At 58.1% G+C, this 56,717-nt stretch carries 58 protein-coding genes, 3 tRNA genes and 1 pseudogene (1 of these 62 running past the window's edge); 27 read left to right on the forward strand and 35 right to left on the reverse strand.

Annotation, left to right across the window (positions count from 1 at the left end):
- Positions 1 to 25 precede the first annotated feature (25 nt).
- Together I6E52_RS08500 and purB are read left to right on the forward strand one after the other, a co-directional pair.
- On the forward strand, positions 26 to 556 hold the full coding sequence (locus tag I6E52_RS08500; protein ID WP_197156344.1) for a low molecular weight protein-tyrosine-phosphatase: 531 nt from the start codon (positions 26 to 28) through the stop codon (positions 554 to 556).
- An 8-nt stretch (positions 557 to 564) separates the two neighbouring features.
- Positions 565 to 1,956, forward strand: coding sequence for an adenylosuccinate lyase (gene purB, locus I6E52_RS08505; protein WP_197156347.1), 1,392 nt, complete (start codon positions 565 to 567; stop codon positions 1,954 to 1,956).
- 113 nt (positions 1,957 to 2,069) lie between these two features.
- Here purB and I6E52_RS08510 read toward each other — a convergent pair whose 3' ends face one another.
- The 14 genes and pseudogenes from I6E52_RS08510 to I6E52_RS08575 form a co-directional block, all read right to left on the reverse strand.
- The gene (locus I6E52_RS08510; RefSeq protein WP_197156348.1) at positions 2,070 to 2,471 is read right to left on the reverse strand and encodes a hypothetical protein; all 402 of its coding nucleotides are present in this window, start codon (positions 2,469 to 2,471) and stop codon (positions 2,070 to 2,072) included.
- A 29-nt stretch (positions 2,472 to 2,500) separates the two neighbouring features.
- On the reverse strand, positions 2,501 to 2,836 hold the full coding sequence (locus I6E52_RS08515) for a hypothetical protein (protein WP_197156350.1): 336 nt from the start codon (positions 2,834 to 2,836) through the stop codon (positions 2,501 to 2,503).
- A 203-nt stretch (positions 2,837 to 3,039) separates the two neighbouring features.
- Complete coding sequence (locus I6E52_RS08520) at positions 3,040 to 3,795, reverse strand: ABC transporter ATP-binding protein (protein ID WP_197156352.1); 756 nt, start codon at positions 3,793 to 3,795, stop codon at positions 3,040 to 3,042.
- The gene (locus tag I6E52_RS08525; RefSeq protein WP_374059097.1) at positions 3,792 to 4,844 is read right to left on the reverse strand and encodes an iron chelate uptake ABC transporter family permease subunit; all 1,053 of its coding nucleotides are present in this window, start codon (positions 4,842 to 4,844) and stop codon (positions 3,792 to 3,794) included. The genes I6E52_RS08520 and I6E52_RS08525 overlap by 4 nt, the downstream gene beginning before the upstream one ends.
- A complete protein-coding gene (locus I6E52_RS08530; protein WP_197156354.1) occupies positions 4,837 to 5,823 on the reverse strand; it encodes an ABC transporter permease in 987 nt (328 codons plus the stop codon). Before I6E52_RS08530 ends, I6E52_RS08525 begins: the two co-directional genes overlap by 8 nt.
- 92 nt (positions 5,824 to 5,915) lie before the next feature.
- On the reverse strand, positions 5,916 to 6,899 hold the full coding sequence (locus I6E52_RS08535; protein WP_197156356.1) for a siderophore ABC transporter substrate-binding protein: 984 nt from the start codon (positions 6,897 to 6,899) through the stop codon (positions 5,916 to 5,918).
- A 221-nt stretch (positions 6,900 to 7,120) separates the two neighbouring features.
- Positions 7,121 to 7,366, reverse strand: coding sequence for a hypothetical protein (locus tag I6E52_RS08540; protein WP_197156358.1), 246 nt, complete (start codon positions 7,364 to 7,366; stop codon positions 7,121 to 7,123).
- Positions 7,366 to 8,010 carry a hypothetical protein gene (locus I6E52_RS08545; RefSeq protein WP_197122331.1) on the reverse strand — a complete coding sequence of 215 codons (645 nt, stop codon included), beginning with the start codon at positions 8,008 to 8,010 and terminating at the stop codon, positions 7,366 to 7,368. Before I6E52_RS08545 ends, I6E52_RS08540 begins: the two co-directional genes overlap by 1 nt.
- A gap of 86 nt (positions 8,011 to 8,096) precedes the next feature.
- Complete coding sequence (gene dnaB, locus I6E52_RS08550) at positions 8,097 to 9,485, reverse strand: replicative DNA helicase (RefSeq protein WP_197106864.1); 1,389 nt, start codon at positions 9,483 to 9,485, stop codon at positions 8,097 to 8,099.
- 396 nt (positions 9,486 to 9,881) lie between these two features.
- Positions 9,882 to 10,334, reverse strand: coding sequence for a 50S ribosomal protein L9 (gene rplI / locus I6E52_RS08555; protein WP_197122329.1), 453 nt, complete (start codon positions 10,332 to 10,334; stop codon positions 9,882 to 9,884).
- 12 nt (positions 10,335 to 10,346) lie between these two features.
- Entirely contained in the window at positions 10,347 to 10,610 is a 264-nt protein-coding gene (gene rpsR, locus I6E52_RS08560) for a 30S ribosomal protein S18 (protein ID WP_009773575.1), read from the reverse strand.
- A gap of 42 nt (positions 10,611 to 10,652) precedes the next feature.
- The gene (locus I6E52_RS08565; RefSeq protein ID WP_197122327.1) at positions 10,653 to 11,159 is read right to left on the reverse strand and encodes a single-stranded DNA-binding protein; all 507 of its coding nucleotides are present in this window, start codon (positions 11,157 to 11,159) and stop codon (positions 10,653 to 10,655) included.
- Between the two features lie 131 nt (positions 11,160 to 11,290).
- Positions 11,291 to 11,632 (reverse strand): annotated as a pseudogene (gene rpsF / locus I6E52_RS08570) (30S ribosomal protein S6); the annotation flags it as partial.
- Positions 11,633 to 11,815: 183 nt separating this feature from the next.
- Positions 11,816 to 13,243, reverse strand: coding sequence for a CCA tRNA nucleotidyltransferase (locus I6E52_RS08575; protein WP_197156362.1), 1,428 nt, complete (start codon positions 13,241 to 13,243; stop codon positions 11,816 to 11,818).
- Positions 13,244 to 13,367: 124 nt separating this feature from the next.
- On the opposite strand from I6E52_RS08575, the gene I6E52_RS08580 reads away from it, so the two are divergent.
- The 4 genes from I6E52_RS08580 (at position 13,368) to trxA (ending at position 18,218) form a co-directional block, all read left to right on the forward strand.
- Positions 13,368 to 15,038 carry a DUF6049 family protein gene (locus I6E52_RS08580; protein WP_197156364.1) on the forward strand — a complete coding sequence of 557 codons (1,671 nt, stop codon included), beginning with the start codon at positions 13,368 to 13,370 and terminating at the stop codon, positions 15,036 to 15,038.
- Positions 15,031 to 16,719: a murein biosynthesis integral membrane protein MurJ gene (gene murJ / locus I6E52_RS08585; RefSeq protein ID WP_197156366.1), complete on the forward strand. Its 1,689-nt coding sequence runs from the start codon at positions 15,031 to 15,033 to the stop codon at positions 16,717 to 16,719. Before I6E52_RS08580 ends, murJ begins: the two co-directional genes overlap by 8 nt.
- A gap of 158 nt (positions 16,720 to 16,877) precedes the next feature.
- Positions 16,878 to 17,864 (forward strand): thioredoxin-disulfide reductase, encoded by a 987-nt coding sequence (gene trxB / locus I6E52_RS08590; RefSeq protein ID WP_197122317.1) that lies wholly within the window; start codon positions 16,878 to 16,880, stop codon positions 17,862 to 17,864.
- A gap of 27 nt (positions 17,865 to 17,891) precedes the next feature.
- A complete protein-coding gene (gene trxA / locus I6E52_RS08595) occupies positions 17,892 to 18,218 on the forward strand; it encodes a thioredoxin (protein ID WP_197106872.1) in 327 nt (108 codons plus the stop codon).
- Between the two features lie 33 nt (positions 18,219 to 18,251).
- On the opposite strand, the gene I6E52_RS08600 is transcribed toward trxA, so the two are convergent.
- Complete coding sequence (locus tag I6E52_RS08600) at positions 18,252 to 19,196, reverse strand: oxidoreductase (protein ID WP_197156368.1); 945 nt, start codon at positions 19,194 to 19,196, stop codon at positions 18,252 to 18,254.
- Positions 19,197 to 19,433: 237 nt separating this feature from the next.
- On the opposite strand from I6E52_RS08600, the gene I6E52_RS08605 reads away from it, so the two are divergent.
- Together I6E52_RS08605 and I6E52_RS08610 are read left to right on the forward strand one after the other, a co-directional pair.
- Positions 19,434 to 20,738: a PLP-dependent aminotransferase family protein gene (locus I6E52_RS08605; RefSeq protein ID WP_197156370.1), complete on the forward strand. Its 1,305-nt coding sequence runs from the start codon at positions 19,434 to 19,436 to the stop codon at positions 20,736 to 20,738.
- Between the two features lie 8 nt (positions 20,739 to 20,746).
- Entirely contained in the window at positions 20,747 to 21,697 is a 951-nt protein-coding gene (locus I6E52_RS08610) for a D-alanine--D-alanine ligase (protein ID WP_197122311.1), read from the forward strand.
- Between the two features lie 993 nt (positions 21,698 to 22,690).
- On the opposite strand, the gene I6E52_RS08615 is transcribed toward I6E52_RS08610, so the two are convergent.
- The 8 genes from I6E52_RS08615 to rpmH all read right to left on the reverse strand — a co-directional run bounded on the left by I6E52_RS08615 (position 22,691) and on the right by rpmH (position 27,587).
- Positions 22,691 to 23,641, reverse strand: coding sequence for a ParB/RepB/Spo0J family partition protein (locus I6E52_RS08615; RefSeq protein ID WP_197156372.1), 951 nt, complete (start codon positions 23,639 to 23,641; stop codon positions 22,691 to 22,693).
- Complete coding sequence (locus I6E52_RS08620; protein ID WP_307842456.1) at positions 23,641 to 24,558, reverse strand: ParA family protein; 918 nt, start codon at positions 24,556 to 24,558, stop codon at positions 23,641 to 23,643. The genes I6E52_RS08615 and I6E52_RS08620 overlap by 1 nt, the downstream gene beginning before the upstream one ends.
- 64 nt (positions 24,559 to 24,622) lie before the next feature.
- Complete coding sequence (gene rsmG, locus I6E52_RS08625; protein ID WP_197156373.1) at positions 24,623 to 25,258, reverse strand: 16S rRNA (guanine(527)-N(7))-methyltransferase RsmG; 636 nt, start codon at positions 25,256 to 25,258, stop codon at positions 24,623 to 24,625.
- A gap of 14 nt (positions 25,259 to 25,272) precedes the next feature.
- On the reverse strand, positions 25,273 to 25,803 hold the full coding sequence (locus tag I6E52_RS08630; RefSeq protein WP_197156375.1) for a R3H domain-containing nucleic acid-binding protein: 531 nt from the start codon (positions 25,801 to 25,803) through the stop codon (positions 25,273 to 25,275).
- On the reverse strand, positions 25,800 to 26,783 hold the full coding sequence (yidC, locus tag I6E52_RS08635) for a membrane protein insertase YidC (protein WP_197156377.1): 984 nt from the start codon (positions 26,781 to 26,783) through the stop codon (positions 25,800 to 25,802). The genes I6E52_RS08630 and yidC overlap by 4 nt, the downstream gene beginning before the upstream one ends.
- A 7-nt stretch (positions 26,784 to 26,790) precedes the next feature.
- Positions 26,791 to 27,102, reverse strand: a complete 312-nt coding sequence (gene yidD, locus I6E52_RS08640; RefSeq protein WP_197156379.1) for a membrane protein insertion efficiency factor YidD — start codon at positions 27,100 to 27,102, stop codon at positions 26,791 to 26,793.
- Positions 27,099 to 27,440, reverse strand: a complete 342-nt coding sequence (gene rnpA, locus I6E52_RS08645) for a ribonuclease P protein component (protein WP_197122299.1) — start codon at positions 27,438 to 27,440, stop codon at positions 27,099 to 27,101. The genes yidD and rnpA overlap by 4 nt, the downstream gene beginning before the upstream one ends.
- Before the next feature lie 9 nt (positions 27,441 to 27,449).
- Entirely contained in the window at positions 27,450 to 27,587 is a 138-nt protein-coding gene (gene rpmH / locus I6E52_RS08650) for a 50S ribosomal protein L34 (protein WP_055810406.1), read from the reverse strand.
- A gap of 287 nt (positions 27,588 to 27,874) precedes the next feature.
- Between rpmH and dnaA the strand changes: the two genes are divergently transcribed.
- The 11 genes from dnaA (at position 27,875) to I6E52_RS14330 (ending at position 39,095) form a co-directional block, all read left to right on the forward strand.
- Positions 27,875 to 29,290: a chromosomal replication initiator protein DnaA gene (gene dnaA, locus I6E52_RS08655; protein WP_197122297.1), complete on the forward strand. Its 1,416-nt coding sequence runs from the start codon at positions 27,875 to 27,877 to the stop codon at positions 29,288 to 29,290.
- A gap of 326 nt (positions 29,291 to 29,616) precedes the next feature.
- Positions 29,617 to 30,762 (forward strand): DNA polymerase III subunit beta, encoded by a 1,146-nt coding sequence (gene dnaN / locus I6E52_RS08660; protein ID WP_197122295.1) that lies wholly within the window; start codon positions 29,617 to 29,619, stop codon positions 30,760 to 30,762.
- 15 nt (positions 30,763 to 30,777) lie between these two features.
- A complete protein-coding gene (gene gnd / locus I6E52_RS08665; RefSeq protein ID WP_197157055.1) occupies positions 30,778 to 31,662 on the forward strand; it encodes a phosphogluconate dehydrogenase (NAD(+)-dependent, decarboxylating) in 885 nt (294 codons plus the stop codon).
- Positions 31,663 to 31,673: 11 nt separating this feature from the next.
- Positions 31,674 to 32,837 carry a DNA replication/repair protein RecF gene (recF, locus tag I6E52_RS08670; protein WP_197156381.1) on the forward strand — a complete coding sequence of 388 codons (1,164 nt, stop codon included), beginning with the start codon at positions 31,674 to 31,676 and terminating at the stop codon, positions 32,835 to 32,837.
- Positions 32,830 to 33,330, forward strand: a complete 501-nt coding sequence (locus I6E52_RS08675) for a DUF721 domain-containing protein (RefSeq protein ID WP_197122291.1) — start codon at positions 32,830 to 32,832, stop codon at positions 33,328 to 33,330. Before recF ends, I6E52_RS08675 begins: the two co-directional genes overlap by 8 nt.
- Positions 33,331 to 33,496: 166 nt before the next feature.
- The gene (gyrB, locus tag I6E52_RS08680; protein ID WP_197156383.1) at positions 33,497 to 35,491 is read left to right on the forward strand and encodes a DNA topoisomerase (ATP-hydrolyzing) subunit B; all 1,995 of its coding nucleotides are present in this window, start codon (positions 33,497 to 33,499) and stop codon (positions 35,489 to 35,491) included.
- 59 nt (positions 35,492 to 35,550) lie between these two features.
- Positions 35,551 to 38,127 carry a DNA gyrase subunit A gene (gyrA, locus tag I6E52_RS08685; RefSeq protein WP_197156385.1) on the forward strand — a complete coding sequence of 859 codons (2,577 nt, stop codon included), beginning with the start codon at positions 35,551 to 35,553 and terminating at the stop codon, positions 38,125 to 38,127.
- Complete coding sequence (locus I6E52_RS08690; RefSeq protein WP_197122285.1) at positions 38,120 to 38,527, forward strand: DUF3566 domain-containing protein; 408 nt, start codon at positions 38,120 to 38,122, stop codon at positions 38,525 to 38,527. The genes gyrA and I6E52_RS08690 overlap by 8 nt, the downstream gene beginning before the upstream one ends.
- Positions 38,528 to 38,575: 48 nt before the next feature.
- Positions 38,576 to 38,649: transfer RNA gene (locus tag I6E52_RS08695), tRNA-Ile, on the forward strand.
- 30 nt (positions 38,650 to 38,679) lie between these two features.
- Positions 38,680 to 38,752: transfer RNA gene (locus I6E52_RS08700), tRNA-Ala, on the forward strand.
- Between the two features lie 208 nt (positions 38,753 to 38,960).
- Positions 38,961 to 39,095, forward strand: coding sequence for an SDR family oxidoreductase (locus I6E52_RS14330; protein WP_307842457.1), 135 nt, complete (start codon positions 38,961 to 38,963; stop codon positions 39,093 to 39,095).
- Positions 39,096 to 39,200: 105 nt separating this feature from the next.
- Here I6E52_RS14330 and I6E52_RS08710 read toward each other — a convergent pair whose 3' ends face one another.
- The gene (locus tag I6E52_RS08710; protein WP_197122279.1) at positions 39,201 to 39,752 is read right to left on the reverse strand and encodes a hypothetical protein; all 552 of its coding nucleotides are present in this window, start codon (positions 39,750 to 39,752) and stop codon (positions 39,201 to 39,203) included.
- Between the two features lie 133 nt (positions 39,753 to 39,885).
- Here I6E52_RS08710 and I6E52_RS08715 point away from each other — a divergent pair, with 133 nt between their 5' ends.
- Both I6E52_RS08715 and I6E52_RS14565 read left to right on the forward strand, forming a co-directional pair.
- A complete protein-coding gene (locus I6E52_RS08715) occupies positions 39,886 to 40,425 on the forward strand; it encodes a peptidylprolyl isomerase (RefSeq protein WP_197122277.1) in 540 nt (179 codons plus the stop codon).
- A 350-nt stretch (positions 40,426 to 40,775) separates the two neighbouring features.
- Entirely contained in the window at positions 40,776 to 41,264 is a 489-nt protein-coding gene (locus I6E52_RS14565; protein WP_307842458.1) for a rhomboid family intramembrane serine protease, read from the forward strand.
- Between the two features lie 59 nt (positions 41,265 to 41,323).
- Here I6E52_RS14565 and I6E52_RS08725 read toward each other — a convergent pair whose 3' ends face one another.
- Positions 41,324 to 41,554, reverse strand: coding sequence for a cell division protein CrgA (locus I6E52_RS08725; protein WP_197109161.1), 231 nt, complete (start codon positions 41,552 to 41,554; stop codon positions 41,324 to 41,326).
- An 81-nt stretch (positions 41,555 to 41,635) separates the two neighbouring features.
- Here I6E52_RS08725 and I6E52_RS08730 point away from each other — a divergent pair, with 81 nt between their 5' ends.
- The 3 genes from I6E52_RS08730 to I6E52_RS08740 are packed head-to-tail and all read left to right on the forward strand — an operon-like array spanning position 41,636 to position 43,199.
- Entirely contained in the window at positions 41,636 to 42,409 is a 774-nt protein-coding gene (locus I6E52_RS08730) for a class E sortase (protein ID WP_197156389.1), read from the forward strand.
- Complete coding sequence (locus I6E52_RS08735; protein ID WP_197122269.1) at positions 42,409 to 42,567, forward strand: hypothetical protein; 159 nt, start codon at positions 42,409 to 42,411, stop codon at positions 42,565 to 42,567. Before I6E52_RS08730 ends, I6E52_RS08735 begins: the two co-directional genes overlap by 1 nt.
- Positions 42,564 to 43,199, forward strand: a complete 636-nt coding sequence (locus I6E52_RS08740) for a gamma-glutamyl-gamma-aminobutyrate hydrolase family protein (protein ID WP_197156391.1) — start codon at positions 42,564 to 42,566, stop codon at positions 43,197 to 43,199. The genes I6E52_RS08735 and I6E52_RS08740 overlap by 4 nt, the downstream gene beginning before the upstream one ends.
- Before the next feature lie 75 nt (positions 43,200 to 43,274).
- On the opposite strand, the gene pknB is transcribed toward I6E52_RS08740, so the two are convergent.
- The 8 genes from pknB to I6E52_RS08780 all read right to left on the reverse strand — a co-directional run bounded on the left by pknB (position 43,275) and on the right by I6E52_RS08780 (position 52,883).
- Positions 43,275 to 44,999, reverse strand: a complete 1,725-nt coding sequence (pknB, locus tag I6E52_RS08745) for a Stk1 family PASTA domain-containing Ser/Thr kinase (protein ID WP_197156393.1) — start codon at positions 44,997 to 44,999, stop codon at positions 43,275 to 43,277.
- A 68-nt stretch (positions 45,000 to 45,067) separates the two neighbouring features.
- Positions 45,068 to 46,750 carry a protein kinase gene (locus I6E52_RS08750; RefSeq protein WP_197156395.1) on the reverse strand — a complete coding sequence of 561 codons (1,683 nt, stop codon included), beginning with the start codon at positions 46,748 to 46,750 and terminating at the stop codon, positions 45,068 to 45,070.
- Positions 46,747 to 48,201 (reverse strand): penicillin-binding protein 2, encoded by a 1,455-nt coding sequence (locus tag I6E52_RS08755; RefSeq protein WP_197156397.1) that lies wholly within the window; start codon positions 48,199 to 48,201, stop codon positions 46,747 to 46,749. The genes I6E52_RS08750 and I6E52_RS08755 overlap by 4 nt, the downstream gene beginning before the upstream one ends.
- Positions 48,198 to 49,643, reverse strand: coding sequence for an FtsW/RodA/SpoVE family cell cycle protein (locus tag I6E52_RS08760; RefSeq protein ID WP_197156398.1), 1,446 nt, complete (start codon positions 49,641 to 49,643; stop codon positions 48,198 to 48,200). Before I6E52_RS08760 ends, I6E52_RS08755 begins: the two co-directional genes overlap by 4 nt.
- Positions 49,627 to 50,871, reverse strand: coding sequence for a Stp1/IreP family PP2C-type Ser/Thr phosphatase (locus I6E52_RS08765; RefSeq protein WP_197156399.1), 1,245 nt, complete (start codon positions 50,869 to 50,871; stop codon positions 49,627 to 49,629). Before I6E52_RS08765 ends, I6E52_RS08760 begins: the two co-directional genes overlap by 17 nt.
- Positions 50,872 to 50,875: 4 nt before the next feature.
- Positions 50,876 to 51,403: an FHA domain-containing protein gene (locus I6E52_RS08770; protein WP_197156400.1), complete on the reverse strand. Its 528-nt coding sequence runs from the start codon at positions 51,401 to 51,403 to the stop codon at positions 50,876 to 50,878.
- Positions 51,400 to 52,116, reverse strand: a complete 717-nt coding sequence (locus I6E52_RS08775; RefSeq protein ID WP_197156401.1) for a DUF3662 and FHA domain-containing protein — start codon at positions 52,114 to 52,116, stop codon at positions 51,400 to 51,402. Before I6E52_RS08775 ends, I6E52_RS08770 begins: the two co-directional genes overlap by 4 nt.
- An 80-nt stretch (positions 52,117 to 52,196) precedes the next feature.
- Positions 52,197 to 52,883 (reverse strand): M23 family metallopeptidase, encoded by a 687-nt coding sequence (locus I6E52_RS08780; RefSeq protein ID WP_197156402.1) that lies wholly within the window; start codon positions 52,881 to 52,883, stop codon positions 52,197 to 52,199.
- A gap of 241 nt (positions 52,884 to 53,124) precedes the next feature.
- Here I6E52_RS08780 and I6E52_RS08785 point away from each other — a divergent pair.
- Positions 53,125 to 53,208 (forward strand) — tRNA-Leu (locus I6E52_RS08785).
- Between the two features lie 91 nt (positions 53,209 to 53,299).
- Here I6E52_RS08785 and pdxY read toward each other — a convergent pair.
- A complete protein-coding gene (pdxY, locus tag I6E52_RS08790; RefSeq protein ID WP_197156403.1) occupies positions 53,300 to 54,151 on the reverse strand; it encodes a pyridoxal kinase PdxY in 852 nt (283 codons plus the stop codon).
- A gap of 123 nt (positions 54,152 to 54,274) precedes the next feature.
- Here pdxY and I6E52_RS08795 point away from each other — a divergent pair, with 123 nt between their 5' ends.
- Positions 54,275 to 54,874 (forward strand): hypothetical protein, encoded by a 600-nt coding sequence (locus I6E52_RS08795; RefSeq protein ID WP_197156404.1) that lies wholly within the window; start codon positions 54,275 to 54,277, stop codon positions 54,872 to 54,874.
- A gap of 27 nt (positions 54,875 to 54,901) precedes the next feature.
- On the opposite strand, the gene I6E52_RS08800 is transcribed toward I6E52_RS08795, so the two are convergent.
- The gene (locus I6E52_RS08800; RefSeq protein WP_197156406.1) at positions 54,902 to 55,951 is read right to left on the reverse strand and encodes a LacI family DNA-binding transcriptional regulator; all 1,050 of its coding nucleotides are present in this window, start codon (positions 55,949 to 55,951) and stop codon (positions 54,902 to 54,904) included.
- A gap of 282 nt (positions 55,952 to 56,233) precedes the next feature.
- On the opposite strand from I6E52_RS08800, the gene I6E52_RS08805 reads away from it, so the two are divergent.
- Positions 56,234 to 56,717 carry the beginning of an ABC transporter substrate-binding protein gene (locus tag I6E52_RS08805; protein ID WP_197156408.1) on the forward strand. Its footprint extends 815 nt past the window's final position, so only the first 484 of its 1,299 coding nucleotides appear in the window; it begins with the start codon at positions 56,234 to 56,236; its stop codon lies off the right edge, out of view.

Consider the following 56,717-nt stretch of genomic DNA (forward strand, 5'->3'; position numbering starts at 1 on the left):
AGTTGAAACTGCGACAGAATGAAGCATGACCTTCGAGCGAGCACTCTCAGACTCGACTGCCTTTAGGGTCTGTTTCGTGTGCACCGGCAACATCTGTCGCTCTCCGATGGCCGAAACAGTGTTTCGAGAGCTTGTTGCCGAAGCTGGCCTTCAGGACCGCATCGCGGTGACTTCCGCCGGCACCGGTGACTGGCATGTGGGGGAGTCAGCTGACCCCCGCACCATTAGCGCCCTCGCAGCGCGCGGCTACAATGGTTCTGGGCATCGCGCCCGCCAGTTCGACCCCGAATGGTTTGACAAGTTCGACCTCATTGTCGCGTTCGATCGAGGACAGGAACGCATTCTGCGCACGTGGGCACCCAACGATCAAGACCGATCAAAAGTGCAGCCTATGTTGAGTTTTGACAGCGAACTCGCTCCTCTTATCGACGTGCCAGACCCCTACTATTCGGATGCCGCACTCTTTGATCATGTCCTCGGCATGATCGAGAAAGCGTGCGGCTCACTATTTCGTCAGATCACGCCAGGCATCACAGCACCAACCCCCAACAACTAGGGAGCCCCATGAGCCCGTTGCCCGTTCAACCACTGAGCCCCCTCGATGGTCGCTACCGTCCCGCCGTTTCGGCTCTGGGGGAGTACCTCTCCGAGGCCGGCCTCAACCGGGCCCGCGTGCACGTTGAAGTCGAATGGCTGATTTTTCTCACGAGCAAGAGCCTGTTTGGTTCGAGCCCGATGAGCGCCGATCAGGTCACCGCCCTGCGCGCCTTCGCCACCGATTTTGGCCAAGAGCAGATCGATGAACTCGCTCGCCTCGAAGCCACCACCCGCCACGACGTCAAGGCCGTCGAGTACCTCGTGCGCGCCAAGCTCGACGAGCTCGGTCTCACCGCGATCGCTGAACTCACTCACTTCGCCGCAACGAGCGAAGACATCAACAACCTCTCCTACGCGCTCACCATTTCGGATGCCGTGCGCGAAGTCTGGCTGCCCAAGTTCCGTACCGTGCTCTCTGCGCTTCGCGAGCAGTCCGAGCTCATGCGCGACAACGCGATGCTCGCTCACACCCACGGTCAGCCGGCAACGCCGACCACCATGGGCAAGGAATTCGCGGTCTTCGTGTACCGTCTCGACCGCATCCTGACTCGCATTGAGTCCATCAGCTACCTCGGCAAGTTCAGCGGAGCAACTGGCACGTTTGCCGCTCACCTCGCTGCAGACCCTGAGCAGAACTGGCCGGCCCTTTCGAAGGAGTTCGTGGAGTCCCTCGGGCTCGACTGGAACCCGCTGACCACGCAAATCGAATCCCATGACTGGCAAGTGGAGCTGTACCAGGCCACCAGTCACGCCAACCGCGTGCTGCACAACCTCTGCACCGACGTGTGGTCGTACATTTCGATGGGCTACTTCCGCCAGATTCCGCAGGCAGGCGCAACCGGTTCGTCGACAATGCCGCACAAGATCAACCCGATCCGCTTCGAAAACGCTGAGGCCAACCTCGAGCTCTCGAGCGCTCTGCTGGAGTCGCTCGCTCAGACTCTCGTGACTTCACGACTCCAGCGCGACCTCACCGACTCCACGACGCAACGCAACGTGGGTGTCGCCTACGGTCACTCGCTGCTCGCTCTCGATAACATCGAGCGCGGCCTCAAGGAGATCGCCCTCAACCCTGTTGCTCTCGACGCTGATCTCGACAGCAACTGGGAGATCCTCGGCGAGGCCATCCAGACGGTCATTCGCGCCGAGGTCACCGCGGGCCGCAGCACCATCAGCGACCCCTACGCCATCCTCAAGGAACTCACGCGCGGCAAGCGCATCAACTCTGTCGACCTCACCGAGTTCATCTCGGGGCTCGACATTGGTGCGGATGCCAAAGCCCGTTTGCAGGCGCTCACGCCGGCGACCTATGTCGGCCTTGCCAGCTCGCTCGTCGACTACCTCGGCGACACCAAGTAGTTCACGCTCTACAGAGGGCCGGTCTCCTCGTGAGGCCGGCCTTTCGTGTTTCCACCCGTGATCGCTCTGTTCGACAGGTGCGATTGGGCCACATTATTCAGGCGGTGGATGCCCTACAGCGCATCGGGCGCCTCTGAAAAGTACGGACCAAAGTCGCTCAATCGGTACTGCACGCCTTCGAACGTGCAGCGGTTGTAACCGTCGCCCCTGCGCATGCCAAGCCCGTACGGTCTCCACGCGAGAACCGCTTCAATCGCAAGGAGAACTATCGGATCACGGTCTTGCGCGGAATCAAAGTAGACCGGGCTCAGGCCCATCTCGAGCTGCCCTATCGGGCTGGTTCCGAAAGCTCCAAGCTGAATGTTGTACCAAGGGTCAGATTTGTCGAGCTCCTGCTCGACCCGGTATTCGTAAGGAATCTCCACCCCGTTGACCGTTATCGCGGCAATACTCACCAAACCCTGCTCGATGTCGCCTACATGGCGCCAGGTGTTTCCCCTATCAGAATCCGTCATCCTCGTATCTGACTCACTCAGCTGAAACATCAGCGCCCCTCATCGTCAAAGTACGGACCAAAGTCGCTCAATCGGTACTGCACGCCCTTGAACGTGCAGCGGTTGTAACCGTCTCCCCTGCGCATCCCAAGCCCGATGGGCTCCCAAGCGAGAACCGCCTCAATCGCAAGCAGGACTACCGGATCGCGTTCTTTCGCAGAATCAAAGTAGACCGGGCTAAGACCCATCTTGAGTTGGCCAGTAGGACTAGTACCGAACGCTCCGATTTCTACATCGAACCAAGGCTCGGTCTCGTTCCGCTTCTCTTGCACGTAATACTCATAAGGGACTTCTACCCCGTCGACGGTGATCGCAACGATGGTCACCAAACCTTGCTCAATCCGACCCACCACCCGCCAACTGAGCTCCCTTTCGGAATCCGTCATCTCCGTCGATGAACCGTTCGTTTGAAACATCGGAACCCCTTATCGTCGTTGCAGGCGATGAATACTCACGACATTACCTGCAGGGGTGCGGCCCGCTGGGACGGGACGGCCGCCGGGGCTAACGGTGTCGCCGTGAGACAGCGCTAGTAGTACACAGCGAGGGCACCGTTAGGGCCGTCGATGACCTGCACAGGGGTATCGAAGATCCGGGTGAGCACGGAGTCGGTCAAGATCTCAGCGGGCGTTCCGAATTCGGTGACTTGGCCATCCTTGACGGCGCAAATGTGGTCGGCGTAGTGCCCGGCAAAGTTGATGTCGTGAAGCACGATGATGATGGTGCGGCCAAGTTCTTGGGCGGCACGCTTGAGGTGGCGCATCATCTGAACCGAGTGCTTCATGTCGAGATTGTTGAGCGGCTCATCCAGAAGCACATATTCGGTGTCTTGCGCGAGCACCATGGCCACGTAGGCGCGTTGGCGCTGTCCGCCTGAGAGCTCGTCAAGATAGCGGTCTTGCAAGCCTTCAAGGTTCAGAAAGTTGATGGAGTTGTTGATCGCCACCTCATCCGCTTCGGTCAGTCGACCTTGCGAATACGGGAAGCGGCTGAACCCCACGAGCTGACGCACCGTGAGGCGGGCGATGAAGTGATTCTCTTGCCGCAAGATCGCGATGATCTTGGCTAGGTCTTTCGACTTAGTCTTCGCGACGTCGTAGCCCGCGACCTCGATGTGGCCGGAGTCGATCCCGAGCAGGCGGCCAATCATCGTCAGCAGCGTGGATTTGCCCGCACCGTTCGGGCCCACCAGCGCGGTGATGCCGCCCTCGGGAATGGTGAGGTCGACGGGACCAATGGTCACGTCGTGCCCATAGCTTTTTCCCACATTGCTCAGGGTGATCACAGTCGTCCCTTTCTCAGAATGACGATGAGGAAGACAGTTCCTCCGACAAGTTCAACGATGATCGACACCACTCCTTGCGCGTAGAACAGGTTCTTCATCACGAAGTACGCTCCGCCCAGCACTACAAACCCGGCCAACACCGCGATCGGGAAGATGTGGCGATGGTCGTAGGTGTCCGCGAATTGGTAGGCGAGCGTGGCGACCAAGAATCCAAAGAAAGTCATCGGGCCGACGAGCGACGTCGAGACAGCCATCAGAATCGACACGAAGAACAGCACGCGCATGATCTCGAAGCGGTAGCTGATTCCTAGATTCGTGGCGGTGTCCGAACCCAACGCAATGATGTTGAGGCGCCGGCCCTGCGAGAGCAGCACGGTGCCGGCCACCAGACAGAGCACGAGCGAGATCGGCAGGTAGCTGGCATCCGCATTGGAGATGGAGCCGAACAGTCGGGCCGTGAGGATGTCGAACTCACTGGGCGTGAGTAGGCGCTGCATGAACGTCGACACTGCTCCCAGCCCGCCGCCGATGATGATGCCCACGAGCAGCATGATCTGCAGGTTGCCGTACTTTCCGGAAAGCAACCAGCCGTACAGCAGTAGCGAGAGTCCGACCATCAGGGCGATCTGAAGCAAGAACTGGGGGAGGCCCTGCAGGGCAACGATGCCGCTGATGCCGAGGAAGTACACCGCAGAGGTCTGCACCGCCACATACAGCGACTCGAAGCCCATGATGGATGGCGTGAGAATCCGGTTGTTTGTCACCGTCTGAAAACTCACGGTTGCAATCGCCTGACAGAAGGCCACGACGGCAATCACGATCACGTTGGTGGCGCGCAGCTCTGCAATAAGCCAGAACCCTTCGGTGCCCACCGGCATCGGGTTGTCCCACGCGAGCAGGCCAACGGCGATTGCGACAGCAGCCACGCTCAGGATGCTGAGGAGTATCCAGTAGCGGCGTCGCGCCCGCACCGTGGGGAACGGCCCCGTCACGCCGGGCGAGCCGACGCCAACAGTCGCTCTCTGCTGCGCCTCCACGGGGCTATGCACGACGGCGCTGCTTCAACAGAAGGGCAATGAAGACGATCGCGCCCACGACACCCAAGATGAGCGACACGGGAACTTCGAACGGCATGATGATCGTGCGGCCGACGATGTCGCACACCGTCACGATCGCGATGCCCAGCAGGCACACCCAGGGGAGGTTGCTGCGCAGATCGTCGCCACGGAACATCGACACGATGTTGGGAACGATGAGGCCGAGGAACGGCAGATTGCCCACGACAACTGTCACGACTCCGGTCGCGACTGCGATGAGCGCGGTGCCGATGAGCAAAATCTGGTTGTAGTTCACGCCGACGTTCGTCGCTATGTCTTGGCCGAGCCCCGCAACAGTGAGTCGGTCGGCGAACAGGAAGATCACAACAACGACGAGCGCAACGATCCAGAGCAGTTCGTATTGTCCGCGCATCACCGAGGTGAAGCTACCGGCGAACCACACGGAAAGGCTCTGAAGCATGTCCGTCGAGAGAGCAATGTAGGTGGAGATGGCGCCGACCACCGAGCCGAGCATGATGCCGACGATCGGCACGATCAGCGAGGAACGCAGGGTTACGCGGCGCAAGAAGAGGAAGAACACCCCGGTGCCGATGAACGCGGCTACGACCGCACCGCTCATACGGGCGAGGATGCTGGCTCCCGGAAAGAGGATCATGACGGTGAGCAGTCCAAGACCTGCCCACTCGGTGGTGCCCGTCGTCGTCGGTTCCACGAACCGGTTCTGCGTCAGTAGCTGCATGACGAGCCCGCTCATCGCCATTGCTGCGCCCGCGAGCACCAAGGCGATCGTTCGCGGAACGCGCGTGATGCCGAACATTCTTTGGCCGTCATCCGCCCCAAAAATGTCGTAAACACCCGTGAAGAGGGAGGCGATCAGTAGCAGAACAACACCCACCGTCGCGAGCAGGAGTTTCCAGTCGAAGAGGGTGGTCGTGTTGGCGGGCCGCCGTCGGGCCAGTGTTGACGTCATCCGTGAGTGAGGGTTTCTGATTGAAGGACAGAACCGTTCGGTGCTGAAGATCGCCCGCGGGCACGCTTCAGCACCGAACGGCGTGAGTGACGCTAGTTCTTGGCTTCGAGCGCGTCAGCGAGTGCGTTGAAGAACTCGGTGTACGTCTGGATGCCCTCGTTCGTGTACGTGTCAGCCGGCATGTACACGAGGTTGCTGTCTTGCACCGCGGTGACGCCCGAGAGTGCTTCGGAGTTCTCGAGAACTTCGCTGCCCTGCACGTAGGTGGGGTCGTCGGCGAGAATCGCTGCGTCGCGGTCCATGACGAGAATCCAGTCGGGGTTGGAGTCAGCGATTGCCTCTACCGAGATGTCGTCACCCTGGTGGTCTTCGCTGCTGTCATCGACATCCAGCGCGGCGGTGAAGTCGAAGATGTCGAAGAGCGGGCCGAGGGTGCGACCGACGCTCGGAGCCGAGTATCCGATCTCTCCACCCGAGGTGATTACAGCCATCACGGAGTCGTCGGCGTTGTACGCCGCGTTAACGCGCTCGATAGCGGCGTCGAAGTCAGCGTTCAACTGTTCGGCTTCTGCCTGCTTGCCGAAGATTGCGCCAAGAACGGTGGTCTGGCGCTTGAGCTCGGCGTCGAAGGGCTCACCCTCACGCGGGTCGAGCTCAACGATCACGGCATCGGGAACGAGCTTGGCAAAGTCGTCGTGGTACTGCGCGAACCGCTGCCCGTTGATGATGACGTCGGGCTGAACAGCAACGACTGCCTCAAGGTCAGGCTCGCCGTGGTTTCCGAGGTCGATGATCGAGTCATCTTGCGTGTACGAAATCGTGCTGGGCATCAGCGCGACAGCAGCGGCGCTGAGTTCGATCCCCCAGGAGGCGAGCGTCTCAAACGTGCGGTTGTCAGTGGCAACGACCGAAGTGAACGGAGTCGCTACGGTCTGGCTGCCGTTGTTGTCCTCGAACTGAACGGATGCTTCTGCTCCGTCTGAATCTGCAGCTTCAGGGGTCGCGGTGCTGCAGGCAGCAAGCGCGAGAGCCAGTACTCCGACGAGTACTCCGTGCCGGGTTCGTGAAAAGTTCATGGTGTCCTTAGTTATTTCGGATGACCGAAAGCGGTCGGGCATAAAAAGGCAACACCCGCTGCAGCGAGTGTTGCTTAGGTAAGCCTAACCTTAATAAAGACTGGGAGTCAAAGGAGTTTCAGTGTCTAACGGCATGAACTTCTGGGCGCGCCAAAGAGGTCGATCGGGGCGCACTTCAGCCGTTTCAGGCGGGTGCACAGTCCCCCGTGCGTCAGAGCACACTAGTGCGAGGCGTCGCGGTCCTGCTCATCCATGTCAAGAAGTTCGTCCTTATCGGGACGAACGGCGAGCACGAGCATTGCGATAACAACAAGCGAGACGATGAACGCAACCCCAGTGAAGATGAGGGCAAGCATCAGTTCACGGGTCGACATGAAAACGACGAGACCGGCGAACAGCCCGAAAATCGCGGAAAGACCGAGCATTTCGGCTGGACGCGTGCGGTCACGCTTGTCTGGGGAGGCCACTATTCTTCTTTCTCTTGCACGGCTGCGGTTACAACATCATGATCGGTTCGACTCCACTTGAGCGAGAATGCCGCGATCACTAGGTACACACCAAGAATGGCCCAATAAGCTCCGAGAAGACCGACTACCACAATGGATGCCGTGAGTTCTCGGTCGATTCCATCGGGTCCGGTGTAGGGCTGGCTGAATCCCGGCGGCACAAGCAGCACGATGAGCGCGAGTAGCGCGGTTAGGCCGCCGACGAAAACCCAGTCGCGGGATGACGCGTCGCGTCCCCGGCTGCGGAGACCAAGGTAGAGCTCAAGAAAACCGGTGATGGCGGCGAAGGCTGTCAGCAAGAACACGAAGTAGGCCTGGCCTCCGCCCGTCGCGACGAACGCGGCGACGGCAGTGGCGAGCGTGACGACGCTCTGCGTGATCGTGAAAGAGCGGGCGATGCCCCGGTGCGGCGACATGATGCTCGCCGTGAGAAGAACGGCGCCGACCACGAGGGTAAAGCTTGCGAGGGTGACAAGACCAAGGCGCGACGAATGGTCGGCCGAAAACGTGATGACGATGGCCAGAGCAAGGGCGGGAATAGCGCGAGCTAGCGGCACGTACCACGCAGTGGATGCCGGCAGCGGCTCAGCGTGAGCACTAGTCAAGCGATCGCCTTCTTTCTCAACAAGCGGATGCTTCTAGTGTAGGCCGCTTGTGACACTCCCCTGTCGGGGATGCCAACCAGAAACGCCTAGGACCCTGGCGGCAGGTCGACGAAGCGCGAGAAGTGACCGTGGAAGCCCACGGTGACGGTGCGAGTCGGTCCGTTACGGTGCTTGGCAATGATCAGGTCGGCCTCACCGGCGCGGGGGCTGTCTGCTTCGTACGCGCTTTCGCGGTGAAGCAGAATAACCATGTCGGCGTCTTGCTCGAGCGATCCCGATTCACGAAGGTCGGAGAGCGCTGGCTTCTTGTCTGCACGCTGTTCAGGTCCACGGTTCAGCTGGGAGATAGCAATGACGGGAACTTCAAGTTCCTTCGCGAGCAACTTGAGCGCACGCGAGAACTCGCTGACCTCTTGCTGACGCGATTCAACTTTCTTACCGCTCGTCATGAGCTGCAGGTAGTCGATGATGACCATGCGCAGACCGACCTTCTGCTTGAGCCGGCGGCACTTGGCGCGAATCTCAACGAGGGTCATGTTGGGACTGTCATCGATATACAGCGGAGCATCATTGATGCGACCACGCGTCTGAGCGATCGTGGTCCAGTCGTTGGCGTGCACCGAACCCTTACGCATGTGCTGCAGCGGAACGCTGGCCTCTGCCGACAGCAGTCGCATAGCGATTTCGCTTCGACCCATTTCGAGCGAGAACACAATCGACGGCAAATCATGGTGAATGGATGCCGCGCGAGCGAAGTCCAAACCCAGCGTCGACTTACCGATAGCGGGTCGCGCGGCCAAAATGATCAGCTGACCGGGGTGCAACCCGTTGGTCAGTTCATCGAGCTCAGCGAATCCGGTGGGAACACCGATCATCTGGCCGTCGCGGCCGCGAGCTGCTTCGATTTCGTCGATCGCGCTCTCGACGGCGGTCGTGAGGGGTACGTAGTCCTCGGTCTCGACTCCACCGGTCACGGAGTAGATCTCGGCCTGCGCGTTGTTTACGAGGTCGAGTACTTCACCTTCGCTGGCGTAACCCATCTGAACGATGCGTGTCCCCGCTTCAACAAGACGGCGAAGGACCGCTTTCTCCGTGACGATCGTCGCGTAGAAGCCGGCATTGGCTGCGGTTGGTACGAGACCAGTGAGGGTGTGAAGGTACTCAACTCCACCGGCTCGGGAGAGCTCACCTGTCTTCGTGAGCTCGTCGGTAACGGCGATGACGTCAGTGGGTTCACCGTGCGAGTAGAGGGTGAGTACTGCATTGAAGATGGTTTCGTGCTTGGGGACGTAGAAGTCGACTCCGCGTACGGTCTCGATGACGTCGGCGACAGCATCCTTGCTCAAGAGCATTCCACCGATGGCGCTTTGCTCGGCAAGGAGGTCGTGGGGAGGTACGCGGTCGCCGCGGGAGCTGCCTCGTGATTCGCCTGATTGACGCTCGTCGCCCGAAAGGCCTAGGTGCGCGATCGACATGGTTTTCCTCCTTGTGGGGCAGCTCTATTTATACGAGTAGCCCCTGACACTCGGGCAGGCTCCTCACTGGGACCCGCTCCAAGGCTGCTTTACCCTACGAAGCAGAATCAACTACCCACAACTGGGGATGTGTATAAACCTGTGCACAACTCGGACGAAACGCCGACTGCTGTGTGAACAACCTGTGGAAACAACTGTGGAAACAGCGGGGAATAACCACTCGAATCGCCGTCTGACCTGCACTTTTAGTTTTCACACACAATGTGTAAAAACATGCCTAAAGTCGAGATTGAGGGTTCCGTATTTTTCGTAATCCTGTGCACAAAAGGCTTGACAACGGGCCTTAAAACACAAGGACGACGAGCCAAGCGGCTCGTCGTCCTTGTGATAAAACAGTTACTTGCTAGCAACCACCTGAAGGGTGATCGTTGCAACGATGTCGTCACGCAGACGGATCGTAGCTTCGTGATCTCCAACAACCTTGATTGCCGACGAGATTTCAATCTTGCGCTTGTCGATGTCGCCAAGTCCTGCAGCGGCAACAGCGTCCGCTACGTGAGCGGGCTTAACTGAACCGAACAGACGTCCACCCTGACCAGCGGTCACGGTGAGCTTGACCTTGGTCGCCTGGAGGCGAGCCTTGAGGTCCTGAGCTTCTTCAAGCGTGGCGTGCTCGCGCGATGCGCGTGCTGCCTTGATGGACTCGACCTGCTTTTCGCCACCGCGAGTCCACGCCACGGCAAAGCCCTGGGGGATGAGGTAGTTACGGGCGAAGCCGTTCTTTACGTCTACAACGTCGCCAGGCGCGCCGAGACCAGTCACTTCGTGAGTGAGGATGAGCTTTGACATGTCGGTGGCTCCTTAACGGCCTGCGCCGGCGTAGGGCAGCAATGCCATCTCACGGGCGTTCTTGACGGCCGTGGCGATGAGACGCTGCTCCTGAACGGAAACACCGGTAATACGACGGGCGCGGATCTTTCCACGCTCGGAGATGAACTTACGAAGCGTAGCGACATCCTTGTAGTCGATAACGCCTACGCGGATCGACTTGGCTGGTGCGGCGTTCTTGCCGTCCTTGCCTTTGCGGATGGGCTTGCGGCGGTCGCCGCTGCTCTTTCCTGCCATGAGTGTTACTTCTTTCTGTAAATAAGACTGATCGTCGAGTGCCTAGAAAGGCGTCTCGTCGGAGTAGTTACCAGGGGTGTTCCATACATCGCCGGATGAGGCTGCAGGAGCGCTAGCTGCCCACGGCTCTTCCTTTGCCTGGCCGCCACCGTTTTGCTGGACTCCACGAGGAGCCGAGCTGTCACGGGGGGCGCGGGTGATCTGCGTCGTTGCATAACGGAGGCTGGGACCGATTTCGTCGATCTCCAGTTCCATGCTCGTGCGCTTTTCGCCCTCTTTGGTTTCGTAGGAACGCTGACGAAGACGACCCTGCGCAACAACGCGGGTTCCCTTGGTCAGTGAGCTGGCAACGTGCTCGGCGAATTCACGCCAGCAGGAAGCGCGGAGGAAAAGTGCTTCTCCGTCTTTCCACTCGTTGGATGCTCGATCGAAGGTGCGCGGCGTAGAGGCAATGGTGAAGTTAGCTACGGCAAGTCCGCCCTGCGTGTAACGCAGTTCGGGGTCTGCCGTGAGGTTCCCCACGACCGTAATGACTGTTTCGCCGGCCACGGTTACTTAGCTTCCGCTTCAGCCTTGGCTTCGTCAGCAGGAGCAGCAGGTGCGGCAGGAGCGGCAGGAGCGGCGGGCGCCGGAGCAGCCTTAGCTTCTTCAGCAGGAGCCTTGGTTGCGGCTGCAGGAGTCTTTGCTGGAGCAGCAGCCTTGCGGGCGGCCTTCTCTTCAGCAACCTTCTTGGCAGCAGCTACCTGAGCGAACCCAGCTTCTGCACGCAGCACCTTGGTGCGCATGACAGCTTCGCTGAGTGAGAGTTGGCGGTCGAGCTCGTCTGTTGACTTGCTCTCTGCGGTGAAGTTGACGACGGCGTAGATGCCTTCGGTCTTCTTGTTGATCTCGTAGGCCAAACGACGGCGACCCCAAATATCGATGTTATCGATGGTGCCACCGTCATTACGGATGACATTGAGGAACTTGTCGAGACTGGGAGCCACGGTGCGTTCGTCGATCTCTGGATCGAGGATGACCATGAGTTCGTACTGATGCGTCACAAACCCACCTCCTTCGGACTTAAACGGTTACAGACGGTCTGTAACAGGAGGGTGTTGACGTTCATCGAACTGCCTAAAGGCAGTCAGACAACCTGCCCAGTGTAGTTGCTCGGCGCCCCAATACTCAAGGGGAGAAGAAAAGCCGCTTTCGCTAGCGGGCGTCTACTGGCGGGCAGCCCACCAGGCTCGCAATCGCTTTTCTGCTTCGTCGTCGCCGAGCGGTCCTTCATCCAGACGCAGGTCGAGCAAGAACTTGTACGCCTCGCCCACATCGCGACTGGGCTTGAGGCCGAGGATCGCCATGATCTGCTCACCGTCAAGATCGGGACGAACTGCAGCAACTCCCTCTGCCTCAGCGATAGCCGCGATGCGGTCTTCGAGATCGTCGTAGGCAAAAGACAGTCGGTCGGCCTTGCGCACATTGCGCGTGGTGACATCCGCCCGCGTAATGATGTGGAGACGTTCGAGTTGGTCACCGGCATCCCGAACGTAACGGCGCACGGCCGAATCGGTCCAGGCGCCCTCGGTGTAGCCAAAGAACCGTAGATGCAATTCAATAAGGCGCGCCACCGACGTGATGGTCTCCTTGTCGAAGCGCAGTGCACGCAAACGCTTCGTCGCGAGCTTCGCTCCCACAACATCGTGGTGGTGGAAAGTAACAACGCCGCCGCGCTCGATTTTGCGGGTCGATGGCTTTCCAATGTCGTGCAAAAGCGCAGCAAGACGCAGAATCAGGTCGGGGCCTTCAATGCCGGGGCGAGTCTTTTCAAGAGCGATCGCCTGACGCAACACTGTAAGGGAGTGTTCGTAGACGTCCTTATGGTGAGCATGCTCATCCACTTCAAGCTTCAAGGCGGGCACTTCAGGCAACACTTGGTCGGCGAGGCCAGTTTCGACCATGAGGCGGATGCCCGGCACCGGGTCATCCGTCTTCAACAGTTTTGTCAACTCATCGCTGACACGCTCAACGCTCACGATGTCGAGGCGTGGAGCGAGCTGCTTCATCGCGTCGACGGTCGCGGGGGAGACCGTGAAACCAAGTTGCGACGTAAACCGTGCGGCACGCATCATCCGCAGCGGGTCATCACCGAACGAGACCTCGGGGGAGCCCGGCGTTGTCAGAGTCTTGCTGAGGAGATGTTCAACGCCGCCCCACGGATCAACGAGAACGCGCTCCGGCAATCGCAACGCCATCGCGTTGACACTGAAGTCGCGACGCTCCAGATCTTTCTCGAGAGAATCACCAAAGGCGACAACAGGCTTACGGGTCGCGCCGTCATAACTATCGGCACGGTAGGTCGTAATCTCAACCGTCTCGCCATCAATGCGGGCAGCGATCGTGCCAAAGTCCCGTCCGATATCCCACTGTGCTTCTGAAATCGGCTTCACCATGCGCATGATGTCGTCAGGGGTCGCATTAGTCGCAAAATCGAGGTCTGTGACCTTGCGGCCCAAGAACGCATCCCGCACCGGACCACCCACGAGGGCGAGTTCGAATCCCTCGGCAGCGAAGCGCGCCGATAAGGTGGCTACGGGTTTAGAGTCGGCAAGCTGTCCGAGACTCTCGATCGCGTGGGCAACACTCTCCATGATGCGACTAGTTTCGCACGAGCAACGAGTGCAATTTGTCCCCAACCGCGCAAAGCACCCACCATTCAGACAAGGACGAATAAACTCACACCATGCTGGCCACGCGAGAGTACGGGGTAATCCCTTGCTTATAAGAGTCTTTAGTGCCGCTCTGGCGCTCGGTCTCGGGCTCACTCTTGCCGCGAGCGGAGCCAGCGCCGCGCCTGCTGTCACCGATGCTCCGGTGCTGACGACGGCATCCGCGGCTACCGATGTTGCCATCATTGCTCCGTTGACGGTTCCCACCGGCAGTGGCGGTCTTCTCGACGCAGACGCCCTGGCTGACTACACGGAACCTCTTGGTCTTCTCACGCGTCAACTGGATGCCATGGATGGCAAGCCTGTGGCAATCGCAGTCGATCCGATGATTGTGGCGTCTATTCGCGTGCTCGGCACGAGTGCTCCCGCCTCGGCGCGCGAGTGGCTCGAACGGCTCTCACTCATCGACAATGAGATCGTTCCTTTGTCCTACGCGAATGCGGACATCACCTTGGCAACCCAGTCGGAGCTGGGCGCCACGGTAGAACCCATCTCCTTTGACTTCGCTCTCGACTCGGCCAACTTCGCGGTGAGTGACACTCCGGCGCCTACGCCTTCCTCGACAGCTACCGCGCAGGCGGAGGACCCGGACGCGATTCCTAGTTTTCCCACTACGGAGTCCTTGCTCGCCTGGGACTACGAAATCGACGGCTTTATTCTTCCCCGCACCGACACGGTTGTTGCGAGTGATCTGGCTGCGTTTTCCGATAGTGGCTACAGCACGATCGTTTTGTCGTCGACGAACGTCTCTCGAGAATCCGGCGCCGGCTCGGTAACCACCATCGATGGTGTTACCGCGCTCGTGGCTGATACCACTGCTTCCTCAGCAATGGATGACGCGCTCGGATCTACCCTCGACCGCGACGTGACTGCCGCCGAAACGGCACTCAGCCAGGCCGTGCTCGACGCCGGTGCTAGCCAAACGGCAGACACTGGATCCGTGTTGATCACGATCGATCACTCATTGGAACTCAGCTCGGCGAGACTAGATGCCGCTCTGGCCACCATGACGGCCAGCCCGTCAATCACGATGGTGAACCTGAGCGAACTAGCGTCGACCGAAGCCACTGCGGCAACAATCAACGACATGCCTCAGTCGGAATCGCGCATCGGTGATGTTTCACGAATGTTCGCCGCAGCCCAAGCGGAACGAACGTTCTTCTCGATCGCCGCAGACCCTGAATCACTTATCGCGGAACGACGGCTTGCTTTGCTCGACGTGCTCGGCACCGTAGAGACTGAGGATTCCGCTGACTGGCTGACTGAAGTAAACAACTTCCTGGTTGACTCCCGTGAGTTGCGCACTTCAGTGACCGTCGTGGAGGCCAGCAACTTTCTGGTTCTAGCCGACAACGGATTTCTTCCCGTGTCGGTCAGCAACAACCTTGGTCAAGCTGTCACCGTTTTCATCACGGTCGACCCACGAACCGGCCTCCTCGCGGTGGGGGACAGTCGAGTGGAGCTGACGATCGAACCCTATTCTCAAGCCAAGGGTGAAATTCCGGTGCAATCGTTGTCAAACGGGGTCGTGGATGTTGAAATCAGCCTTAGCAGCAGCACCGGACTGAAGGTCGGCTCCACCACGGTCAGCGAGATCAACGTGCAGGCGGGGTGGGAGACTCCCCTCGTGCTTGCTTTCGGCGCCCTTGTCATCGTGATTTTCGCGGTCGGATTTGTTCGCAGCATCGTTCGCCGCAGAAAGCCGGCAGATGACTGACCGACCCATTCCCGACGCGACCCCAACGCCCGGAGTGCCCCTGCCCGCCGCGAACGTGCCAGAGGTCACGAACTCGACAATCGGGCGAGCGAGCGCTCTTCTAGCGTCCGGCACGTTGGTCTCTCGTATCTTGGGGTTTCTGAGCGCCATGGTGCTCGCCCGCACCTTGGGGCTGTTCGGCACGAGCGATACCTATGCCATCGCCAATCAGCTTCCCAAAGCGGTCTATGCCATCGTGGCTGGCGGCGTTCTGAGCGCGGTCATTGTGCCGCAGATCGTGCGGGCCGCTCTCCACAAAGACGGCGGCCAGAAGTTCATTAACCGTCTAGTGACGCTCGGCATCGTCGTTTTCCTCGTCATTACAGTCGCAGCAACGTTGAGCGCGCCTCTTCTTGTGCAGGTGTATGCGCGACCCAGCGTCAACTTTGGGCCAGCAGAGTTCGCACTCGCGACGGCCTTCGCCTACTGGTGCCTTCCTCAGATCCTCTTCTACGCCTTGTATTCACTCCTCGGTGAGGTCCTCAACGCTCGCGGCAAGTTTGGGCCGTTCACGTGGGCACCAGTAGCTAACAACGTGGTGATGCTCATTGGGCTGCTCGTCTTCAGCTTGCTCTTTGGCGACGTGACACAGTACTCATCCGAGGACTGGACGCCGCAGATGATCGGAGTGCTCGCCGGTGGCGCCACTCTCGGTGTCGCGGTGCAGGCAACACTTTTGGCCTTCTTCTGGCGTCGCGCCGGTCTTCACTACCGCCCGGAGTTCCGCTGGCGCGGAGTGGGGCTCGGCAACGCCGGCAAAGCAGCGGCCTGGACCTTCGGCATGATTCTTGTCACGCAGGTTGCGGGTGCTGTTGGCACCCAGATTGCCAGCCTCGCCTCTACTGTCGCCGCATCGGTCTTCGTCATCACGACCGCGTGGCTCATTTTCATGCTGCCGCACTCCGTAATTTCGGTCTCGATCGGGATGGCCTACTTCACCCGGATGAGCGGCCATGCGCGTGATGGAAACCTCACGGCCATGCGCGACGACGTATCAGCCGCCATACGCTCAATTCTGATGCTGCTGATGTTCGCAGCCATCGGCCTCATGGTGATCGCATTCCCGTTCAGCGCACTTTTCTCCACTGTCTATGCCGAGCAATCGTCCCTAGCCATCGTGTTGATCATTTATCTGGTCGGGCTGGTTCCCTTCAGCATCATGTACATACTGCAGCGAGTTTTCTATGCCTTCGAAGACACTCGAACTCCCTTCATCTTGCAGACGATTCAGGTTCTGGTCTATGTCGCGGGCGCTCTGTACGTCTCCACTTTTCCGCTCGATCGCATTGCGATGGGGCTAGCCGCGATGATCAGCATCGCAGGCACGATGCAGACGATCATTGCGTTGATCGTGGTCCGCAAACGCGTTCCAGGATTCCAGCTGCTTCCTCTCGTGCTTCGCGCTCTGTGGTTCCTCGCGGCGATGATTCCGTCGGCCGCAGCCGGCTTCGGCATCCTGGCTCTCCTGGGCGGATTAGGCGAGGGTTCTTTCGCTGTCTCTGGCTTCGCCGGTGCTTTTGTCTCCATCGCCCTCTCGGGTACCGGCATGCTGATCGTCTACGCGGCAACTCTTGCCCTCACACGCAATTCCGAGTTCTTCGCCTTCGCTCGACCGATCGTGTCTCGACTGCGCCGCCACTAACCGCCTGCTCCTCCCACAGTTTTGCCGTGAAAAAGCGAACTTAAAGTGTCGGTGCTCCGAACTCTTGGGTGTTAGCCCCGCACGCCCCAGCCACTCGGAATACTCCGTGGCTAGGATGTGTTGAACCGGGTAATCACAATCCCAAGGAGACACAAAAAGTGCGCCAACTCATCATCATCGGATCCGGCCCCGCTGGGTACACTGCTGCGATTTACGCGGCGCGCGCGAACCTTGCGCCCCTCGTCATCGCGAGCTCTGTTGAGGCTGGTGGCGAGCTCATGAAGACCACTGAGATCGAGAACTACCCCGGCTTTGCTAATGGCATCCAGGGTCCCGAGCTCATGATGGAAATGCAGAAGCAGGCTGAGCGTTTCGGCGCCGAGATTGTTCTCGACGACGTCACCGATCTTCAGCTTGAGGGCCAGGTTAAGAAGGTCACTCTCGGCAATGGAGAAGTGCACGAAGCACTCGCTGTTGTGTTTGCGACTGGGTCTGCTTATCGCAAGCTCGGACTTCCCGACGAAGAACGCCTCAGCGGCTACGGAGTTTCCTGGTGCGCTACGTGCGACGGTTTCTTCTTCCGCCAGAAGACGATTGCTGTCGTTGGCGGGGGAGACTCGGCCATGGAAGAAGCGACGTTCCTCACCAAGTTCGCTGAGAAGGTTTACGTGATTCACCGCAAGGATGAGCTGCGTGCCTCGAAGGCAATGCAGGAGCGTGCGTTTAGCGACCCGAAGATTGAGTTCCTCTGGAACAAGGCTGTAACCGGCATTACCGGTTCCACCCTCGTTGATGGCATTGATCTCACCGACACCGTCGATGGTTCCACCTCACACGTTGAACTCAGCGGTTTGTTCATCGCAATCGGCGCCGACCCCCGCACCCACTTGGTACACGGCCAGCTCGACATCAACGCCGACGGAACCGTTGCAGTGGATGGTCGTTCCTCTCGCACCAACATCACCGGAGTATTCGCAGCCGGCGATGTCATCGACCCGACCTACCGTCAAGCAGTAACGGCCGCCGGCTCCGGCACCGTCGCTGCTCTCGATGCAGAGCACTACCTTGCATCATTGCCCCGCGAACTCGTTGCCAGCGCAATCCAGCCCGCGGAACCAGCAGCTCCCGTAGCCGCCTCCGTCTAAACGTCCCATCGAACAAAGGAATTAGCCATGTCAGCAGCAACAGAAGTAACCGACGCCAACTTTGAAGAACTCGTCATCAACTCAAAAGACACCATCATGGTGGACTTCTGGGCTGAATGGTGTGGCCCCTGTCGCGCAGTCGGCCCCATCCTTGACCAGATCGCCAGCGAAAACTCCGACAAGATCAAGATCGTCAAGCTCAACGTAGACGACAATCCGCAGATGGCCATGAAGTACCAGATCACCTCCATCCCCGCGATGAAGGTCTTCAAGGGCGGCGAGGTCGTCAAGACCGTTATCGGCGCAAAGCCGAAGCCTGCAATTGAAGCAGACCTCGCAGAGTTCCTGGCGTAAAGCTCAGTCTCTGCCGAAAGCCTCCGGCCTCCACTACTTGGTGGGTGTACGGAGGCTTTCGTATTTAACGCCCGTCAGACGCTCTGACTCAAGCCAGAGTTTGGTCGCGTCGACGTGCGAGTGTGAGGCTGCGTTCGACTCAACCAATACAGGAGCACCTCGATGCTCGTTACGGCTGCCGGGGCCAAAGAAATCGCCACCCTGCGCCGTGGGGTCGGTTGCGGCCCGCAGAGAGGGCCTCGCGCCTTGCCTCGGCGACTGAATACCCAAGAAAACCAGTGATTTGAGCGGGCGCAGATACCATCGATTGAAGAGGTGGTCGGCCAAGCCGGTGCCGGCGGTGCCGGGATGTGCGGCCACAGAGATCGCATCCACCCCGGTTGCTTCGAAGCGGCGTTGAAGCTCGTACGCGAAGAGAAGATTAGCGAGCTTGGAGCGACCGTAGGCGGCTCGGGGAGTGTACGAGCCGTTGTGGAACATCAGGTTGCCGAATTCCATGAACCCCCAGCGGTGAGCAAGGCTGGAAAGGCTGACTACTCGTGCACCCCGAGTTGCCTCGATGAGGTCCATCAGATGACCAGTCAAAGCGAAGTGACCGAGGTGGTTGGTGCCCAATTGCGATTCGAAGCCATCGATAGTGAGTTGGGCATCCGTCATCATGATTCCCGCGTTATTGACCAGAAGATCGAGGCGCGAATGTTTCCCGTGAAACATTTCACTAAAGCGACGGATGGATTCCAGATCGGCCAGATCGAGCAGCATCGTTTCAAGGGACACTGCACCAAGGTCATCGAGAAGCGCTTGGGTGGCGGCTTCGGCTTTCTCGGCGCTGCGCATCGTCATCACAACATGCGCCCCAGCTTTCAGAAGCGCCCGACTCGTCTCGAATCCGAGCCCCGAATTTGCCCCAGTCACGATGGCGACAGTGCCGGTGAGATCTCCGATGTCAGATTCAGTCCAGGTGGTGCGAGCGTTCACTGGTGTTCTCAATTTCATGGTCGTGTGCTGCGAATGTGATTCGGCGATCGTGACAGACTCGGCGCAAGGTCAGAGTAGATCTCATGATTTGAGCACGACTTTCTATGCATCGCCTTTGAACGTTGTTCGGAGCGAGGAAGTGTGAGGTTTGGTCGCGATCACCGCGTAAACGTCGCTCGGTTTCGAGTCCTCCGGGTGAAACGCCTATTGTTTAAAGTCAACCGAACGGGATTGCCCATGACAACACAGCCAAACAACCTTGACCAGTGGTTCGACCACTATGCAGATCGCGCCTCCGGCCTTGCGGCCTCTGAGGTCCGAGCGTTGTTTGCGGTGGCCTCGCGCCCCGAAGTTGTGTCTCTCGCCGGCGGCATGCCGTTTGTTTCCGCCCTGCCTCAAGACCTCATTACCGAGTCGATCGATCGTGTGATGCGCGATCGCGGTGCTGCCGCCCTTCAATATGGCTCCGGCCAGGGACTACCTGCGCTTCGCGAGCAAATCCTCGAAGTAATGGCTCTCGAGGGAATCCGTGCCAGCGTCGATGACGTTGTCGTCACGACTGGCTCACAGCATGCCCTTGAGCTCGTTACGAAACTCTTCATTAATCCCGGCGACGTCGTTATTGCCGAGGGCCCCAGCTACGTCACGGCAATGGTGGTTTTCAAGTCATTCCAGGCCGAGATTACACATGTCGAGATGGATGAGTTCGGCCTCGTTCCCGATTCGCTGCGGGCTCACATCGCCTCAGTGCGGGCCGCGGGCAAGACAATCAAGTTCTTGTACACGGTTCCGACCTTCAGCAACCCTGCTGGAGTCACTCTCAGCTGGGAACGACGTCTTGAAGTTCTAGAGATTGCCCGCGAAAACGGCATTCTGGTGCTCGAAGACAATCCCTACGGCCTCCTCTATTTCGATGGGCCGCCACCGCACGCGATGCGCTCAGTCGAAGAAGACGGTGTCGTGTATTTGGGCACATTCTCGAAGACCCTCGCTCCCGGTTTCCGGGTTGGTTGGGTGCTCGCTCCCCACGCGATTAGAGAAAAGCTCATTTTAGCGAATGAGGCGGCCGTGTTATCGCCGAGCTCGTTTACCCAGAACATCATTAGCGAGTACATGAATGTCTCTGATTGGAAGGGCCAGATCGACACCTTCCGTGGCGTCTACCGGGAACGTCGTGATGCCATGTTGGATGCCCTCGACGACTACCTGCCCGACCTCGAGTGGACTGTACCCAATGGTGGTTTCTACATCTGGGTCACGCTCCCCGATAACCTCGATTCGAAGTCGATGTTGCCGCGTGCGGTCAAGGAATTAGTGGCCTATACGCCAGGTACGGCCTTCTACGCGGATGGGAATGGGCGCAGCAATATGCGTCTGTCCTTCTGCTACCCGACGCCTGACTTCATTCGTGAGGGCATCCGTCGTCTCTCCACTGTGATCAACGGAGAACTTGAGTTGCTCAGCACCTTCTCGCAAACAGCCCCTCTCACGGTTGTGCCTCCCACACCGTCGATGATCAACCCTCCAGCCAACCTCAGCTAGGACACCTCATGAACGATTCACCCACTCGCGTCCTCGTTCTTGCTGGCGGAATCTCGCACGAACGCGACGTTTCCCTCCGGTCTGGTCGCCGCGTCGCCGACGGATTGCGCGCCCAGGGCAAGATCGTCGAGCTCCGGGATCCGGATGCCACCCTGCTTCCCTATATTCGGGAATCGAAGCCGGATGTCGTGTGGCCTGCTTTGCACGGTGCCAGTGGTGAAGATGGTGCTTTGCGCGGTCTTCTCGACCTCATCGGCATCCCTTATGTTGGATCGCGAGCGGATGCCGCGCGTCTCGCGTGGGACAAGCCCACCGCTAAGGCTCTAGTCTCGCGAGTAGGAGTGCGCACGCCGCTGTCGATCGCGTTGTCGCGGGACTCCTTCCGTGAACTTGGCGCCCACAGCATTCTCGATGAACTGGCCGATGAACTTTCGGGGGAACTCGTTGTGAAGCCCGCACAGGGTGGTTCCGCGCAGGGCGTCTCGATCGTTACCGATCGTTCTGACCTCCCGCAGGCCATGGTCAATGCCTACAACTACTGCGACGTAGCCCTCATCGAGCAGCGCATCACGGGGGTAGAAATCGCGATTGGAATCCTCGATAGCGGCATGGGCCCGGTTGCTCTGCCCGCCGTCGAGATCGAACCGGTCGATGGAGCCTACACATTCGAGGCTCGTTATAATGCTGGTCAGACCCGCTTTTATACTCCCGCCCGAATTTCCGAAGGTGAAGCTGACCGCGCGGCCGAAGCCGCTCTCGCAGCACATTCCGCGTTAGGTCTTCGCCACCTATCGCGCGTCGACATAATTGTGGATGGCGCCGGCACGCCTTGGTTCCTCGAGGCCAATGTGTTGCCCGGCCTCACCGAGACGTCGATTCTTCCCCAAGCCCTCGTCGCCGCGGGCCACGACCTCGGCTGGGTCTACGCTGCTCTCGCGGACATCGCGATGGAAGGTTAACCAGCGCATCATGCACCACCGCTAGGGGAATGCGCTCACTCTGAGCCCTCAACTTTTTACAGCCCAATTTGCAGCAGCCGGCGCGGTAGCGCCGCATTCGGTCCGCTAATCGACTGCGGGTTTAGTTGAGTTGAGGCGCCAGAACGCGGCGCCCAGCACCCTGCTTCTTTCGCCTCCGGCCGGGGACCGGTGGCCAGGTGCTTGGTGCTTGGTGCTTGGTGCTTGGTGCTTGGTGCTGGGTACTGGGTACTGGGTACTGGGTACTGGGTACTGGTAGCAGATTGTTGATTGTTGCGATTGCACAGCTCGTGGGCCGATCTACAAGCGTCCACGCCGGTAGTGTTTCACGTGGAACATTCGTGCTCACCCTACGAGGCTCAACGAACCTCGTGCAGGGGTTTCACGTGAAACATCGTTGTCCACAAAGTTACGGATTCGGTCAAGACTTCAATGTTTCACGTGGAACACTCGCGATCCCAACCCCGCGAATCAACGGGTCTGAACCATGGCGCCCGATAAACCCCGCAACTCCACACTCCCTTGAAGGCGGCCATGTGTCGTCGCGCAGAGTGATTTCCCTGCGTTAAGAAGCGAGAATCACGAGCCCCTTGTTGCAATCGGACATATCTCTGGCCTTGCACACCGAAACGAGAGATACCTTTAGCGCTGTCCGCTCACGCCGCTCCCACGTACAACTTGGGGCGGGGGAGTAGCGGCAGACCATCGGATCGACCAGCCATGTTGCACGTGCGCCGAAAAGAAGCGCGCGGACCAACACCGAATGTGCGAGGAGAATCTCTGTAGACACAAAGGCCCAAACATTCGCCGAAGCGCCGAGCAACAAGACACTCAGAAACGTCGACACTGAGAAACGTAGGCATCGAGCACTAGGCACTAGGCACAGAGCCCCACAAAGGACCACTGCTACAACTAACTCAGACGCGGCGCCGGGCCAGACCGCCTACCAACCCGCTGGAGCGGCGCAAAAACGGCTTAAGAGTTGAAGCCAGTATCGCCGAGTTCTTCGAGAATGCGGTTGAGGTCTGCGACCGTTGCGAAGTCGATTACGACTTGGCCCTTGCTCGCACCGAGCGAAACCTTCACTCGGGTGTTCAGTCGGTCGCCCAGGCGCTCTGCGATCTCATCGAGATGACCCTGCTTCTTGCCGCGTGACGGCTTTGAGCGAGGAGGCTTGGTCGATAAGGAGCCTGCAGCTGCTTCAGCGGCACGAACAGAGAGCTCCTCATTGACAATTTTCTCCGCCAAACGCTCCATTCCGGCGTTGTCAGGAAGCGATAAGAGCGCTCGCGCGTGTCCTGCGGACAGGACGCCAGCTGCTACACGGCGCTGAACGCTTTCTGGAAGGCGCAAAAGACGCAAAGTATTCGTAATTTGGGGCCGTGAGCGTCCAATTCGTTCACCCAGCTGTTCTTGGGTGATACCGAAGTCAGCTAAAAGCTGCTGGTACGCCGATGCTTCTTCCAAAGGGTTGAGATTTGCGCGGTGCAAGTTCTCGAGCAACGCATCGCGAAGCATGTCTTCATCTGCTGTGCTCTTAATCACAGCAGGAATTGTCGCCAAGCCCAAGTGCTTGCTCGCACGCAGACGACGCTCGCCCATGATCAGTTCGTATTGCGGTTGACCATCAATAGCACCAGCGAGGGGACGAACAACAATTGGCTGAAGCACGCCGATTTCGCGGATCGAGATAATAAGCTCTTCGAGTTCCTCTTGACGGAACTCAGTTCGTGGCTGGCGAGAGTTGGGAACGATATCAAGGGGAGAAAGGCTGGCTAGCCGCGCGCCAGGAACCGATCGAAGCTTGTCCGGTGTTAGCTCTCCTCCAGGAAAAAACACGTCGACGGGACGTTCTTCATTCTCATCCGAGGAGGGGATAAGAGCGCCGATTCCACGACCAAGCCCCGTACGTTTTGGTGCTGCCATTATTTGCGTGCTCCTCGGTAAGCAATCTCGGCCGCTGCTTCAAGGTAGGAGAGCGATCCGGGGGAGTTCTGGTCGTAACTGATGACACTTTGCCCGTAGCTGGGAGCTTCGGAAATCCTTACTGAGCGAGGGATGACCGTGGTCAATACCTGCTTGGGGAAGTGCTGCCGCACATCGTCCACAACCTGGTTAGCCAGATTGGTACGAGAGTCGTACATTGTCATCAAGATAGTCGATACCCGGAGACGAGGGTTCAAATGACGCTCGATGAGCTTGATATTGTTCAGCAGCTGGCTCAGACCCTCGAGCGCGTAGTACTCGCATTGAATGGGGATCAGCACTTCCTGCGCGGCTACGAAAGCGTTGATTGTAAGCAGGCCCAGTGACGGCGGGCAATCAATGAATACGTAGTGGAATGGCTCGGGCGTTTCCGCCAGAAAGGCATCCAATGAAGAACGTAGGCGTTGTTCACGAGCCACGAGCGAAACGAGCTCAATCTCCGCGCCGGCGAGGTGAATCGTGGCGGGTACGCAATAAAGAGCGTTGAACTCAGGGCTCTTTTGTACGACGTCGGCCATGGGCACATCGTTGATCATGACGTCATAAACACTTGGGGTCTCCGAGCGATGCTCCACACCAACAGCGGTTGACGCGTTGCCCTGAGGATCGAGATCGATGACTAAAACCCGTGCCCCGGTACGAGCGAGCGCGGCGGCAAGGTTCACCGTCGAGGTAGTTTTTCCGACCCCCCCCTTCTGGTTCGCGACGGTAAACACGCGAGGATGTTCAGGCAAGGGGAGTGAAGCGGACGCAACAGCTTCACGTCGGCGAGTCAGATCCGCGATTTCCCGCGCAAGCGGCGTGGTTTCATCGAACGACTTGCCTTGTTCGTTGACTTCGCTTTCGGGATGTTTCACGTGAAACTTTCTCTCAGGGTGGTGAAAAACGGGGAGTGTGAAGACTGCGCTGAGCGGACTCGAATCAGTCCACTCTAGCCCGAAAGACCCTAGTGATCTCGGGGGTGATTCCCTCGCCAAGAACGATCGACTCGACATCCTTCAGCCGCGCTTTACGAATGGCTTTAGATGCAGCTTCGATCTCTTCATCGATGCGCGCACCCTTCATAAAGACCATCTCTCCGCCAGGGGCCAAAAGATGCTCGGTTGAGGGGATGAGCTTGGAGAGAGCGGTGACCGCGCGGGCCGTAATCTGAGTCAATCCTTCAGCGTACGGAGCATCCTGCGAACGAGAACGATCGACCACAACATTCGAGAGGCCGAGGCGTTCGGACTCAGCATTGAGCCAATCGACTCGCCGCTCCATCGGTTCTATCAGCACAAATTCAACATCTGGTCGCGCAATCGCGAGAACCAATCCCGGAAGCCCTGCACCGCTACCGATGTCTCCGACAAGTCCTGGGCGAAGCAGGGGAGCGACGAGCACACAGTTAATAATGTGTCGAGTCCATAGACGTGGCACTTCAAGCGGACCAATTAGTCCAAGTTCCTCGCCGCGGAGAGCAAGGCTCTCCGTATACGCTCGCGCGACATCGATACGAGAGCCAAAGAGTTCAGCTGCTATCTCAGGCTCGCGCTCAAGCCCCAACTCATCCGTCAATGTTTCACGTGAAACTATGAACGGGTAATGACCGTGTGACGGTCGCGACCCTCGCCGCTTGATTGCGAGACGAAACCGCGCTCCGCAACAACATCGTGAACAAGCTTGCGCTCGTACGACGACATCGCGGGGAGTGCTGCAGAATCTGCGCCGGCCTCAATGCGCTCAACGGCAGTATCTACGAGCTTCGACAACTCAGCAGCACGAGCCTCACGCGAACCGCCGATATCAAGAATCAAACGCGAGAATGCACCTGTCTTGTTCTGAACCGCGATGCGAGTGAGTTCCTGAAGAGCCGTCACAGTCTCGGGCTTAGACAACAACCGGAGGTTCGTGTCCTCGCTCGATGTCACGGAAACGTACGAGCGTCCGGCACGAGCATCAATCTCGATGTCGCCATCAAGATCAGCGATATCCAGCAGTTCTTCGATGTAGTCGGCGGCAATATCGCCTTCTTCCTCGAGTTGCGCGGTCGTGCGGTCGTCACGATCCTCCACAGGAGCGGACTCGACTGCGGTGGTGTCAATATCAGAAACGTTCGTCATTTCTTCTTTCCCTGCTTCTTCTTTGCGCGGTTCTTACTTACAGGTTGATCCCGCTGCACGTTCTTAGGTTCTTCAATCACAGCAGTTCCGGAGTCGGATTCGGGAGCTTCTTCGATGATTCCCTTGCGCTGATTACGTTTTGCTAAACGAGCTTCGCGAGCGAGCGCCGCTTCACTGCCAGGAGTAGGCATGTTGCGAATCACGAGGAACTGCTGACCCATCGTCCAGAAGTTGGAAACGAGCCAGTAGAACATAACGCCCAGCGGGAAGGTGAACCCAGAGAAGGCAAAAACGAGGGGGAGTAGGTACAACATGATCCGCTGCTGGCGGTACATGGGGCTTGCCTTCATTTCAGCCGACTGGTTCTTCGACATGATCTGAAGCTGTGTAATGAATTGTGAACCGGTCATGAGGATGACCATGATCACTGCAGTAACGATGACCGCGGTGTTGCCGTCTGCCGTGCTGATTGCTAGGTGCAGGGGAGCGATGTTGAAAAGTGACGAAGTTCCGAAGGATTCTGAGAGCTCAGCGTTGAGGAGGCCAACACCAGGAGCGTTTCCCTCGAGCTGTGCATTGCGCAGCACCGAAAAGAGCCCGAAGAAGATCGGCATCTGCAGAAGAAGAGGGAGGCACGAACTAAACGGGTTGGTTCCCGCGTCCTTGTACATCGCCATCGTTTCGCGAGACATCGCCTCACGAGAAAACTGATCCTTCTTGCCTTTGTACTTGTCCTGGATCTTCTTGAGCTGTGGCGCGACTTCCATCATGCGTCGCTGACTCTTGATCTGGCGAACAAAGACCGGAATCAAAGCTGCGCGCACAACCAAGACGAGACCGACGATCGAAAGAACCCAGGTCAGGCCGGCATCCGCATCCATTCCGAAGAATGTAAGGACTTCGTGGAAGGCCACGAGGATTGCCTCGATCACCCACTTGATCGGCCAAAGCAGACTGCCAAAGAAAGCAAAAAGATCCATGAAGTAGTTAGCCCCTTTCGTGGCTTGCGGCTACAACAAAGCCGAACCGAGTGATCTGGTAGCGGTCGTGCCGGCGAACCGGGATGTCATCGATTCCGCCTTCGGCCCACGGGTGGCAACGAAGAAGTCGACGAGAACCAAGCCACACACCACGGACAACACCGTGTTCCTGAATTGCTTGAAGTGTGTAGTGAGAGCACGAAGGGTAATACCGGCAGACATCACCGTAGAGAGGTGAAATCACTGCTCGATAAAACCGCAAGACAAGGACACACACGTTGCGCGGAAGGAGCATCGCAAATGTCACGACGGAACTCATACCTTCACCACGATGCGGTCGATCCCTTCTGCAATCTCAGCCTGAAGCGTAGTGCACGCAGCTTGCTCAGAACCTGCCAGCGCACGAACCACAATGTCTACGTTCGACTGGACGTGAGGAAGAAGCTGAGCGGCAGCAGCACGAAGCCGACGCCGAACTCGATTGCGTACAACCGCATTGCCTACCGCTTTAGAAACAATGAAACCAAAGCGAACGCTCTGAGACCGCTCATTGTTCACAATGTGGACAACGCAGTGCGGTGCTGTGAAACGACGACCGCGACGCACAGCCAAGCGAAAATCGCTAGGAAGCGCCACACGGTTTGCCTTAGACAGCACCGGACGAGATTACGCGGAGAGTTCGGTGCGTCCCTTGCGGCGACGAGCACTCAAGATCGAGCGACCGGCACGGGTACGCATACGCAGACGGAAACCGTGAACCTTCGCGCGGCGACGGTTGTTGGGCTGAAAAGTTCTCTTGCTCATAGCTATATCTCCAAGGCCCAGCTCTAGCAGCCGGGAAGAATTGGTAGGCCCAAGGGCCAGAAGTCAACTGATTAAAACTACGGCGTTAAACGGGTGCGGTCAAACCACACTTTCTGCAACGGCGCATTATCCACACAGAATACATCCTTATTGGTAACGACATGCTGTGGACAACTACGATGACTATCAGTGCACAACGGCCAAAAGACCGCAGTATTTCAGCGAGAATAGCTGTACTCACCAGTGGATAAGCCTGTGAGTAAATACTGCCAAGGGATGGGAAAAGAATGTCGGAAACACCCGACCCGACTAAAGGACTGTGGCAAACAGTTCTGACACACCTCAACGGTGATGAGCGAATTACCCCTCAACTGCAGGGATTCGTGAACCTGGTTGAACCAAAAGGCGTCATGGCCGGCACTCTCTATCTCGAGGTTCCCAACGAGCTGACGCGGGGGATGCTCGAACAACGACTGCGCCAGCCGTTCATCGATGCGATCGCCGCTCTCGACGACGAACATGGAATTTCGAATTTCGCCACAGTGGTCAATCCTGAAATCCAACAGGATGCCCTTTCTCAAGACATACCGCGTACCGAGCAGCCCTACATTGAACCAACTCCACAAAAGCCCGTCGAAACATCAACGCCTCGACGCGGCGATTCACGGCTCAATCCCAAATACAGTTTTGACAACTTCGTTATTGGTGGATCCAACCGCTTCGCTCACGCAGCAGCAGTGGCTGTCGCCGAAGCACCAGCAAAGGCCTACAACCCGCTCTTCATCTATGGCGAGTCCGGGCTTGGCAAGACTCACTTGTTGCATGCCATAGGTCACTATGCCGAGAGCCTCTACCCGGGAATCCGGGTGCGTTACGTGAGTTCCGAAGAATTCACCAATGACTTCATCAACTCAATCGCTAATAACCGCGCGTCAGTATTTCAGTCTCGCTATCGTGAGATCGACATTTTGCTGATCGATGACATCCAGTTCCTTCAAGGTAAGGACTCCACTCAAGAAGCGTTCTTCCACACCTTCAACACCCTTCACGATCACAACAAGCAAGTGGTCATCACCAGCGACCTGCCTCCGAAACACCTCACCGGTTTTGAAGACCGGATGCGGTCGCGATTCGAATGGGGCCTCATCACCGACGTGCAGGCGCCCGACCTTGAAACGCGAATCGCCATTCTTCGCAAGAAGGCCCAGAGCGAGAAGATGCAGGTGGGCAACGACATCCTCGAATTCATGGCATCGAAGGTCTCGTCAAACATTCGTGAGCTCGAAGGAACGTTGATTCGAGTTACCGCGTTCGCGAGCCTCAACCGTACCGAAGTCGACATGGCTCTTGTTCAGACCGTGCTGAAAGATCTCATCACTCTTGATGAAGACAACGTCATCGCGCCGGTCGACATCATCAATCACACCGCTGACTACTTCAAGCTTTCCGTCGACGACCTTTATGGCTCGTCTCGTTCGCAAGCAATTGCAACCGCGCGTCAGATCGCTATGTATCTCTGTCGTGAAATGACGAACCTCTCGTTGCCCAAGATTGGACAGCTGTTTGGAAATCGAGACCACACCACAGTGATGTACGCGAATAAGAAGATCACTGAGCTCATGAAGGAGCGTCGCTCGATCTATAACCAGGTCACTGAGCTCACAAGTCGCATCAAACAAAACCAGCGTTTCAGCCAGAAATAGGTTTTCCCACTTGGGGATAACTTGGGGATAACCCTCCCAACTCGCCGGAAAGATTGTTGACCACAAGAATTTTTCTGTGGAATCAAGAATTCGTGTCATTCGAGTTTCCACGAAGAGTGCGAGTGTTCTCCACTGGCCGTCAACAACTCACACCGATGTAGTTTCCAGTAATTACATGAATTTGGAAGAGTTATTCACACAATCCACAACGGTTAAGAGTGTGACCTTTAAAGAATGAAATTTGAATCCCAAATAACCTGTAGTTCGCAAGTGGATTGGCTGTGCCAGTATTAACGGCCAGAGCTTGATCCGGTTAGGGGTAGTTCATGAAGTTTCAAGTCAATCGTGACGTCTTCAGCGAGGCGGTTTCGTTCGCGGTAAAACTGCTGCCGCAACGCACAACGCTGCCGATTTTGAGCGGTGTCTTGATCGAAGCTACCGATGAGGGCCTCACGCTTTCGTCTTTTGACTACGAGGTTTCCGCACGGACACAGATCCTCGCTGAGGTCGAAGAACCTGGTCGCGTGTTGGTTTCTGGCAAGCTTTTGGCTGATATTGCCAGCAGACTTCCCAATGCTCCTGTGCGTTTTAGCACCGAAGACAACAAAATCACCGTCGCCTGTGGCACCGGCCATTTCACCTTGTCGAGCATGCCGGTTGAAGAATATCCCTCACTTCCGCAGATCTCCGACAAGGTGGGAACGCTCAAGGCTGACCTCTTCGCCGCCGCTATTTCTCAGGTCGCCGTTGCTGCATCACGCGACGACGTCACGCCCGTCATCACCGGTGTGCAGCTCGAGGTTTCTGAAAATAACATCTCGCTTGTTGCCACCGACCGCTACCGAGTAGCCGTTCGCGACATCGAATGGGATGCCGGTGCATCCGGAGTCGAAGCTGCAACCGCATTGGTGCCAGCCAAGACTTTGGTCGAAGTTGGAAAGACTTTCGGCAACAGCGGCGAGATTTCCGTTGCGATCACGAGTTCCGACGAACGTGAACTCATTGCGTTCCAGGCGGACAAGAAAACTGTGACCTCGTTGCTCATCAAGGGAAACTTTCCACCGGTTCGCCGACTTTTTCCCGAGACTGTGGATAACTTCGCTGTCATGAATACTGGCGAGCTCATTGAAGCCGTTCGTCGAGTGTCCCTCGTGCTCGAGCGGGAAGCTGCTCTGCGCTTTACTTTCACGACCGAGGGCGTCACTTTGGAAGCAATCGGGTCTGAACAAGCACAGGCATCCGAAACCATCGACGCGTTCCTCACGGGCGACGACACCGTGGTCTCACTCAAACCGCAGTTCTTGATCGATGGCTTGAGTTCGGTTCATTCCGAATTTGTGCGCATTTCGTTCACTAAGACCGAAAACCCGAACAAGCCTGGCCCGGTGCTCATTACGAGCCAGTCATCGAAGGATCAGCCAGGCAGCGACAACTACAAGTACCTGTTGCAGCCCAACCTTTTGTTGAGGTAATCCATGGCGGAAACTATGCATGTCGGAATCATTGGCCTCGGAAAAATGGGCGGCAACATGCGCGAGCGCATGCGAGCCGCCGGTCTCACAGTGACCGGGTACGACCCCAATCCTGAGGTTAGCGATGTGGTTGAGCTGACCGACTTGGTGGATGCGTTGCCGGCCCCCCGCATTGTGTGGGTCATGGTCCCTTCCGGCACGATTACGGATTCTGTGATTACCGATGTCGCGGCATTGCTCACACCTGGTGATCTCGTCATCGATGGTGGAAACACTCGGTTTACTGATGACCAACTTCACCGTGATCAGCTCGAAGAATTCGATCTTTCCTTCGTGGATGTTGGAGTCTCTGGTGGAATCTGGGGACTTGAAAACGGCTACGGGCTGATGGCCGGTGGAAATAAGACGGATATCGAACGAGCCATGCCGATCTTCGATGCTCTTCGCCCCGAAGGCCCGCGCGAAGAGGGTTTTGTTCATGCTGGCCCCGTTGGTGCAGGTCACTACGCCAAGATGGTCCACAACGGCATCGAATATGCCCTCATGCAGGCCTGGGCCGAGGGCTTTGAACTACTGGACAGCCGCAAGGATCTCATCGAAGACGTTCCCGGCACCTTTAAAGCCTGGCAGCGAGGAACAGTTGTTCGCTCCTGGTTGCTTGAACTTCTCGTGAAAGCTCTCGAAGAAGATCCCGAATTCGCTGATATTGCTGGCTACGTCGAGGATTCGGGGGAGGGCCGTTGGACTGTACACGAGGCTCTCAATCAAGCCGTTGCTGTTCCGACGATTAGTGCCGCAATTTTTGCACGTTTTGTTTCTCGTCAAGAAGACTCCCCTTCCATGAAGGCGGTCGCCGCTCTCCGTAACCAGTTCGGCGGGCATAGCGTCCGCAAGAGCTAAGTTTCGCCGCAATGCGTGTAACTCATGTGGAGCTCAAAGATTTCCGTAATTACAAGGGCCTGACTCTAGAACTGGGCGCGGGACCGACACTCATCGTAGGTTCCAATGGCCAGGGTAAAACGAATCTGGTTGAGGCTCTTGGATTCTTGAGCACACTCGGTTCACACCGCGTCTCGACTGATCACGCCATGGTTCGGCAATCAACAGATGCCGCAATTGTGCGAGTGCGCCTCGAACATAATGAACGAAAATTTTTGGCCGAAGTGCAGATCAATCGTTCTGGGGCTAACCGTGCTCAGATCAATCGTTCAGTCATCCGTACCCGCGAACTTCCACGCTATTTTTCCAGTGTTCTCTTCGCGCCGGAGGATTTGGCGCTCGTGCGCGGCGAACCCTCCGGGCGGCGTCGATTTATCGATGAGCTTCTCGTGCTTCGCTCTCCACGATTCAGCGGAGTAATGAGCGACTACGAACGTGTCGTGAAGCAACGCAACATGCTGCTGAAATCAGCACGGGCATCCGGCGTTCGAGACGCCCAGTTGAGCACTCTTGATGTGTGGGATGAACGGCTCGTGGCCTTTGGTGCCGAAATCATCAGCGCCCGGAGTGCCTTGGTTGCTGATCTGAGCCCCGAAGTGTCCCTTGCTTACGAACGTATCGTCGGTGCAGATCACGGGGCATCGCTCGCCAATTCGTTGAGCATCATTTCTCGTCAGGACGACCCAGAAAACGCCGTAGCCACTAGCGCGGTCGGTGAAATAATTTCGGTCGCTGACGCGACGGCAGCATTCACGGCGGCCCTGGCCTCCGTACGAAAAGCAGAACGTGATCGAGCGATTACCTTGGTCGGGCCGCACCGAGACGACCTGATCTTCGGACTCAACGGGTTGCCAGCGCGAGGGTATGCCAGCCACGGCGAATCGTGGTCGTTCGCACTCGCGCTGAAGCTGGCATCCGCTGAACTGCTGCGTCGCGATTCTTCGGCAGGCGACCCGGTGCTTATTTTGGATGATGTCTTTGCAGAGCTCGACCAATCTCGTCGCGAAAGACTTGCAACTTCGATCGCAGGTTTTGAGCAAGTTCTCATTACCGCTGCGGTATTCGGCGATGTTCCGGCGGAGCTTGCGGCGAATGTAGTGCGCATCAGCGCCGGCGAGGTGATTGACGATGAATGACCGGGATCCTGCGGTGGATGAACACGTTGCGGTTTATCTCAGATTTCGCGATGTTTTCGGTGACGCCAGCAAACGTTCGTATATGGCGCGCAAGCGTAATCGCAAGGAGCCGGGAACGAGCGTTCCTTTTGCCCCCGGTCGCGATCCGCACGGACTTGGCGATGTGATGGATAACCTCACGATGAGCATGGGGTGGAGCTCTCCCTTGGCTCGCTCTGAATTGATTCTTGCCTGGACCACAATTGTCGGCGCCGAAACCGCGGAACACTCGGAGCCGATCGGGATTGAAGAGGGAGTGCTGACCATTCGGTGCGATTCCACCGCGTGGGCAACCCAACTTCGACTCATGCGTGGACACATCACAACGACGATCGCTCAACAGCATCCGGAAGCCGGTGTGGAATCCGTGCGCTTTGAAGGGCCCAACGCCCCTTCGTGGAAAAGAGGCCCCAGATCAATTCCAGGTAGGGGCCCGCGAGATACTTACGGCTAGGAAGGCAAAATAGGTCACGCTACTAAAGAAACTCCCGCAGAAGGCAATTTGAGCGCCGCGGCCTCTCGGAATTTGGTAGAATCTCAGAAGCCGTCGGACGCGCCTCCTCAGGGAGTTATCCGCTCTGAATGGCCAGCGTGAACTAGCGGCAGGAGCCTAACTTCAGATGACATCGACGCCCGAGAACGACGTGCCCGAAAGCCATATCATTGCCAACGGTCATGTTGCCGCTGACAGTTACGGTGCCGATCAGATCCAGATCCTTGAGGGTCTCGAGGCCGTGCGCAAGCGCCCCGGTATGTACATCGGTTCGACCGGCCCCCGCGGTCTCCACCACCTTGTATATGAGGTTGTGGATAACTCTGTGGATGAGGCTCTCGCGGGTTACTGCGACAACATCAACATTTGGCTTCGCAAAGACGGTTCGGTTCGCGTTCGCGACAACGGCCGCGGTATTCCGGTCGATCTTAACCAGCAGGAGCAGAAGTCCACTGTTGAAGTGGTTATGACGATCCTGCATGCCGGTGGAAAATTTGGTGGCGGTGGCTACGCCGTCTCCGGTGGACTCCACGGTGTTGGTATTTCTGTAGTGAACGCACTCTCGGCAGAAATCGACACCGAGGTTCGTCGTCAGGGACACGTCTGGCGGATGAGCTTCGCTAACGGTGTGCCGACAGGTCCCCTTGCCCAGGGCGAAAGTACCGACGAAACAGGTACCCAGCAGACTTTCTGGCCGAGCAAGGAGACTTTCGAAACAGTCGAGTTCGACTTCGAAACTCTGCGCGCGCGCTTCCAGCAGATGGCATTCCTTAACAAGGGACTGCGCATCACTATCACTGATGAACGTGGCGAAGACGAGATTTTCGAGAGCTACATGTACGAGCGTGGACTTGTTGACTACGTGGAGTACTTGAACAAGACGAAGAAGAACGAACTCATCCACCCGGATGTCATCGCCTTTGAATCGGAAGACACCGAGAAGAGGATTTCGCTCGAAGTCGCGATGCAGTGGACGGCGGGATACTCCGAAAGTGTTCACACCTACGCCAACACCATCAACACTCACGAGGGTGGAACCCACGAAGAGGGTTTCCGCGCTGCGCTCACCACTCTGGTGAACCGCTATGCGCGTGAGAAGAACATCATCAAGGAAAAGGACGACAACCTTTCTGGTGATGACGTGCGTGAGGGGCTGACCGCCGTCATCTCAATCAAGCTGGGCGAGCCCCAGTTTGAAGGCCAGACCAAAACCAAGCTCGGTAACACCGAAGCGAAAGCATTCGTTCAGCGAATCGCTGGACAGCAGCTCGGTGACTGGTTCGACCGCAACCCCACGCAGGCCCGCGATGTTATTCGCAAGGCCATTCAGGCATCCCAAGCACGACTCGCTGCCCGTAAGGCGCGCGAACAGACTCGCCGTAAGGGTTTGCTTGAGTCGAGTGGAATGCCCGGAAAGCTGCGCGACTGCTCGAGCAAAGACCCGTCACTGTCTGAGATCTTTATGGTTGAGGGTGACTCGGCCGGCGGTTCCGCCGTTCAGGGTCGCAACCCCGAATTCCAGGCAATCCTCCCGCTGCGAGGCAAAATCTTGAACGTCGAGAAGGCGCGCCTCGATCGCGCTCTCGGCAACGCCGAAGTCCAAGCAATGATTACTGCGTTCGGCGCTGGTGTCGGCGAAGACTTCGACCCCGAGAAGGCTCGGTACCACAAGATCGTTTTGATGGCTGATGCTGATGTTGATGGTCAGCACATCACGACGCTGCTTCTCACTCTGCTCTTCCGCTACATGCGTCCGCTGATCGATTTGGGTTACGTGTACTTGGCGCAGCCCCCGCTCTACCGCCTCAAGTGGAGCAATGCGCAACACCAGTACGTGTACAGCGATGCTGAGCGCGACGCCCTGACCGAAATGGGTCTCGCGGAGGGCAAGCGCATGCCGAAGGACAACGGCATCCAGCGTTACAAGGGTCTTGGTGAGATGGACTACAAGGAACTGTGGGAAACCACGATGGACCCTGCCACTCGCACGCTTCTTCAAGTCACCCTCGATGACGCTGCCGCGGCAGACGAAATCTTCTCGACCCTCATGGGCGAAGACGTTGAGTCTCGCCGAAACTTTATCCAGCGCAACGCCAAAGACGTCCGCTTCTTAGACATCTAGCTCGCTACGAGCACACGGCGCCCGCACTCGCGACTGACACAGACTGGAATTGACACTTAATGGCTGACGAAGAAACTCCGAAGAAGACCTTCGAGGATGCACCTCTAGACGACCGGCACGACAAGATTAACCAGGTCGATCTTCAACTGGAGATGCAGCGCTCCTACCTCGACTATGCGATGAGCGTCATCGTGGGTCGTGCGCTTCCTGAGGTGCGCGATGGTTTGAAGCCTGTGCACCGTCGTGTTATTTACGCGATGTACGACGGTGGCTACCGCCCAGACAAGGGTTTCTCCAAGTGCACCCGCGTCATCGGTGATGTCATGGGGCAGTTCCACCCGCACGGTGACTCGTCGGTCTACGATGCCCTCGTTCGTTTGGTTCAGCCGTGGAGCCTTCGTTATCCATTGGCCCTAGGCCAAGGAAACTTCGGATCTCCCGGTAACGATGGTGCTGCTGCCCACCGTTACACGGAAACAAAAATGGCTCCGCTCGCCATGGAAATGGTGCGGGACATTGAAGAAGACACCGTCGACTTCCAAGACAACTATGACGGCCGCACCCAAGAGCCGACGGTTCTTCCTAGCCGTTTCCCGAACCTGCTCGTCAATGGTTCCGTGGGTATCGCGGTCGGTATGGCTACGAACATTCCGCCGCACAATCTCCGCGAAGTTGGCGAGGGTGCCCTCTGGCACTTGGCTAACCCGGATGCTTCTCACGAAGAGCTCGTAGAGGCGCTAATTCAGCGCATCAAGGGGCCTGACTTCCCGACCGGCGCGCAAATTCTGGGTGTCAAGGGAATTCAGGATGCGTACCGCACGGGTCGTGGTTCGATCACGATGCGCGCTGTCGTGAATGTCGAAGAACTTCAGGGTCGCACGTGCCTCGTCGTCACCGAGCTCCCGTACCAGGTGAACCCCGACAATCTGGCACTGAAAATCGCCGACCTCGTCAAGGACGGCAAGCTCGCCGGCATCGCCGACATCCGCGACGAGACCTCGGGTCGTACCGGCCAGCGCCTCGTCATCGTGCTGAAGCGCGATGCTGTGGCGAAGGTTGTTCTCAACAACCTCTACAAGCACACGCAGCTGCAGGAAAACTTCGGCGCGAACATGCTCGCGATTGTCGATGGCATCCCGCGCACGCTCTCGATTGATGGCTTCATCACTGAGTGGGCTACCCACCAGATCGAAGTGATCGTTCGCCGCACCGAGTTCCGCCTGCGTAAGGCTGAAGAACGTGCCCACATCTTGCGTGGTTACCTCAAGGCTCTGGACGCCCTCGATGAGGTCATTGCCCTCATCCGCCGTTCGCCCACCGTTGAAGATGCGCGCAACGGCTTGATTGATCTCCTCGACATCGATGAGATTCAGGCCCGCGCAATTCTCGACATGCAGCTGCGTCGACTCGCGGCCCTTGAGCGCCAGAAGATCATCGACGAGCACGATGCTATCGAGCTCGAAATTGTTGAGTTCAAGGCAATCATTGCGAGCAAAGAACGCCAGAGCAACATCGTCAGTGAAGAACTGACGGAGTTGCTCGCCAAGTACGGCGACGATCGCCGTACCGAAATCATGATGGGTTTCGATGGCGACATGAGCATGGAAGACCTCATCCCCGAAGAGGAGATGGTGGTTACTGTGACGCGCGGCGGTTACGTCAAGCGCACCCGCAGCGACAACTACCGCAGCCAGCACCGCGGTGGCAAGGGAGTCAAGGGCGCACAACTTCGGGCCGATGACATTGTTGACCACTTGTTCGTCACCACGACGCACCACTGGTTGTTGTTCTTCACGAACACCGGCCGCGTGTACCGCGCCAAGACCTACGAGCTGCAAGAGGGTGGCCGGGATGCCAAGGGGCAGCACGTTGCCAACTTCTTGGCGCTGCAGCCCGGCGAAGAGATCGCTCAGATTCTCGACATCCGTGACTATGAGCAGTCCACGTACCTAGTTCTTGCAACGCTCAAGGGTCTCGTCAAGAAGACCGCGTTGGCGGAATATGACACCAACCGCAGCGGTGGCATCATCGCTGTGAATCTGCGGGAAGGCGATGAACTCGTGTCGGCCCTGCTGGTGGAGAACACCGACGACGTTTTGTTGGTTTCGCGTAAGGGAATGTCTATTCGCTTCACGGCATCCGATGAAGCACTGCGCCCCATGGGTCGTTCAACGTCGGGTGTGATGGGGATGAGCTTCCGAGAGGATGACCAACTGCTCAGCGCGAGCGTGGTTCCCGACAGTGGCTTCGTGTTCGTCGTCACGGAGGGTGGCTTCGCTAAGCGCACTGCTGCCGACCAATACCGCGTTCAGGGTCGTGGTGGTTTGGGTATCAAGGTTGCCAAACTTGACGGCACTCGTGGCGACTTGGCCGGTGCTTTGATGGTCGGGGATGAGGACGAAGTTCTTGTGGTTCTTGCCAGTGGCAAGGTGGTACGCTCATCTGTCGCTGAGGTTCCGGCCAAGGGCCGTGACACCATGGGAGTGGTTTTTGCCCGCTTCGCAGCGGATGACAAGATCATTGCAATCGCACGAAACAGCGAACGAAATCTAGAGAAAAAAGAACTTGAAGCTGGGAACGATAGTGTTCCAAGCGAAGATGCCCCTGCTGGGAAGGACGAGTCGGTAGATGAGTAGTGTCGCAGAGAAGCTGCAGCGCAAGTCGCAGCGCCAAACATCGGTAAAACAGGTTCGCCTGAAGCTGGTGTACATCGACTTCTGGTCGGCCGTTAAGTTCTCATTCCTAGTAGCAGTGTCGTTAGGAATTGTTCTCGTGGTGGCATCGCTTCTGGTGTGGATCGTGCTGAACTCCACCGGAATTTTCGGAAAGGTCGATGAGATCTTCCGGGATATTTTGAGTGACGAAACCTTCAGCGTGGCGACAACGTTCTCGCTTGCCCAGGTCGGAGGATTCTCGCTGGTCGTTGCCATCTTGAACGTTTTGATCGGTACTGCACTCGGCGCAATTTCGAGTATGCTTTATAACTTCAGCGTTCGACTTACTGGCGGAATCCTCGTGGGTTTCACTAACAACTAGTCGATTACGCCAAACGGTCAGAATGCGATACTCTCGTATCTGCCCAACGGGGGTATAGCTCAGGCGGTTAGAGCGCTTCGCTGATAACGAAGAGGTCCGTGGTTCAAGTCCACGTACCCCCACTGGAATCTCCACAAGAGGTTCCTTAAATTGGGGCCTTAGCTCAATTGGTAGAGCGCCTGCTTTGCAAGCAGGAGGTCAGGGGTTCGATTCCCCTAGGCTCCACAGCAAGAACAAAAACCCCGGCCAGTCTTCTGGCCGGGGTTTTTGCATGTCTGGGGAGCGCAACCGCAGTGCGGGGCGACGTAGCTGATGAGACCGAAATGATCGCGGCCGCAGGCGGGCGTTGCAACCGTGAACTTCTCCACTTCGGGGAAGCGCGCGCAATTCTCCTCCTGCGGCGCTTACACAGCGAGCAAGGCCGCTGTGGAAGGTGTCTCACGCTCGCGCGACGCCGCTTCAGCGTCTGGGGCAGCCACAGGATGTCGCGGAGGTAGTTTCTTTTCTCGCGGGCCCTGCACGGTGGATCAATGGCCACGTTCTCTTCGCGACCGGCGGACTTGCGTAGCAAGGTCAGCGCACGACAAAAAAGTTCTGGCCCGGTTCGTTGCGAACCGGGCCAGAACTTTTAGAGGTTGGAGCTACACCGTGTGCGGTGTGACGCTGCGGAAGGCTACGCCGTCTCTGCTTCGTCGTCGATCCAGAGGTCATCATCCGCGCGAAGTGTTTGCCACGCGGCATACGCGACGCCCACTGCAGCAACGACGCCAATGCCAATGAGGATGTAGCGACCGAAGCCGGCAGACTTGGGCTGGGGTTGTGCCTTCATCAGCCCGGTCTTCTCGCCAGCGGTCGCAGCGAGACCCGAAACGCGAGCGAACGCATCCCGAACCTGCTGGTTCTTGGCTACCTCGAGAGCTGCAAGGGCTGTGCCGAGCGCTGACGTGACAGCAGGCAACACATCACCCTTGACCTTGGAGCGGGTGCTCTCGGCCACTGAGCGAGCTCCAGCAACGGATGACGACACAACGGGCTTCACCCGGGAGTCGATCGTGTTGTGAATCTTGGGGCTGACTTCTTCGCGGGCGTAACTGGCGGCCTGATGGCTCGCCTCTCGTACAACCGCAGAAGCGTGATCAAGCAGCTCCTTTTGGTCGGCCCACAGGTCTTCAGCTTGACCTTTCAAGCGCTTGAGTTCTTTCCGGCGTTTGCGAGTTAGTGCCACGGGAAACCTCCAAAGATGGTCGAACGGTGAGTCCATACTGCCATGGCCTCTTCTGTGTGCGCACTGCTTTGCCTGTGAGCCCCCTGAATAACGAGGATCTGAGGCTCAGGTTCGCTATGTAAGAATTGACCTTATGTCTCAACACACCGCAGTTGCCACGATCAAGACAAACCTCGGAGAAATCCGTCTCAACCTCTTCGGCAACCACGCGCCGAAGACCGTTGCTAACTTCGTTGGTCTCGCCAAGGGCGATATCGAATGGACCCACCCCGCCACCGGCCAGAAGACCACAGCGCCTCTCTACGACGGCGTCATCTTCCACCGCATCATCAAGCAGTTCATGCTTCAGGGCGGCGACCCCCTGGGCAAGGGCATCGGCGGCCCCGGCTACAACTTCGACGACGAAATCCACCCCGAGCTCGACTTCTCGGCTCCCTACATCCTCGCCATGGCGAACGCCGGAACGCGCGGAGGCAAGGGAACCAACGGTTCGCAGTTCTTCATCACCACGGTTGCTACCCCCTGGCTTCAGGGCAAGCACACCATCTTCGGTGCTGTTGCTGACGACGAGTCGCGCAAGGTAGTCGACGCAATCGAAGCCGTCGACACCGATGGCAGCGACAAGCCCCTCACCGACATCGTCATCGAGTCCGTCACGATCGACGAGGTCTAACCTTCGTGACCACATCCCCGGATGCCAGCGGCAACTATTGCTACCGGCATCCTGACCGGCAAAGTTTTACACTCTGCCAACGATGTGGGCGCACCGTATGCCCCAGCTGCCAAACGCAGGCAGCTGTGGGCGTACATTGCCCCGAGTGCATTAAAGAAGCCCGCGCTAACGGGCCGAAGCGCAAACCTGTTCTGGTTCGCGCAGCTCGAGCCTCCCAGGGCAAACCCGTAGTCACATACACGCTGATCGGTCTCACTGTCGCAATCTTCTTGCTGCAGCTAATTCCGGGTCTCGGCGTGACTCAAGCGCTCGTGTACTATCCGCCTCTGACGGCTATTGAGCCGTGGCGGATGATTACTTCGGCCTTCCTGCATTCAACAAGCAGCATCTTCCACCTCGGCTTCAATATGTTCACGCTCTTCATCTTTGGGCGCGTGCTGGAGATTCCGCTGGGGAGAGCGCGGTTCATCGCGCTCTATCTGATTAGCGCGTTGGGTGGCTCTGTCGCCGTACTGCTGCTTGCACCGACCTCGGTCGTGTTGGGCGCATCCGGATCGATCTTTGGAATCGTTGCAGCGTTCTTCGTGATTCAGCGCCGTATGGGTGTGAACAACCGCGTGCTGCTGATCGTGCTCGTGATCAACCTCGTCGCCGGCTTCATTCCCGGATTGAACATCTCGTGGCAGGCCCACGTGGGTGGACTCGTCACGGGTGCCGTTCTCGCGCTTATCTTCGTGCGCCAAAGGAATAAGCGATCCGCCAATTCGGAGATCGCGTTAGTGGCCCTCGTCGTCGCGGCTTTGATCAGCCTGACACTGCTGCGGATCTTCGTTCTATAGCTGACTAAAAGTTATCCACAGGGTTATTAACACTGGGTATAACTACACGCGTGTAATTTCTAACGCCAGCGTGTTGTCATCAGGAATCCGACGAAGAGGATTCCGAATCCGACCAGGATGTTCCAGCTGCCGAGCGATGCAATAGGCAACTGCTGGTTGCTCACATAGAAGACGATGATCCACGCGAGCCCGATCAGCATGAAGCCAAACATGACGGGCTTGAACCAGACCGCGTTGGGGGCGTCTTCAGCGGGACGCGACGATGATTTTTCTGCAGAGTTACGGGCCATGGGAGAGATTCTAGCGCGAACGCCCTGAGTGCTGAACGGCCGCGCGGAAACCAGCCAGAGTCTGCGGATAGAATTGCGCTTATGGTTCTCGAAGACGGCCGCCGCGTGCGGCGCAGTGCGAAGCCCCGCCGCCCTATCTCTTTCATTGGTGTGCTCGGTGAAATCTTCATCACCGCCGGCGTAATTGTGCTGCTCTTTCTTGTCTGGCAGACCTGGGTAAACAGCTATTTCGTCAGCAATGCACAGCGCGATGACGCTCTCGAGCTCAGCCAAGAGTGGAGCAAGGGCGAAGCTGTCACGCTGGCGCCGGATGAGCGTGCCGACCCCGGTGTGCCCGTGGTCGATGAAGCTCCCGGACAAGCAGTCGCCTTCGGCACGTTGATCGTTCCGCGTTTTGGCGAGGACTATGCAGTTCCGATCGCCGAAAGCGTGAGCCTCTACAGCGTGCTCAATGCACAAGGCGTTGGCCACTACACCGGAACCCAAATGCCCGGCGAGGTCGGCAACTTTGCGGTTGCTGCTCACCGCACCGGCTACGGTGACCCCTTCTTCGATATCAACAAGCTTCAGCTCGGTGACAGCATTTATGTTGAGACCGAAGCCGGTTGGTACCGCTACGTTTACCGTTCTCTTGAATATGTTCTGGCATCCGGTGTTGGAGTTCTTGAGCCTGTTCCTCAGTTCGGGGGAGCAGCGGCCAGCGATCGCATCATGACGCTCACGAGCTGCAACCCCATCCACACCGCCGACGAGCGCATCATCGCCTACGCGGTGTACGACACTTGGTATCCGCGATCTGAGGGTGCCCCCTCGGAGATCTCGGCGATCGCCCTTAATCTCGAAGGAGCTGGCTAATGTACGCTGCCCTCTGGCGGGTGCTTCCGGGACCCGCAATTATTCGCGTTCTCCTGTTGTTGGTGATGGCCGCGGCCATCGTGGCTGCCCTCTTCATGTGGGTATTCCCTTGGGCCTTGCCGCTGGTGACTCCACTGGATGCGACGGTGCAACAGTGACCCGCATCCTCGTCGTTGATAACTACGACAGCTTTGTGTACACGCTCAACGGGTATCTGCTTGAGCTCGGCGCTACCACCGAGGTCGTGCGAAACGACGCTTTCAGCGCGGATGACGCGGCCGCCGTTCTCGCGGACTACGACGCGGTGCTGCTCTCGCCTGGTCCGGGCACTCCGGCCGACGCTGGAGTGAGCATCCCTATCGTGCACGCAGCTCTCGCCTCGGGCACCCCGCTGCTAGGAGTGTGTCTCGGGCATCAGGCGATTGCTGAGGCTCTCGGCGCCACAGTTACTCACGCGGCTGAGCTCATGCATGGCAAGACGTCGCAAATCGAACATGATGACAGTCTCATCTTCCGCGATATGCCTCAGCCGTTCACCGCTACGCGGTATCACTCGCTTGCCATCGTTGATGGCACTGTGCCTGATGACCTCGTGGTCACTGCTCGCACGCATGACGGAATCATCATGGGAGTGCAGCACGCAACGCAGCCTGTGTACGGAGTGCAGTTCCACCCCGAGTCTGTGCTCACCGAGGGTGGTTACTTAATGCTCGGTAACTGGTTGTCTCGCGTCGGGATGGCTGAAGCGCCCGCACTAGCGAAGACGCTGACGCCCCTCGTTCACAACTAGGGAGCGTCGGCAGACGCCACCGGATCTGGCGAAAGGCCATAACGCTCAGCAGTGAGGCGTGAGACTATCGCAGTCTTAGCCAGCGCAGTACTGCAGCGTGATCTCGGACTTCTGAGCTTGGTCGCCCACGATTGATTGGTAGCTGACCGTATTGCCCGAGCATCCGAAGTCCGCACTCAACTTCACGCTGAGCTGCAGGCCGGTGAGCGTCGTGTTCGCTTCACCGATGTCTTTGCCGGTGACATCAGGAACCTGCACGAGGCCATTGGACACGACGAGGTTGACAGTTTCACCCTCGCGGATGACCTCACCGTCTGAGGTGCGCTCCGCATCCCCGCGGGGGTCAGAACTGATGACGGTGCCCTTGCTGAGATTGGGCGAATAGGTCTGGGAGGTTGTGCCGTAGACCAGCCCCGCCGACTCGAGGAGCTTGATCGCCGCATCTTCTTGCATGTTGCTGACATTCGGCACGGTCACCGGAGTGCGACCAAGCGAGACAACAACCTGAATTTCGAGGCCAAGAGGCACAGTCTGGCCGGGGCCAGGATCTGTGCGGATGATGATGCCCTCTTCAATAGTCTCGCTGGCCTGATTGACCCGCTTCGGAACGAGGTCGAGCTCTGTGAGCAGAGCGGCACCCTCTTCGTAAGTCAGGCTCGCGACATCCGGAACGTCCACTGCACTGGTTCCAGCGAGCTGAGCAGGAGTGAGGCTGAAGGCCCAGACGACGACGGAGACAATGATGACAACCATGAGAGCAATTCCGCCCCAGATCCAGGCAACCGGAGGACGGTTCTGGGTGCGCGGAGTGCGATCGTTCTCATCGACCGCAAGCTGACGGAAAGTGGCGTCGCTGCCGGCAGTGCTATTCGGGTTGACCCCGAAGAGGGTGGAATTAAAATCGGTGGATGCGAGTTGCTTGCGTTCCGGAACCGAGCCGGCAGCAGCTGCCTCAAGGTCGGTGCGGAACTCGGCAGCACTCTGGTAGCGGTCGAAGCGATCCTTCGAGAGCGACCGCAGTACGACAGCATCGAGAGCAGGGGAGACAGCGGCAACCATCGTGCTCGGGGGCACTGGCTCCGAGTTCACGTGCTGGTACGCAACGGCGACCGGGTTTGCTCCAGTGAACGGCGGCTGCCCGGTGAGAAGCTCGAACAAAACAACGCCGGTGGAGTAGAGGTCGGAGCGGGCATCCACCCCTTCGCCACGAGCCTGCTCGGGAGAGAAATATTGGGCGGTGCCGACGATGGCACTCGACTCAGCGATCGTGGCAGCGGAGTCAGAAACCGCACGGGCGATGCCGAAGTCCATGACTTTCACTTGGCCACTCTTAGTGACCATGATGTTGCCGGGTTTGATATCGCGGTGAACGACTCCAGCACGATGCGAGTACTCAAGAGCGGTGAGTACTTGCGAGACGATGCGTGCTGACTCGTCGGGAGCAATCGGGCCTTCAGCCACGATGTCTTTCAACAGGCGCCCGTCGACGTATTCCATGATGATGAACGGGATGAGGGTCTCATGACCCGTCTCATCGATTACGGACTCTTCGCCAGCATCGAAAATTCGCACGATGGTGGGGTGCGCCATCTTTGCGGCATCGTGAGCTTCCCGCCGAAAACGGGTACGGAACGCAGGGTCGTTAGCCAGCGACGGCTTGAGCAGCTTGATTGCCACTCGACGACCTAGCCGCGTGTCCATTCCCAAGTGAACATCAGCCATACCGCCGTGGCCAAGAAGTTCGCCAATTTGGTATCGCCCGGCGAGCTGGCGTACGCCCTTTGCCACGCCTTCGCTCACTGGTTCACTCCTGTTTGTTGTGGGGTCTGTACCGACTCAGTCTATCCGTTGCGAGTAGTGATATTGCCTCACGGACCGGCAACGATCGTGACTGTGACCGGCTCAGAAGACGGCGACTCAAGATCGGTACACACCGCGGTGTACGAGATCTTTGTAGTGTCGCCCTCATTCGACGGCAACACGATGTCGAACTGGGTCACGCCGGCGGCATAGCTGGAAGCTCCGGCGTTGGGGCCGCCCACGACAAGGAAGTTGAACGAAGTTAGCGGATGACCAGCAGGGCAACCCTGATACGTCGTCCACTTCACCGTGACAGGTTCGTCTCCGTAATACGGGCCCAGTGGAGTCAATGTCGTCGCAGAAGGCTGCGTCGGATCCGGAGTTACCGCGATTTTGTCGTAGAAGTAGACCGTGATGGTTTCGCCCTTCGAGACGTTGCCGGTCGGGGCTGCCTGGTAGGAGAAACCAACCTTTTCAGACGACGGTGCCTCGGTGCCGATCTGAGCATCGAGCACGAGCTCTTTGTCTTCGAGAATTTGCGCGACCGCATCTTGCTTGCGGTCCAAGAGTTCATCTTCGCTGAGCGCGACTACTGTGGGCGTGGGTTCCGGCGTAGGCTCGACAGTCTCAGTAGCGCTCGGCGATGCGCTTGTTGCCACGGGCTCTTCATCACCCGGGCTCGCGAGCAGCGCGATAATCGCACCGATCAAGACGACGGCCAGCAGGGAAATGAGCGCAACGATCGGCCACGTCCACGGATTGCGACGCTTGGTCTCCTCGAGAACTTCGCCCGGGGTGACGGCGGCGCCGGCGGGGTTCGCGGTCGTGAGAACTCGAGTCGCCTGCGTGTTGTTGCCGTAGTTGAGACCGACGGTCGCGGCATGAGAGTTATCGCCCAAGATGCCGGGAACCGCGGTGGCGGCAGCAGCGACATCCCCGCGGCGCAACGATTGTGCTGCGCGAGACAGGTGCGAAGCAGATGCCGGGCGGTCGCCGGGTGACTTAGCCAAGCACGCGTACACAAGGTTGCGTACCGGCTCGGATACCGTCATCGGCAGCTCGGGTGGAGTCTCGTTGATCTGTGCCATCGCGATCGCAACCTGCGATTCGCCCGTGAACGGGCGGCGGCCAGCGAGGGCTTCGTAGGCGACGATTCCGAGAGAGTAAATGTCGGTCGTCGGGGAGGCGGGGTGACCACTGGCCTGTTCAGGCGAGAGGTATTGCACCGTTCCCATGACTTGACCGGTTGCGGTCAGTGGCACCTGATCGGCGATGCGGGCGATACCGAAGTCAGTGATCTTGACGCGGCCTTCTGGTGTGATCAGAAGGTTTCCGGGCTTGATGTCGCGGTGTACGAGACCAGCGGCGTGGGCAGCCTGAAGCGCGGCGGCGGTCTGAGACACGATATCGAGAACACGGTCGGGGTCAAGAACGCGTTCACGTTCAAGGATGGCGCTGAGCGCTTCGCCAGGAACGAGTTCCATGACGAGGTAAGCGCTGCCCTCTTCTTCGCCGTAGTCGAAGACGTTGGCGATGCCCTCGTGGTTGACGAGAGCAGCGTGGCGCGCTTCGGCACGGAAACGCTCCAAGAACCCGGGGTCGCCGAGGTACTCGTCCTTGAGGATCTTGATCGCAACCGTTCGACCGATCACGAGGTCTGTTGCTTGCCAGACCTCGCCCATGCCACCAATCGCTACGCGACTGGAAAGCTGGTATCTACCGCCGAATGTGAGTCCACTAGTTGGTCTCATCTGTTTAGCACCGCCTCTAGTACTTGACGCCCAATTGGTGCGGAGAGCCCACTCGATGTGCCGGACTGTCCTAGTCCGCCACCGTCTTGAACAACTACCGCGACAACAACTTCTGGATCATTTGCCGGCGCGAATCCGGTGAACCATAGGGTGTATGGCTCGCCTTCTCCGTTTTCTGCTGTACCGGTTTTACCTGCAACCTCAACCCCATCAATACTGGCAGTGTTCGCGGCACCGTTACTGACCCCATCCACCATCATCTGGGTGAGTGCAGCCGCGGTTTGCGGACTGATTGCCTGATTGAACAGGGTTGGCTCGAAGGATTGGATGGTTGTGAGATCGGAGGACACGATGCTCTCAACAAGATTGGGCTGCATCAGAGTGCCGCTATTGGCGATTGCCATCGACACCATTGCCATTTGCAGGGGGGACGCGCGAACGCTGGATTGACCAAATGCGGAGAGCATGGTCTGGGGAGCGTCAAGCGCGCGGGGGTAAACACTCTCGGTCGAGGCGAGCGGCACGGAGACGCTCTCGTTGAAGCCGAAGAGGTTGGCCTGCTCGCGAATTGCGTTGGTCCCGAGCTCTGCACCCAACTGAGCGAAGGGGATGTTGCACGAGAGCCGGATTGCCGTAGCGATTGATGCGGTGCTGCCCGAGCCACACGTCGCGCTGTCGGAGTTGCTGATGACGAAGGTGCTCTCGGGGAGCTGCAGCTCTGCGGGGTTCGGGAACGTGCTGTCGGCGGTGTAGTCGCCGCTCTCGAGAGCAGCAGCTGCGACGACGAGCTTGAACGTCGATCCGGGAGGGTCCAAAGGCCCGGCAAGCGTGCGGTTATAGAACGGGTCGTCCGGGTCAGAGAGCAGGCGGTCATACGCATCGATGACCTCGCTCGTGTTGTGAACGGCCAACTCATTGGGGTCATACGACGGCTTGGACACCATCGCCAAGATTTCGCCTGTATCGGGCTTGATAGCGATTACGGCGCCCTTGAGGTCTCCGAGGGCATCCCAGGCAGCCTGCTGAATCACGGGATCGATCGTGAGTTCGACAGCAGCACCGGTGGGGTTCTGTCCGGTGAGGATTGAGTTCACCTGATCAAAGAACTGATCGTTCGAGGAACCACTGAGGTAGTCGTTGAGCGAATCTTCGAGACCAGTATTGCCCTGGTTCAGAGTGAGGTAGCCGGTGATGGGCGCATACAGCTCGCCCTTCGGGTAGACCCGCAAGAACTTGAACTCGTCATCCACAGGCTCTGAAAATGCGATTGGTTCCCCATTGACGAGGATCGGGCCACGCTCGGCCGAATAGCTTGCGTAGAGCGTGCGTACATTGCGACCATCCGCCTGCAGGCTGTCGGCCGTGACAACCTGAATCACTGAACTTGAAATGAACAAGCTGATGAACATGAGAAGCACGACGGCGCTTACTCGCTTAAGCTCGCGGTTCACTGTCCCACCACCAATCGGTTTTCGATCGAGGGCTCAATAACGAGCTGCGGCTGGTGACGCACGGTGTCAGAGAGGCGCAGCAAAAGCGCTGCAATGATCCAGTTGGCGACCAGCGATGAACCACCGGCGGCCAAGAACGGGGTCGTGAGACCCGTCAACGGAATCACGCGTGTGACGCCACCGATAACGACAAAGACCTGCAGCGCGATCACAAAAGCGAGACCGACACCCAAGAGGCGGCCGAAATCATCTTGACCGGCAAAGCCGATACGGAATCCACGAGACACAAACAGAAGGTACAACGCCAGAATTGCGAAGATGCCTATAAGGCCGAGTTCTTCGCCAAGCGAGGCAACGATGTAGTCGCTCTCGGCAAGCGGAGTGATCTCGGGGCTGCCTCGGCCGAGACCGGTGCCGATGAGCCCACCGTCAGCGAATCCAAAGAGCCCCTGAACCAGCTGATAGCTGCCTCCGGTTGCCTCGTAGACCTCCTGATTGAAGGGATCGAGCCAGGCATCGATGCGGCCAGAGATATAGGTGAGGTAACGACTTGCTATGAAAGCGCCGCCCAAGAACATCGCCATTCCGAGCAGAATCCAGCTTGAACGGCCCGTGGCGACATAGATCATCACGAGGAAGAGGCCGAAGTAGAGCAGGGCGGTACCCATATCGCGTTGGAAGATCAACACGAGCATGGAGGCCACAAAGACCACAATGATCGGTCCAAGATCGCGGGCGCGCGGGAAGGTCATCCCCATAAACTTGCGGCCGACCATGGAGAGTGAGTCTCGCGCCGACACCAGATAGCCAGCGAAGAATATTGCCAAGGCAATCTTGGCGAGCTCGCCCGGCTGGAACGAGAACGCACCGATTTGAACCCAGAGGCGCGCGCCGAATCGGGTGTCGCCAATGATCGGCGCAAGCGGCAGCAGCAGCAGGGCGATACCGCTGAACATTGCGATGTAGCGATAGCGCTGCAGCACTCGGTGATTCTTGATGATGATGAGCACCGCCATGGCGATGATGATCGCAATGCCGGTCCAGACGATCTGGCGAACGCCGCCGCTGCCCCAGCCAGTAGTCTCGTCCGCCAAATCAATGCGGTAGATCATGGCGATACCGAGACCATTGAGCACCGTAATGATGGGCAGAATCAGGGGGTCGGCATCCCGCGCTGTTTTGCGCAGCGTGATGTGCATCGCGAATACGAGCACACCTAGCAATCCCGAGAGGCCCAAGACGGTGTAGCCAAGGTGCCCCATCGCCCCCAATTGCACGAGAGCTATAGCGCCCAAGTTGATGCCGATTGCGACAATGATCAGCAGCAATTCGAGGTTGCGCAGGCGCGCAGGAACCCGCAGTTTAAGACGGATGTTTTCGGTGATAGCTCGGGGGCCCGCCGCCGCTGAGGCCCGAGCGTCAGCGCTAGGGGACACGGGCATCAGACAACATTTCTACAATGCGTTGGGCATCCTCAAGGTCACTCGCATTGATGGTGTTCTCAACGCTCGAGCGCAAATAGAGGGGAAGATCAACAACGCGAACGTCGGTGATTTGGTAAACGTGGGACAACGAAATCGGGCCGATGCTTTGCTGCACACCCTGATAGATAGCGACCTTGCCGTCATCAGTCCCCACGAAGTGCTGCTGTTGCGTGTACTGGTAGCCCAGAACTAGACCCGTAATGATCGCCGCGATAGTGAGGGTGATGAAAGTAATCCACGAAATGCGGCGGCGGCGAACTCGGCGGCGATCCTCGCGGATGATGGCCTGGTAATACTCGTCAGACTCGGGCTCGAAGTGGCTGTCGTCGGTTTGCGTCGCCTTTAACGGGTGCAGCAACAGGTTCGGCAAACGAACCGGCTTCTTCACGATTGTCGGCTCGAACGAGAGCGGGGAGGCTGCGGAACCAACCATGAGCGGCGGCTCGTGGGCTGACGACGCGTCGTCGCCAACATCCACCAACACAACGGTGACGTTGTCGGGGGCACCCTGATCGAGAGCAGCCTGAACGAGACGCTCGGTCGCGACCTCCGAGTCGGTTACCCGGCGAAGGATTGCCGCGATTTTCTCTTCAGTAACGAAACTGCTCAGACCATCAGAGCACAGCAACCAGCGGTCACCGGGCTGGGTGTCAAAAACTTCGGTGTCGATCTCGGGCGACGCATCAACGTCACCCAATACCCGCATCAGGACCGATCGACGCGGATGCACTGCCGCTTCTTCGAGGGTGATGCGGCCGCTTTCGACCAGACGTTGCACGAAGGTGTGGTCGTGCGTCATCTGCTTCATGGTGCCGTCGCGCAACAAATAAATGCGCGAGTCACCAATGTGGGCCATGCCCATCTTGTTGCCGACACGAACCATTCCACTGACCGTGGTGCCCATGCCCGTGAGCTCATTGTGCTCGATAACGGTGTCAGAGAGGATGCGGTTGGCGGCGAGCAGAGTGTCGTGCAGCGCCTGAGCTGCTTCTTCCGCGGTCTCAAAAATGTGGTCGGCTTCTACAACGTGCTTGATAGTGATTGCGGAGGCGACGTCACCGCCAGCATGACCACCCATGCCGTCCGCGACGATAAAGAGGTGACTGCCGGCGTACGCACTGTCCTGGTTGTTAGCCCGAACCTTTCCCACATGGGAGGCGGCAGCACTGTTGCCCGAAGTGGCCATTCAGTTACCGTCGCAGTTCGAAGCTAGTAGTGCCGATTTTGATCGGCGTATTCAACGGAATCGGCGTCGGAACACTCACACGCTGACCGGCCAAGAAGGTGCCATTCGTGGAATCAAGATCCTGAACAACCCAGCTATCGGCCCACCGCAACAAGCGTGCGTGGTGAGTGGAGGTGTAGTCGTCACGGATAACGAGGCCGGATTCACTCGAGCGGCCAATCGTGAGCTGCTCTTCGGGGAGCGAAATCTCTAGCCCCTCTTTTGATCCAGAGACAATGACGAGGCGCGTAGCGTCGAGCGAGCTTCCCTCGGCGGGCGCTGGCGGCACAGGGCGCGTGGGCTGGGCGGCGGCAGGAGCCGGAGCGGCCGGTGCTGCGGCAGCTTGCTGCGCCTGAGCTGCGTTCTGAACAGGCATCCGACGCACCTTTTCTCCGAAGAGATCGGAGCGCAAGGCATACACGATGGCAAAGATGAAGCCCCACATGACGGCCAAGAACGCAACGCGCAACAAAAGGAGGGTTAGTTCACTCATAGGGTGAACCCCCGGTCGTCGCGACGATCAGCGGGCTGGTCGACATCTGCAGATTGGGCAAGCACACGGAATACGATACGGGTTCGACCGATATCAATCACGGATTCCGGCGCGAGTGGTGCACGAGAAACTGGCGATCCGTTCAATTTTGACCCATTTGTGGAGTTCAGATCGTTAACTTCGGCACGGCTGCCGTCCCACAGGATCTCAACATGCTTGCGTGAAATGCCATTGTCGTCGAGCGTGATGTCGGCTTCGCTGCCGCGACCAATGATCGTGCGGGCGTGTTTGAGGGTGTGACGAGTGCCGTTGATGTCGAGTACCGGAGTCCAAGCGACGGTGCCCTTCACATTCACAGAGTCGACTTCGATCATCCCCTCGCTGAGGGAATCATCGGGGACAAGAGCGATAGAGATACCGCCGGAGAACGAATAGTGCTGGGCTGTGGCGTGACGCTGCACCAACTCGGTCAGTTCGGAGATGAGGGTGCTGCCGAGGCCAGCCATCCGCTGATAGTCGCTTTGGCTGAGGCGCACGGTGAAGTTGTTGGGTACGAGGATGCGGTCTCGCGATACAACGGCAGCCTGCGTGTCGAGTTCGCGGCGCAAGGCGCTCGTGATTTCGACGGGTTGCAGACCACTCTTGAAGGTCTTAGCGAAAGCGCCATTCACGGCGCGTTCGAGACCTCGTTCAAAGTTGTCCAGAAGACCCAAAGCTCTCCTCGTTGTGGCTCGTTGTAGTACGTCGATGTTAGCTGGTGCATGTCGCTAACCCGTTACCCACGGTTGAGCAATTAGGGCAGGAGACCCATCGGGTCAACGCGTGTGCCGTTGACGTAGGTCTCAAAGTGGAGGTGGGCGACGGTGACGTAACCGGTGCTGCCGCTCAGGCCGAGGGGGGTGCCTGCTGCAACAGTTTGGCCGGGGGAGACCATTTGCGAGCCTTGAATGAAGTGAGCGTAGAGCGTGGAAACGCCGCTGCCGTGATCGACCTTGACGTATTGACCCCAGCCGCCACCGTAGGTGACCTGAGTAACGACGCCGGGTGCGGCCGAGACGACCGTCATGCCGCTGCCGGTCATGATGTCGATTCCGCCGTGGAATTCTGATCCGCGGTAGCCGAAGCCATCGTTGACAGGAGCGTTAGCCGGCCACTGTGTAAGGAAACCAGCGAAGGCACCGTTGTAGCTTCCGGAGAATGAACCGGAGGGTGCTGCGGCATAGACCTCAACAACAGGCTCAGGCTCAGGCTCAGGCGCTTTTACCTTGATGGCGTCGCGAGTGGCCGCTGAAATTTCGGTTTCTACCGAGGAAGCAAAAGACTGGATCGGCACAGTCTGTGCGGGTTCTGTGGGGGCGATAGCAGCAGACTGCTGCAAAATTGCGGATGCCGACGCTGCAGAAGCAGTTGACTCGATATCGCGCGACGAGGGCTCCATGTGTGCTGCGGCTGGAACAGTCACACTCACGACAACAGCCATGATTGTGCTGATTATCAGCAATCGTTTCACGCGGTAACCCCCAGGGGTGTGGTCTGTGTTCTGTCTGGTTGGACAGATTTTGGATCAAGTCTGGTTGAACCCGTAGCTTTAGGCACACGGACAGCTATCGACACTATATGACGAAGCTGTGAATCGTCACTATTCATCTTCTGGCCCCGGAATCACTGAACCACTGGGCGCTGTGATAATCTCACTCAGTTGAGTGTTCAACTCAACCCACGCGTGAGTGGCGGAATTGGTAGACGCGCACGGTTCAGGTCCGTGTGTTCGAAAGGACGTGGGGGTTCAAGTCCCCCCTCGCGCACAGTGCAATCGCACACAAGAAGTAAAAGAAAAGGCCCACCGGTTGGTGGGCCTTTTCTTATTGGTCTGTTCCGCTTGGTCTGCGCTGTTCGCTAGCGAACTTGGCGCGAAGTGAACTGCATCTGTGGGTGCGCGTAGAACTCCTGCGATTCAACGAGTTGGAGTTCACGGTCGCCAGACTCGAGAGTCTTGGTGAGAAGGTCAAAGACGCTGGATGCCGTGCGAGCGAGAGCATCAGCGGCATCGCCGGTGCGCACAAAGTGGGCGGTGAAAAGCGCGGCGGTGACGTCACCGGAACCGTTGGCCTTGATGGGAAGCTTTGGGGTTTGCACGATCCACGCCCCGGCATCCGTCACGACCATCATTTCAATCGTGTCGAGCTCACGGTCGGGACGCTCCACGCTCGTCACAAGAACAGTGCTCGGGCCCATAGCGCGGGCGAGATCTGCGGATGCCAGCGTCGATTCGATGGTGTCGGGCTCGGTTTCGGTGAGAAAACCCAGCTCGAACTGGTTCGGGGTGATGATGTCGGCGACAGGAACCACGCGCTCACGAAGCAGGATCGGGATGGCAGGAGCCACGAAGCATCCGGATTTCGCGTTGCCCATCACCGGGTCGCACGAGTAGAGCGCGTTCGGGTTTGCTGCCTTGACTCGGGCAACGGTGTCGATGATCACATCGCCGATGCCCTCGCCGCCCTGGTACCCAGAGAGCACGACGTCGATGTCGGGGAAAACGCCGCGATCCTCGATGCCGGTGATGACCTCAGAAACGTCGCTCGGATCGATCATCGGGCCGCGCCACGCCCCATACCCAGTGTGGTTCGAGAAATTGACCGTATAGACAGGCAACACCTCAACGCCGATGCGTTGCAGCGGGAACACCGCGGCTGAATTGCCGACATGGCCGTACGCGACTGCTGACTGGATCGAGAGAATCTTCATTACTCGATTCTCCCACCTTCTGCTGCATGCCAACGTGCGGCGTCACCACAACGTGGGGGCGCGCTCGAAGAGAGCCGCTCGATAGCCTCAAATTTGACGTATTGAAGCGATTTAGGGGATTTTGTGATTGTAAGAACTAAGACCATGAGCGTCATCGCGACCGCAATTGTGGCCTGCACAATGATGGCGGGTTGCGCATCCTCGGGAGCAAGCAGCGATCCGGAATCCTCATCGTCGACCGAGGGCGGAATTGAAGTCGAAGAGAAACTCCTTGACGTGGTTGTAACGCTGCCCGCAAGCTTTTTCGAGGAAATGTCCGAAGAGGAAATTCAAGCAAACGCTGAAGAATCTGGCTATAAAGCTGTCGTTAATGACGATGGTTCGGTCGAGTACACCATTCCCAAGTCGGTGCACGCCGAACTAATCGCAGAGATGGCCAGTGGCATCGACGAGAGTATCGCCGAAACGTTGAGCACGGAAGCTTCGATCACAGAGATCACGCACGACGACAAATTCGAAACGTTCGCCATGACCGTGGACCGCGCAGCGTTCGATAGCTCGTTTTCCGCTAAGTTCATTCCATTCGGCTTGGGAATCCAAGCGATGTTCTTCCAGTCATTCGATGGCGTTTCTATCGATGATCGCCATGTCGTTGTGAGCTACATCGACGCCGCTTCAGGAGAAGAATTCGACACCTACGTGCTCCCCGACGCCTTGGAATAATTCTTTGGCTCTAGCGGCTATTTGGCCTTAGGCAAGCCGAGCCGTCGACTCCCGCACCACGAGTTCTGCGCGCAACAGCACCGAGCTGCCCGGGTCGGTCGACTCGTTTGAGCCGCGCTCGACCGCTTCGCTGACGGCAAGCTGCGCCATCCGAGTGATGGGCTGGCGAACGCTCGTGAGCGGCGGGTCGTAGAGATCGGCGAGGATGATGTCGTCGAACCCGATCACTGACACATCACGACCGACCTTGAGCCCCAAATCGCGAAGGCCGCGGCAGAATCCCAGCGCCGTCATGTCGTTGATCGCCACGACCGCGGTGGGAGCGGTAGCGGGGTCGGCGAATAGATCTTTTGCCGCAGCGCGGCCCACTTCGGCTGCTTCCACGTCACCGAACAGATCAGCGTCGAGGCCAGTCCAGTGCGGCATGTCGGCCACGGAGAGACCTGCGGCCTCGATGGCATCGCAGTATCCGCGGTAGCGTGCTGACCGGTTGACCGAGCGGATTGAGCCCGAGACGAAAGCAATGCGCGTGTGACCGAGCTCGAGAAGGTGAGCGGTGGCGACCTGGCCACCCACGTTGTTGTCGATGCTGATACTCACCACTGACTCGGGGTCATGCGGCTGAGCCGGCCGGTCGAAAGTGACAAGCCGAAGGCCTTCTTTGATGACTTGGCTGACGTGATCGAGTGATGGCAATGAAGTACACAGGATGATGCTGCGCACGCCGTCTTCCCACAGCTCTTCGACATAGCGGCGCTCGCGTTCGGGATCGCGCTCGCTGTTGCAGAGCAGAACGCTGCATCCCAATGCCAGTGCGGCGACTTCGACTTCGTGAGCGAATGCTCCCCAAAACGGGTTGCCGACGGAGGGCACTACGAGGCCTACGGTCTGCGTTTTGCCATTGCGCAACTGGCGGGCCGCACGGTTGGGCCGGTAGCCGAGTTCTGCGATCGCCGTCTCAATGCGCGTTCGTGTCGCAGCGACCATCCGACCCTGACGGTCGTTGAGGAAGTTGGAGACGGTGCTGGGGGAAACGCCAGCGGCCTGCGCCACATGCTGGATGGTTACTCGAGCCACGTGACCTCCTTTGGTTGATGGCGATCCTGATGATCGCTGTTTCAGTGTAACGATTTATTGGTTTTCGGCAAACGGTCGCTGAACCACTCGCGCCGAAGTTAAACCTATTCAAATAAAACCTATTGACGTGAAGAGACAGACTCGTCTATGGTCAGTGCATCGTTACACCGATTTCACCCACCCCCCTTAGGAAATCGGTCAACAATCGAATGAGCCGACGACGACGTCGCGGAACGAAGGCACTGGAGCCGTCGCTCAATCTCACAGTGAGAGGACATGCACATGGAAGTGAAGTCACGAATGCGCCGCACAGCATCGGTAGCGATGGTGGCCCTGATGGGTCTCGGTCTCGCCGCCTGTTCAGCCGGAGAAGCAGACACAGAACTCAACCCCGACGAGATTTCGGGCGAGATCAGCCTGCTCACCCCCATCTTTGAGGGAAGCCCCGGACAAGACCTTCTCGAAGACGAACTGCTTCCGCAGTTCTACGAGGAATACCCCAACGTCACCGTCAATGTCGACTACACGACGTACGGCAACCTCAACGAGAAGCTGACGACGGCTGTCGTCTCAGGCCTCGTGCCCGACGTGATGCTCATGGGCGTCGGCTGGATCGAAGCCTTCGCTGACAAGGGTGTGCTTGCTGACCTCGGCGAACTTGGCTTGAGTGAAGACACCCTCAAGGAGAGTTACACCGACGAGATCGTTGAAGCCGGCATGTGGGACGGCAACGTCTACGCCGTGCCGATCATGCTCGACACTCGCT

It is taken from the genome of Salinibacterium sp. NG253 (assembly GCF_015864945.1).
Lineage (GTDB): Bacteria > Actinomycetota > Actinomycetes > Actinomycetales > Microbacteriaceae > Rhodoglobus.

Bases quoted from the DNA above. Each gene is read 5' to 3' on its own strand.
- dnaB (WP_197106864.1), bottom strand. From the start codon at position 9,485: ATGTCGATCGCGCACCTAGGCCTTTCGGGCGACGAGCGTCAATCAGGC.
- I6E52_RS08715 (WP_197122277.1), top strand. From the start codon at position 39,886: ATGTCTCAACACACCGCAGTTGCCACGATCAAGACAAACCTCGGAGAA.
- gnd (WP_197157055.1), top strand. From the start codon at position 30,778: ATGCATGTCGGAATCATTGGCCTCGGAAAAATGGGCGGCAACATGCGC.
- dnaA (WP_197122297.1), top strand. From the start codon at position 27,875: ATGTCGGAAACACCCGACCCGACTAAAGGACTGTGGCAAACAGTTCTG.
- trxA (WP_197106872.1), top strand. From the start codon at position 17,892: ATGTCAGCAGCAACAGAAGTAACCGACGCCAACTTTGAAGAACTCGTC.
- I6E52_RS08530 (WP_197156354.1), bottom strand. From the start codon at position 5,823: ATGACGTCAACACTGGCCCGACGGCGGCCCGCCAACACGACCACCCTC.
- I6E52_RS08535 (WP_197156356.1), bottom strand. From the start codon at position 6,899: ATGAACTTTTCACGAACCCGGCACGGAGTACTCGTCGGAGTACTGGCT.
- purB (WP_197156347.1), top strand. From the start codon at position 565: ATGAGCCCGTTGCCCGTTCAACCACTGAGCCCCCTCGATGGTCGCTAC.
- dnaN (WP_197122295.1), top strand. From the start codon at position 29,617: ATGAAGTTTCAAGTCAATCGTGACGTCTTCAGCGAGGCGGTTTCGTTC.
- I6E52_RS08690 (WP_197122285.1), top strand. From the start codon at position 38,120: ATGAGTAGTGTCGCAGAGAAGCTGCAGCGCAAGTCGCAGCGCCAAACA.
- yidC (WP_197156377.1), bottom strand. From the start codon at position 26,783: ATGGATCTTTTTGCTTTCTTTGGCAGTCTGCTTTGGCCGATCAAGTGG.
- gyrB (WP_197156383.1), top strand. From the start codon at position 33,497: ATGACATCGACGCCCGAGAACGACGTGCCCGAAAGCCATATCATTGCC.
- I6E52_RS08575 (WP_197156362.1), bottom strand. From the start codon at position 13,243: ATGGAGAGTGTTGCCCACGCGATCGAGAGTCTCGGACAGCTTGCCGAC.
- I6E52_RS08730 (WP_197156389.1), top strand. From the start codon at position 41,636: ATGGTTCTCGAAGACGGCCGCCGCGTGCGGCGCAGTGCGAAGCCCCGC.
- murJ (WP_197156366.1), top strand. From the start codon at position 15,031: ATGACTGACCGACCCATTCCCGACGCGACCCCAACGCCCGGAGTGCCC.
- rpmH (WP_055810406.1), bottom strand. From the start codon at position 27,587: ATGAGCAAGAGAACTTTTCAGCCCAACAACCGTCGCCGCGCGAAGGTT.
- pdxY (WP_197156403.1), bottom strand. From the start codon at position 54,151: ATGAAGATTCTCTCGATCCAGTCAGCAGTCGCGTACGGCCATGTCGGC.
- I6E52_RS08510 (WP_197156348.1), bottom strand. From the start codon at position 2,471: ATGACGGATTCTGATAGGGGAAACACCTGGCGCCATGTAGGCGACATC.
- rplI (WP_197122329.1), bottom strand. From the start codon at position 10,334: ATGTCAAAGCTCATCCTCACTCACGAAGTGACTGGTCTCGGCGCGCCT.
- I6E52_RS08630 (WP_197156375.1), bottom strand. From the start codon at position 25,803: ATGACGAACGTTTCTGATATTGACACCACCGCAGTCGAGTCCGCTCCT.
- I6E52_RS08725 (WP_197109161.1), bottom strand. From the start codon at position 41,554: ATGGCCCGTAACTCTGCAGAAAAATCATCGTCGCGTCCCGCTGAAGAC.
- I6E52_RS08500 (WP_197156344.1), top strand. From the start codon at position 26: ATGACCTTCGAGCGAGCACTCTCAGACTCGACTGCCTTTAGGGTCTGT.
- yidD (WP_197156379.1), bottom strand. From the start codon at position 27,102: ATGAGTTCCGTCGTGACATTTGCGATGCTCCTTCCGCGCAACGTGTGT.
- I6E52_RS08780 (WP_197156402.1), bottom strand. From the start codon at position 52,883: ATGGCTGTTGTCGTGAGTGTGACTGTTCCAGCCGCAGCACACATGGAG.
- I6E52_RS08750 (WP_197156395.1), bottom strand. From the start codon at position 46,750: ATGAGACCAACTAGTGGACTCACATTCGGCGGTAGATACCAGCTTTCC.
- I6E52_RS08605 (WP_197156370.1), top strand. From the start codon at position 19,434: ATGACAACACAGCCAAACAACCTTGACCAGTGGTTCGACCACTATGCA.
- I6E52_RS14565 (WP_307842458.1), top strand. From the start codon at position 40,776: ATGATTACTTCGGCCTTCCTGCATTCAACAAGCAGCATCTTCCACCTC.
- I6E52_RS08735 (WP_197122269.1), top strand. From the start codon at position 42,409: ATGTACGCTGCCCTCTGGCGGGTGCTTCCGGGACCCGCAATTATTCGC.
- recF (WP_197156381.1), top strand. From the start codon at position 31,674: ATGCGTGTAACTCATGTGGAGCTCAAAGATTTCCGTAATTACAAGGGC.
- gyrA (WP_197156385.1), top strand. From the start codon at position 35,551: ATGGCTGACGAAGAAACTCCGAAGAAGACCTTCGAGGATGCACCTCTA.
- I6E52_RS08610 (WP_197122311.1), top strand. From the start codon at position 20,747: ATGAACGATTCACCCACTCGCGTCCTCGTTCTTGCTGGCGGAATCTCG.
- I6E52_RS08675 (WP_197122291.1), top strand. From the start codon at position 32,830: ATGAATGACCGGGATCCTGCGGTGGATGAACACGTTGCGGTTTATCTC.
- I6E52_RS08770 (WP_197156400.1), bottom strand. From the start codon at position 51,403: ATGAGTGAACTAACCCTCCTTTTGTTGCGCGTTGCGTTCTTGGCCGTC.
- I6E52_RS08765 (WP_197156399.1), bottom strand. From the start codon at position 50,871: ATGGCCACTTCGGGCAACAGTGCTGCCGCCTCCCATGTGGGAAAGGTT.
- I6E52_RS08760 (WP_197156398.1), bottom strand. From the start codon at position 49,643: ATGCCCGTGTCCCCTAGCGCTGACGCTCGGGCCTCAGCGGCGGCGGGC.
- I6E52_RS08615 (WP_197156372.1), bottom strand. From the start codon at position 23,641: ATGGCAGCACCAAAACGTACGGGGCTTGGTCGTGGAATCGGCGCTCTT.
- rpsR (WP_009773575.1), bottom strand. From the start codon at position 10,610: ATGGCAGGAAAGAGCAGCGGCGACCGCCGCAAGCCCATCCGCAAAGGC.